Consider the following 56158-nt stretch of genomic DNA (forward strand, 5'->3'; position numbering starts at 1 on the left):
CGCTGGCCGGCCAGGTGGTCGGCATGCTCTGCCGCGTCGTCGGCGCCGGGGCGCTGGCGATCACGCTCAACCTTTACATCATGGACCATATCCGCAAGACCGATTTCATGCAGGCCGAGTCGCTGCGCATGGCGTGGTCGATGCTTGCCTGGACCACCGGGCCGACCCTCGGAATTTACCTCTACACGCGTTTCGGCATCTATGCCGCGCATGGCGCGGTGGCCGTCTTCGCCATGGCTTTGCTGGCGCTGTTTTGGACTTATCGGCTTGGCGATAACCCATCGATCCGCCCCGGCAAGACGCGGCCGGTCAATCCGCTGGCCAATATCGGCCGCTTCGTCGCGCAGCCAAGGCTGCGGCTGGCCTGGCTGATCGCCTTCGGCCGCTCCTGCTTCTGGACGACGTTCTTCGTCTATGGGCCGCTGTTCATGGTTATCACCGGCGAGGGCAAGCTCGCCGGCGGCCTCTTGGTTTCGGCCGGCAATGCGCTTTTGTTCATGGCCATCTTCTGGGGCAGGGCAGGAAAGCGTTTCGGCGGCCGGCGCACCATGACGTTCGCCTATTTCGCGATGTCGGCAACGCTGCTGGCGGCCGGCGCCGTCGGCGAGGCCGCACCGCTCATCACCGGCGCCTTGCTGCTTTGCGGTGCTTTCTTCACCATCGCGCTGGATGCGCTGGGCTCGACCGCCTTCATGCGCTCGGTGCGCTCGTACGAGCGGGCACAGATGGCGGCGGTCTACCGTACCTATCTCGACTTTTCCGAGCTGACGCCGCCGCTGGTCTATTCCGTGGTGCTGGCGTTCTTCGGCCTGGGCGCGGTTTTCGCGACACTCGGCCTGCTGGCGGCGATCTGCGGCTTCGTCACCTGGCGCTATCTGCCCAAATCGCTTTGATGTTCGAGCGCCGCATGGCGCTCGTGCACCCAATTGTGGAAGCGGTGCGGTGCCGCATCGAACGCAGGCCGTTCTGTTTGACCGCGCAGATCGCGACGTCTGCGGCGCCAGTTCTCCGGTTTGGCGAGGCGGCGCACTCGCCACACGATCCGGCGGAATTTGGTTTGCCGGGCGCGGCGATTCTGCCTATAGTCGCTGATGTCGTCGGTTCCGTTTTGGAACCAAGAGGGAATGCGGTGCGGGCGAAATTGTTTGCCCAATGCCGTGGCTGCCCCCGCAACTGTGTGCGGTAGTCCTCTCCATATGCCACTGAAGGTTCGCCTTCGGGAAGGTGGGGAAGGGTGCTGATCCGCGAGCCAGGAGACCTGCCGGCGACAGGAAACTGACTTCTATGCCCTCGGGTGGAGGGCGAAAGGACAAGACATGAATACCGCTTCCGTTTCGCTCGGCGCTTCCGCCTCCTCGCAGTCGCGTCTCATGCAGCTGGCGCTTGCTGCATTCCTCGGCATTTTCGTCATGGGCTTTGTCGGCTTTTCGCATATCGATGCGGTCCACAATGCCGCGCACGACTATCGCCACTCGATGGGCTTTCCCTGCCACTGACAAGGGGCTGACATCATGACACTGTTTCGCAACGTCGTGTTCATCGCGGCGATCGCAGGGCTTGTGGCCGGCGTCGTTCTCGCCTGCATGCAGGCCTACGCCACGGTGCCGCTCATCCTGAAAGCGGAAGTCTACGAACAGGCCGGCGGCGGCCATGACCATGCCGCGGCACCTGCGACACCGGCCGAAAACGCAGCGGGCACGATGGCTATGAGCAGCGCCGCGCCGGCACCGGCTGAAGCAATGGCTCGGGCTGAAGACGAAGGCTGGGCGCCGGCCGACGGCTTCGAGCGCTTTGGCTTCAGCGTCGTTGCCAATATCGTCACCGGCATTGGCTTCGCACTGGTCCTGGTCGCGGTTTCGGAGTTCGCCGGCGGCATCGGCAATTGGCGCCAGGGCCTGTTCTGGGGGCTGGCCGGCTTTGCCGTGTTCACGCTGGCGCCCGGCCTCGGCCTGCCGCCGGAACTGCCGGCGATGCCGGCGGCCGACCTTGTCCAACGCCAGATCTGGTGGTGGGCAACAGTGTTGGCGACAGCGGCCGGTCTCGGCCTTATCGCCTTCCGCAGATCGCTGCCGCTGGCGATCCTTGCCGTGGCGTTGATCGTTGCGCCGCATATTGTCGGCGCGCCGCAGCCCGACAGTTTCGAGACGGCGATCCCGGAAGGCCTGCATCATCAGTTCGTGGTGGCGGTGACGCTGACCAATCTGGTGTTCTGGCTGGTGCTCTGTATGGTCGTCGGGCTGGTGCGCGGACGCTTCACCGGCGCGGCAACCAGCCTGCGCGACAGCTTTGCCTGACCGCGCTGCCGGGGCGCTGACCCTGGTCATCGGCGGTGCGCGCTCCGGCAAGAGCGCGCATGCCGAGAGGCTGGTGAGCGCCTGTCCGGCGCCGTGGAGCTATATCGCCACGGCGCAAGCCTATGACGAGGAGATGCGTCAGCGCATCGCGCTGCACCGCTCGCGGCGAGGCGATGGCTGGACGACCATCGAGGCGCCGCTCGACCTTACCGGCGCGATCGAGGCACTGCCCGACGGCCAGCCGGTGCTGATCGACTGCCTGACGCTGTGGCTGACCAACCATATGCTGGCCGACCATGATGTCGAGGCCGAATGCCGAAGGCTGGCCGATGTGCTGTCGCGGCCGCGCGGCCCGTGGTTCGTGGTGTCCAACGAGGTCGGCCAGGGCATCGTGCCGGACAATGCGCTGGCAAGACGGTTTCGCGATACCGCCGGCCGGCTGAACCAGGACGTCGCGGCGGTCGCCAGCACCGTGCTTTTGATGGTGGCGGGGCTGCCGCTCAAGGTGAAATGACATGGCTGATACTATCGATCCCAAGACCATTGAACAGGGGGACGAGGAACGCCACCGCGCCAAGATGGCCAAGCGCAAGGCGGTGCAGGACGCCGAGGTTGCAGCCAAGACGGTCGAGAAGGGGCTGTTGATCGTCAACACCGGGCCGGGCAAGGGCAAGACCACGGCCGCCTTCGGTCTGGCGCTCAGAATGCTCGGCTACGGCAAGCGCGTCGGCGTCGTCCAGTTCATCAAGGGCAAATGGCACACCGGCGAGAAGGACGCCTTTGCCGTCTTCGGCGACCGTGTCCTCTGGCACGCCATGGGCGAGGGCTTTACCTGGGAGACGCAGGACCTGAAACGCGACATCGCGGCGGCCGAGGCCGCCTGGGCGAAGGCGCTCGAGCTGATGGCCGAGCCGTCGATCAGCCTGGTGGTGCTCGACGAGTTGAACATCGCGCTGCGTTACGACTATCTCGACCTCGAAAAGGTGGTCGCGGCGCTGAAGTCACGCCGCGAGGGCCTGCATATCGTCGTCACCGGCCGCAACGCCAAGCCGGCACTGGTCGAGGCGGCCGACCTGGTCACCGAGATGGGCGTGACCAAGCACCACTTCTCCGCCGGCGTGAAGGCGCAGCAGGGGATTGAGTTCTGAGGGGTGTTGCTGGTTTGTCGAGGTCAGCGCTGCCCCTCATCGCCTGCCGGCGACTTCTCCCCGTGAAGGACGGGGAGAAGGAGCTAGCCGCAACGCTGGCGATCTCCCTCTCCCTGTCTTTTCACGGGGAGGTAAGGCTGAGGGGCAGCGCCGACCTGAACCGATTATTTGAGGCGTTGCCCTATTTTGTTCTTGCTTTGTGCCGGCAGGTATGCTATTAATTTGGCTATGGTGCTAATTGGCTCCAACGACCCGCCGCTTGGCGGGTTTTTTGTTTCCGTCGATCTCGAGCGCAGGTCACGCCAAGATAACAACCACTGCGACCACCCCGAACAGCCCGATCAGCAGCAAGTCGGCGACCCGGTAGAGCTTCAGCGCCCGTCGGACGTCGGTGCTCTCGACATCGTCGCGGCGGCCGCCCTCGCCCATCAACGCGTCTTCGACCATCACGCCGTCGTAGGAACGGGGGCCGGCGAGCGCCAGGCCGAGCGCGCCGGCCATCGCTGCCTCCGGCCAGCCGGCATTGGGCGAGCGGTGTTTTTTCGCATCGCGCCGCACGGCGTGCCAGGCGGCTTTGGCGTCGGCGCCCTTGACCAGGAAAGCCGCAAGCACGATCAGCAGCGCCGTCAGTCGCGACGCCGGCAGGTTGATCCAGTCGTCGAAGCGCGCAGCCGCCCAGCCGAAGGCTTCGTGGCGCGGCGTGCGGTGGCCGATCATCGAATCGGCGGTGTTTGCGGCCTTGTAGGCGACGCCGCCGGCGAGCCCGCCAATACCGATCCAGAAGGCCGGCGCGACGACACCGTCGGAGAAATTCTCGGCAAGACTTTCGATCGCTGCGCGGCAGACAGCGGCCCTGTCGAGCTTTTCCGGATCGCGGCCGACGATCCTGGAGACGGCGATGCGGCCCATGTCCAGTCCGCCGCTATCGAGTGCGTCGGCCACCGCTTCGACGTGCTCGGCCAGGCTCTTCTGCGACAGCAGCGACGTCGCCAGGATTGCGGTGATCAACAAGCCGAGGGGAATGCTCCAAAGCATGGCTTCGATCCAGAAGGCGAGGGCGGCCGGCACCAGCACGATCACCAGCAGCGCGACGACGCCCCGGCGGCGACGGTCGGCGTCGGAATCAGTGGCGCGGTTGAGCCTGCGGTCGAGAAAGGATATCAGCCTGCCGAACCAGGTGACGGGATGGCCAATGGCATCGAAGAGCCGGGCCGGGTAGCCGAGTACAAGTTCGATGGCCAGCGACAGGAAAGTGATCAGGATCGACATGAAGTCTCTTGATGGGGTAACGGCGGCAGTGGACCACGGCGGAAGCCTTGGCCGGGCGAGGGCGCTTTTCCCTCACGCGCCGCTGCCTTTCGTCGACCTCTCGACCGGGATCAATCCGCACTCCTACCCGCTTTTCGATTTGCCCGCCACCGCCCTGTCGCGATTGCCGGAAACGGCGCGCAGCCGCGACTTGGCTGAACTCGCGGCAAGCGCCTATGGCGCGCCGTCGGCGGCGAACGTCGCGGCGGCGCCCGGCACGCAGATCCTGTTGCCGCGCGTCGCTTCGCTGGTCAGCCCGGGCAAGGCGCTGGTGCTCGGGCCGACTTATGCCGAGCATCGGCGGGCAGCAGCGATCGCCGGCCACACGGCGGCTGAAGTCGATAATTTCGAAGCCCTGGCGGCGGCCAACCTTGCGATCGTCGTCAATCCAAACAACCCGGACGGGCGCGTCGTCGAGCGCGAAAGATTGCTTCGACTTGCCGGGACATTACGCGCCAGAGGCGGGCTGCTGGTCGTCGACGAGGCCTTCATGGATGTCGGCCCGCGCAGCGAGAGCCTGGCCGGCGACGTCGACCAGGGCGGCATCGTTGTGCTGCGCTCGTTCGGCAAGTTCTTCGGCCTGGCCGGCCTGCGGCTTGGGTTTGCATTGACCGACGCGCTGATGGTCGAGCGGCTGGAGGCGCAATTCGGGCCATGGGCGGTTGCCGGGCCGGCGCTCGAATATGGCATAAGGGCGCTTGCCGACACCGGCTGGCAGGCCGGGATGCGGCGCCGTCTGGCCAAGGACGCCGCACGGCTCGACACGCTGTTCGGCCGCTTCGGCGTGCCTGCCGCCGGTGGCACCACGCTGTTCCGCTATCTCAGGCTGGCGAACGCTGCCGGCCTGTTTTCGGCGCTTGGCCAGCGCGGCATCCTGCTTCGGCATTTCGCCGGCCGGCCGGATGTGCTGCGCGCCGGCCTGCCGGGAGCCGACGAAGAATGGCGGCGGCTCGAATCCGCACTTGCCGGCTGGGCCTCGCGGCGCGACGATGATGCCAAGGGAGAAACGACCCAATGATCCATGTCTGCTCGCTGTCCAAAGTCGAGGAAACGGTAGCGAAGACCGGCGCCGGGCGGCTGCTTTCGCTGCTCGCCGCCGGAACGGAGGTGGTGCGACCGGCCTCGATCACCAGGGAAAACCATCTGCATCTGGTCATGCACGACATTGCGGTGGCGCAGGAGGGCATGACCATGCCGGGCGAGGAGCACGTTGTGACCCTGCTCGATTTCGCCCGCCAATGGGACCGCTCGCGGCCGCTGGTGGTGCATTGCTATGCCGGCATCAGCCGCTCGACCGCCTCGGCCTATATCATCGCGGCAGCGCTGGCGCCGAAGCGCGACGAGGCCGAGTTGGCCGAGACTCTGCGCAGGCTGTCGCCGACGGCGACACCCAATCCGCGGCTGATCGCGATCGCCGACACGCTGCTCGATCGCAGGGGCCGGATGATCGAAGCGATCCAGGCGATCGGGCGCGGCGCGGATGCTTTCGAAGGCACACCGTTCGAATTGAAAATCTGAGCCTTAAAACAAGTTCTAGGGAAAGTGCGCAGGAGTTCTAGGACACGGCCAAGGGGTGAATGATGATCGGGAGAATTTTGGCCATCGTTGTTGGCGTGGTCTGCACGACAGGCAGCGCCATGGCCGCCTCCATGCCGGCTCTCAAGTCGATCGACCCGGCAGCGCTCCAGGCCACTGTCGAGGGTTTGGCCAAGGAACTTATGCTGCCCGGTGCTATGGTTTTGCTCAAGACTCCGCGGGGCAACCTCGTCTTCGGCTACGGTACGACTGAACTGGGTGCCACGAACCCGCCGCGCGCCGATACCCACTTCCGTGCGGCCTCGAACACCAAGACGATGACCGCCGCTGTTATCGTGCAACTGGTGCAGGAAGGCAAACTGAGCTTTGCCGATCTGATCTCGAAATACGTCCAGCGCGTTCCCAACGGCGACGAGATAACCATTCGGCAGCTCATAACAATGCGGAGCGGCCTCCCTAACTTCACAAATGCGCCGGAACTTGCCGAAAGCCTGGACAAGCATCCTTATCGGGTATGGACCGCCGATGAAGTCCTCGGCATGGCGTTCAAACGGCCGCCGGACTTCGCGCCGGGTGCCGAATTCGAGTACAACAACACCAACTACTATCTGCTCGGCCTTGTTGCCGAGAAGATCGACGGCAAGCCGCTCTCGACCATCTTCCGGGACCGCCTGTTCGGGCCGCTCGGCATGAAGAACACGGCGTTGCCGCCGAGCAAGTCGAACGCCATCCCCGAGCCATACTCAAACGGTTACCTCTACGGCAGTACTTCGTACGCCCTGTCTGATGCGCCCTATCCGGACGACCTCCAGGCTGCGGCCAGGGCCGGAACGCTCAAGCCCAACGACGACACATGGCAGAACCCGTCCGCCTACTTTGCGGCTGGCGGAGTCATCTCCACCGCCGATGACCTCGCGACCTGGATGCGCGCGCTGGTCGGGGGCAAGCTCTTCAATGCCGACTTCCAGCGGCAGTGGCTTGCAAGCCCTGTGGCGCCGGAGCCGGGCGAACCCGCCATGCAAAAATACGGCTATGGCATCCTAACGCTTACCTTCGGGCCTAACGAAATCTACTATCACGAAGGCGAGATGCCCGGTTACCAGTCCTTTATGGGCTACGATCCGGCCAATGACGTCACCCTGGTCATATGGACCAACCTGACTCTCGCGCTCGACGGCCAGGCGACCGCCCACACCTTGATGGTGAAGATACTGGACGAAATCTACACGGTGTCGCCGCTTCAAGAGGGGAAGTGAGGATCCTCGCGCGCGAATGGAATCGCCCCTCGTGAGGCCTGAGCTGGTGGGATCAAACACCTACGCCAGCCAATCCGCCAGCTTGGCCTTGCGCACGTCCCTCACCAAGCCGATGAAGCCGTCGGCCTGATGTTCGGCGGTGAGCCGGCCTTTTTCGGCGGTGGCAATGCTGGCGTCGCCGACCACGCCATTCGGGTTGAGATCGCTGGCGATCCAGGCGAAGGCGTGCGTTCCGGTGTGGCGCAGCAGCGAAAATTCCTTTTCGGCGCGGGCAACCTTGGACACGAAATTGTCGGCCTTGGCCATATCGACGAGGTCAGACCGGAAATGCAGCATCAGCGAGGTCTCGACGTCGCCGCCATGAATGCCGTGGCGGTCTTCGAGATCGGTGTACATACCGGCCGGCCGGCCAAAGCGCTGCCAGCTGGTCTTTACCGCCAGCATCTTTGCCCGCACGCGCAATTCGCGGGTGACGATGCCCATGATCTCTTCATTGCCGCCATGCGAGTTGACGACAATCAGTTTTCGGACGCCGGCGCGCGCGACCGACAGGCCGAGTTCGGTCCATGCCTCGACCAAGGTCGTCGCCGGCAGGGTGAGGGTGCCGGGCGCATGCAGGTGCTCGTTCGACTTGCCTACCGCCTGCACCGGCAGGATGCGGATGTCGAGATCGCCGGGCAGGCGGGCGATCACCGTTTCCAGCATGCCGTTCATGATCGAGGTGTCGGTCGAAACCGGCAGATGCGGCCCGTGCTGCTCGATCGCTGCCAGCGGCAGAACGGCAATGGTCGCCTCAGGATCGATGGTCGCGTATTCGGTGGTCCGGTAGTCACCCCACCATACGCGCTTTTTTGTTCCGGCCATTTTGAACCTCGAAGAGACTGAATGGGCGTTTGCGCTGCCCCTCACCCTTAGCCTCTCCCCGTGAAGGACGGGGGAGAGGGGGATCGCCAGCGTTCCGGCTAGCCTTGTCCCCGTCACTACACGGGGAGAAGGTGCCGGCACGCGGATGAGGGGCAGCGCCAACCTTTGTCGTGTAACTTGAGATCATCGGCCTGTCGATTCCAGCCGCTGGCCAGCGCTGCTCAACCCGCCGCGATGACCTCGATCTCGACCTTGAATTCCGGCCGGGCAAAACCTGAAACGATCATCAGCGTCGAGGCCGGCGCAGGGCTGGCGAACAGCCGGTCGCGAACCTCCATATAGGGGCGCAGGAAGGCGCGGTCGGTGACGTAGGCGTTGATGCGGACGATGTCTGACAGGCTGAGCCCGGCCTCGCGGAGAATCGCCGATATGTTCTGGAAACAGAGCTCAGCCTGTGCGCCGGCCTCTTCCGGGATCTGGTCGTCCGCGGTGATCGCGACCTGGCCCGAACACAGCACCAGCCGCTTGCCGGGCGGCAGCTCGACGCCGTGGCTGTAGCGGGCGAAGGGCGGCTTGATCGACTTCGGCGTGAGAAATTTGAACATGGCAATCTCCGTTCACGGCAGCCTATCGCATCGGCCCGAAAATCGAGATCGATTTTCGGAAAGCACGATGCGACAGGATACGAAGTTTTAGAGCGTACTTTGTGCGTCCAAGTGGACGCACGTCGCTCTAATGCGGGATCGATGCGGGCATCAAGATGGCGGTGCATGTCACGAGGGCGATTGTGGACAGGCGATCAAAAAATAGGCACGATGCCTTTCGTACAGCATGACCCGTCCGGCCTTCGCGCCGCCATTGCACAGGCGGGCATTGCACAAGCGGGCGGTCCCGGCGCAACGCGCCGGTGGCATGTGTCTTGCTTCTTGAAACAACGGTGTCGAGCCCGCCGCGTAACGCGCCGGAGCGAACAAAGGGTGGTGTGGATGTACGGAAGACTGAAGATTTCGGCCGGCGCGATCGTGCTGCTTGGCGCAGGCACGCTTGCTGCGGCAGCGAACGAAAAAGTCACCTTCGGCACCAATTGGCTGGCCGAGCCGGAGCATGGCGGTTACTACCAGGCGGTGGCAGATGGCACCTATGCGGCCTGCGGCATCGACGTGACGATCATGCAGGGCGGCCCACAGGTCAGCGGCCGGCCGCTGCTGCTGGCCGGCAAGATCGATTTCTACATGGGCGGCAATTTGCTGTCGGCCTTCGATGCCGTGCAGCAAGGCATACCGATGCGCGTCGTCGCCGCCGACTTCCAGAAGGACCCGCAGGTCATCATGTCCCATCCCGGCCAGGGGCTGGACAAATGGGAAGACCTGAAGAACGCCGACCAGTACATCCTCGGCGACGAAGGTGCGCAGACCTTCTTCCAGTGGATGGTCACCGACCTTGGCTTCGATGCCGCCAAGCGCGTGCCATACACCTTCAACCCTGCGCCGTTCATCGCCAACAAGAAGTCGATCCAGCAGGGTTACGTCACCTCGGAGCCATTCGCCGTCCAGAAGCAGGGCGGTTTCACGCCGAACCAGTTCCTGCTGGCCGACTATGGCTGGGACACATATGCAACGACGGTCGAGACCATGCAGGAGACGATCGACAAGCGGCCCGAGGTGGTCCAGTGCTTCGTCGATGGTTCGGCCAAGGGCTGGTACAATTATCTCTACGGCGACAACAAGGCCGCCAACGAAATGATCAAGAAGGAAAATCCGGACATGACGGATGAGCAGATCGCCTTCTCGATCGAGCAGTTGAAGAAGTTCGGCGTGGTCGATTCCGGCGACAGCGAAAAGCTCGGCATCGGCGCCATGACCGACGCGCGCATCCAGAGTTTTTACGACAAGATGGTCAAGGCCAAGGTCGCGCCGGCGGGCATCGACATCAAGAAGGCCTACACGCTTTCCTTCGTCAACAAGGGCGTCGGGCTCGACCTGAAGAAGTAGACCGTGAAGCTGGAGAAAGTGGCGCAACAGCCAGGAAGTGTATCGGGGCCGACGCTGTTGGCGCTGCGTGGCGTCGGCAAGGTTTTTTCCAACGGCGTCACCGCGCTCAGCAATGTCGAGCTGACGATCCGGGAAGGCGATTTCCTCAGCCTACTCGGGCCGTCCGGCTGCGGCAAATCGACGGCGCTGCGGCTGATTGCCGGCCTGTCGACGCCGACCTCGGGCCTGCTCGACTGGCGCGGCAGCGGCGCCCGCGATCGTTCGAATATCGGCGACCGCTCGAATATCGGCTTCGTCTTCCAGGAGCCGACGCTGCTGCCCTGGGCCGACGTCTTCGACAATGTCTGGCTGCCGCTGCGGCTGAGGGGCGTGTCGCGGGTCAAGGCGGCACCGACGGTGATGGAGATGCTGGCGCGGGTTCACCTGACCGGCTTCGAGAAGGCGGTGCCGCGCGAACTGTCGGGCGGCATGAAGATGCGCGTCTCGATCGCCCGCGCCATGGTGACCAAGCCGCGGATTCTGTTGATGGACGAGCCGTTCGCGGCACTCGACGAGATCACCCGCTTCAAGCTCAACAATGACCTTCTGGAGCTATGGCAGGATCAGCGTTTCACCGTCGTTTTCGTCACCCACAGCGTCTTCGAAAGCGTTTTCCTCTCCAACCGCGTCGTCGTCATGGCGGCGCGGCCGGGCCGAGTGTTCGCGGAGCTTGCCGTCGACGCGCCCTATCCGCGCGACGAGGCGTTTCGCACCTCGCCCGACTATGCCGCGCTCTGCCGCCAGGCATCCGACGTGCTGATCGGCGCCATCAACTCAACTGCCGGACCGCATCATGACGGCCATTGAAGAACCAGTCCTGGCGCTCGACCCGGAGGAGGCGCGCCGCGTCCGCCAGGAGCGCTTCGAGCGCATCGGCAGATGGCTGCTGCCGCTGGCCATCATGATCCTGGCGATCTGGCTGTGGGACCGTGTCTGCGTCTGGAACGACATCCCGAAATACATTCTGCCGCGTCCCGGCGTGGTGCTGCAGACGTTGCATGACGATGCCGGGCTGCTGTTCTCCTCGCTGCTGGTGACACTCAGGATCACCTTCTTGAGCCTGCTTCTCGCCGTCATCGGCGGCGTCGGGCTGGCGGTGCTGTTCGCTCAGTCGAAATGGGTGGAGATGTCGTTCTTTCCGTTCGCCATCGTGCTGCAGGTGACGCCGATCGTCGCGATCTTTCCGCTGATCAACATCTATGTCGACAACCAGACGACAAAGCTTTTGCTTTGCGCCTGGATCGTCGCCTTCTTCCCAATCCTTTCCAACACCACGCTCGGCCTCAATTCGGTCGACCGCAATCTGCGCGACATGTTCAAGCTCAACGGTGCGACCCGCTGGCAGCAATTGCGCTACCTGCGGCTGCCGGCGGCGATGCCTTATTTCCTCGGCGGGCTGAAGATCGCCGGCGGGCTGTCGCTGATCGGCGCGGTGGTGGCCGAGTTCGTCGCCGGCGCCACCGGCCAGTCGTCCGGCCTCGCCTCGCGCATCATCGAGGCCGGCTACCGGCTCAACGCGCCAAGGCTGTTCGCCGCGCTGATCCTGATCTCGCTCACCGGCATCCTGATCTTCCTGGTGCTGTCGCTTGTATCGCATCTCATTTTGCGGCGCTGGCACGAGAGCGCATTGAGGCAGGAGCGGTAGGCATGGTCGGCGCCGTTACCCCCCTCGGTCCTGCCGGACATCTCCCCCTCATGGGGGGACATTGGACCTCATTCCGGATTTCGCCAATTACTGACGTGGCAAGGCGTGTGCCCCGGTTGAAGCTGCCGATCTCCCCCCTTGAGGGGGAGATGTCCGGCAGGACAGAGGGGAGTGCGGCTTGATACCAGCCTCTGGTCCTTATCATCTTGCAAACGTTCGTGTTCATCAGTCGCTGACGCCAGGGCTTGCCGCAGCATTCGATGCCGACGGCTTTGCGCTTACGGATATCGCCGTCGCCAATGGAAAAATCTCCAGCATTGCAGCACATCAGCGATCCAATGCACCGGCGGACGCCGTCGATCTCGGCGGCCGGATCGTCTTGCCCTGCTTCGTCGACTGCCACACCCATATCGACAAGGGCCATATCTGGCCTCGAAAGCCCAACCCGGACGGCACCTTCATGGGCGCGCTGAACGCAACGGGCGCCGACCGGGCGGCGCGCTGGAGCGCCGACGACGTTGCCCGCCGCATGGATTTTTCGCTGCGCTCGGCCTATGCGCATGGTACCAGGGCGCTGCGCACGCATCTCGACAGCGTTGCGCCCCAGGAAGAGATCTCCTGGCCGGTGTTCGAGACGATGCGGGATAAATGGCGAGGCCGCATCGAGCTGCAGGCGGCCTGCCTGCTCGGCATCGAGGGCGTGCGCGACAGGAAATGGTTCGAGAGGCTGGCCAAGCGTGTGGCTGCGGCCAACGGCGTGCTCGGCGTCGTCACCTATATGGTGCCGGATCTCGAAGAACTGCTCGACCAGGTATTTGTGCAGGCGATCAAGCACGGCCTCGACCTCGATTTCCATGCCGACGAGACCGACGATATCGCGGCGATCTCGTTGAAGAAAATCGCCGAAGCCGCCCTTTGGAACGGTTTCGAGGGGAACATCCTGGTCGGCCATTGCTGCTCGCTGGCGCGCCAGCCCGATCTCGACGTGCTCGACACGCTGGACAAGGTCGCCAAGGCCGGCCTGGCGGTGGTGTCGCTGCCGATGTGCAATCTCTATCTGCAGGACCGGCGCGGCGACAACACCACGCCGCGCTGGCGCGGGGTGACGTTGCTGCACGAGATGAAGGCGCGCGGCATTGCCGTGGCCGTCGCCTCCGACAATACGCGCGACCCGTTCTACGCCTATGGCGATCTCGACATGCTTGAGGTTTACCGGATGGCGACGCGCATCCTGCATCTCGACCATCCCGTCGCCGACTGGCCGCAAGCGGTGACTTCGACGCCGGCCAAGGTGATGCGGCTCGACGGTTTCGGCACGCTTGCCGCCGGAGCGCCGGCCGATTTTGTCGTCTTCAAGGGGCGGAGCTGGACGGAATTGCTGTCACGGCCCGAATCGGATCGCATCGTTGTACGCGACGGCCTGGCGATCGAGCGCCAGTTGCCCGATTATGCCGAACTCGATGATCTGATGGTGGAATGATGGATATTGCGGCGCTCAAGCGCGACCTGCACGGTTTGAAGATCGACGACCATCCGGCGATCGTCCAGCAGAAGAGCCGCGACTTCTACTGGTACAGCCCGGTGCTGAAGCAGCAGCTCGATCACGTCACCGGCGATCTGATCGTGACCCCGAAAACCGAAGACGAGGTCGTCCGCATTCTCGCCGCCTGTCACCGGCATGGCGTGCCGGTGACGCCGCGCGGCAGCGGCACCGGCAACTACGGCCAAGCGATGCCCTTGTCCGGCGGCGTCGTGCTCAATCTCGCCGAGATGAACGCGGTCAAGACGATCGCCCCCGGCCGTGTCGTCACCGGCCCCGGCGCCGTGCTCGCCGACATCGACAGAGCGACGCGGGCGCATTCCGGCCAGGAGCTCCGCATGTCGCCGTCGACCTACAACACGGCATCGATCGGCGGCTTCGTCGCCGGCGGCTCCGGCGGTATCGGCTCGATCCGCTGGGGCGGACTGCGCGACCTCGGCAATGTCATCCGGCTGAGGACCGTGACGATGGAGGCTGAGCCGCGTGTCATGGAGCTCACCGGCGAGGACGTGCTGAAGGTGATGCATGCTTACGGCACCAACGGCATCATCACCGAAGTCGAGATGCCGCTGACCGCCAGCTATGACTGGATCGACGTCATCGTCGGCTTCGACGATTTCATGGACGCGGCCGGCTTCGGCAACGACCTCGCCATCCAGGACGGCATATTGGCGAAACTGATCACGCCGATCGCAGCACCGATCCCCTACGATTACTTCAAGCGCCACCAGCGGTTTTTCCGGCGCGGCCAAAGCATCGTCGTCCTGATGATCGCACCGCATGCGATGGATGCCTGCCTCGCCTTCACGGAGCGCAGCAAGGGCGAGATTGTCTTCCGCGCGGACAAGGAGGCCGATCTCAAGGGGTTGCCGCCAGCTTATGAGCTGACCTGGAACCACACGACACTGCGTGCCATCCGGGTCGATCCGACGATCACCTACCTGCAGACCCGCTACCCGTCGCCGGACCACCTCGGCCACGTCAAGGCGATGGTCGATCGCTTCGGCGACGAGGTGCCGGCGCATCTCGAATTCATCCGCTTCGACGGCGCCATCGGCATCGCAGGGCTGCCGCTGGTGCGTTTCACCACGGCGGAGCGGCTCGATGAGATCATCCGCATCCACGAGGACAATGGCTGCTGGATCTTCAACCCGCACCGCTACACGCTGGAAGAAGGCGGCATGAAGCGCACCGACGAGGTGCAACTCGCCTTCAAGCGCGAAACCGACCCGCAAGGGTTGCTCAATCCGGGCAAGATGATCGCCTGGGAAAATCCGGACTATGATTATCGCTCGGGCAAGTCGTTCCTGTTCAAGGGGCTGGAGAACGCGGGTTGAACATCCTCGTCCTCTACGCTCATCCGGTGGAGACCAGCTTCAACGCCGGCCTGCACCGGACCATCGTCGAGCGCCTGAAGGCGGCCGGCCATGTGGTCGACGACTGCGACCTCTATGCCGAGAATTTCGATCCCAGGCTGACGCGCGCCGAACGGATGTCCTATCACGACGAACGCAGCGACGGCGATCCGGCGTCGCCTTATGTCGAGCGCTTGCTGCGGGCCGAGGCGCTGGTGCTGTCGTTTCCGGTGTGGAACTTCGGCTATCCGGCCATTCTGAAGGGCTTTTTCGATCGCGTCTTCCTGCCCGGCGTGTCGTTCAAGCTGGTCGCCGGCAAAGTGCAGCCGTCACTGCACAATATTCGCAAGGTGGTCGCGGTCACGACTTATGGCGGCAGCCGGTTCCGAGCCATGCTGATGGGTGACCCGCCGCGCAAGCTGGTCAATCGGGTGCTGCGTGCGACGATCAAGCCCGGCGGGTCGGTTTCCTACCTTGCGCATTACTCGATGAACCTGTCGACCGAGGGCAGTCGGAAGAGGTTCGTGGCGAAGGTCGCGGCCAGGATCGATGCGTTCTGAGGTGCGCTACACCCGCACCCGTTCCGCCTTCGGATCGTACATCGGCTTAAGCGACGCCTCCGCCGCAAAGCGCTCGCCGGCGATCTCGATCTCGTAGGACGACGACAGGACATCCGCCTCGCTCTCGCCCTTGCAAGGCACGTAACCAAGCCCGATAGCGCCGCCGAGATGATGGCCGTAATTGCCCGAGGTGATCGGACCGACGATCTTGCCGTCGCGCAGGATCGCCTCGTTGTGGAAGAGCAGCGGCTCGGTGTCGTTCAGGCGAAACTGCACCAGCCGGCGCGACAGGCCGGTTTCTTTCTTCTTCAGCACCGCATCGCGGCCGAGGAAGTCTCCCTTGGCCGTCTTCACGGCAAAGCCGAGGCCGGCCTCCAGCACATTGTCTTCGTCGGTGATGTCGTGGCCGAAATGCCTGAAGGCCTTTTCGATGCGGCAGGAATCCAATGTGTGCAGGCCGCATAGCTTCAGGCCGACGTCGGCGCCGGCTTCTTCTATCGCCTCGAAGACGTGGGCAGCCTGGTCGGTCGAGACATAAAGCTCCCAGCCGAGCTCGCCGACATAGGTGACGCGGTGGGCGCGGGCCAGCCCCATGCCGATTTCGATCTCCTGAAACGTGCCGAACGGGTTGTTTTCGTTTGAAAAATCGTTGGGGCTCACCCTTTGAATCAGCTTTCTCGCATCCGGGCCCATCAGGCAGAGCACGGCTTCGGCAGCGGTCACATCGGTGATGACGACGAACTCGTCGGCAAGATGTTTTCGCAGCCAGGCCAGATCGCGCTGCAGCGTCGCACCGGGCACGACGAGGAAGAAGGCTGTTTCAGACAGCCGTGAGACGGTGAGGTCGCTCTCGATGCCACCGCGCTGGTTGAGCATCTGGGTATAGACGATCTTGCCCGGCGCCACATCCATGTCGTTGGCGCAGAGCCTTTGCAGGAAGGCGCAGGCGTCGCGGCCTTCGACGCGGATCTTGCCGAACGAGGTCATGTCGAACAGGCCGACGCCGTTCCTGACCGCCAGATGCTCCTCGCGCTGGTTGTTGAACCAGTTCTGCCGTTTCCAGGAATAGCGGTATTCGCGCTCCTGGCCGGGCCTAGCGAACCAGTTGGCGCGCTCCCAGCCGGCGACCTCGCCGAACACCGCACCGCGCGCCTTCAGATGCTCATGCAGCGGCGAGCGCCTTATGTTGCGCGAAGTCGCCATCTGCCGGTAGGGGAAATGATCGGCGTAGAGCAGGCCGAGCGTTTCGGAGACGCGCTCCTTGAGATAACGGCGGTTCTTCTGGAACGGCTGGGCGCGGCGGATGTCGACCTCCCAGAGATCGAAAGGCGCCTCGCCGTCATTGATCCATTGCGCCAGCGCCATGCCGGCGCCACCGGAGGAGACGATGCCGATCGAATTGTAGCCGGTCGCCATCCAGTAGCCGGAAAGCTCCGGCGCCTCGCCGAGATAGTAGCGATCGTCGGGCGTGAAGCTTTCGGGGCCGTTGAAGAAGGTGTGGATGCCGGCGGTGGCCAGCATCGGCATGCGGTTGACGCCCATTTCGAGGATCGGCTCGAAATGATCCATGTCCGCGGGCAACTGGTCGAAGCAGAAATCCTCGCTTATGCCGTTCATGCCCCACGGCTTGGCTACCGGTTCGAAAGCGCCGAGCATCATCTTGCCGGCATCTTCCTTGTAGTAGGCGCACTCGTCCGGGACGCGCAGCACCGGCAGGCGGGAAAGCCCGGGGATCGGTTCCGTTACGAGATAGAAATGTTCGCAGGCGTGCAACGGGATGGTGACGCCGTTCTGGGCGCCAAGCTCGCGTGCCCACATGCCGGCGCAGTTGACGACGATGTCGGTATCGATCGTGCCTTGCTCGTCGCCCTGCGCCCAGGACACCCCGGTGACGCGGCCGGCCCTGGTATGGACCTTGGTCACCTTCACATTCTCGACGATCGTCGCACCACGCTGGCGCGCGCCCTTGGCCAAGGCCATGGCGATGTTGGCGGGGTCGCACTGGCCGTCGAGCGGCAGATGCACGGCGCCGACCACATCGGATACATTGAGATGCGGGTACATCTGCTTGACTTCACCTGGCGAAATCTCGCGCACGTCGACATCGAAGGCGCGGGCGAGAGACGCCTGCCGATAGATCTCGTGCTTGCGCTCCTCGGTCAGCGCCACGGTGATCGAGCCGACCTGGCGCATGCCGGTGCCGACATCGGTCTCGGCCTCGAGCTTGACGTAGAGGTCGGCCGAATATTTCGCCAGCCGCGTCATGTTCTGCGAGCCGCGCAATTGGCCGATCAGGCCGGCAGCGTGCCATGTCGTGCCTGACGTCAGCTGCTTGCGCTCGAGCAGCACGATATCGGTCCAGCCGAGTCTGGCCAGATGATAGGCGACCGAGCAACCGGAGACGCCGCCGCCGATGATGACCGCCCTTGCTTTGGGAGGAATGGCCTTGGTCGGAATGGTTTTGGTGGGCGGGGCGCTCATGCGGCCTCACGGCGATAGCTGGATGCGAAGCGGCGCAGGCGTGTGGCAGCCTCCATCAGCACCGGCTCGGGCTGGCAGAGGCTGAAGCGGATGTGGCCTGCTGCGGCCGCGCCGAAGCTCGAGCCGGGCATAACGCCGACCTTCTCCTGGTCGAGGAAAGCCCAGGCGAATTTTTCGTCGTCCGGCTCGATCGCCGATATGTCGAGCATCACATACATGCCGCCTTCGGAGCCGCGCACGGTGACGTTGTTCATACCGCGCATGGCATCGAGAACGACGGCGCGCCTCGCGGCATAGCGCTCGGCGATCTCCTCGACGCCGTAGCCGTTTTCGAGCGCCTCGGCGCAGGCGAGGCTGATGAAGGCCGGCAGGCCGTAGGTCATCACCAGATTGAGGTCGGTCAGCAGCGAGATCATCTCCTCGGGCCCGGTCAGCCAGCCCATGCGCCAGCCGGTCATGCCGTGGCTCTTGGACATCGAATTGATGACTAGCGTGCGTTCCGTCATGCCAGGCAGCGAGCGTGGTGAGACGTGCTCGCCGCCGCCCAGCGTCCAGTAGACCTCGTCCGACAGGAGCCAGAGGTCATGCTCGCGGCAGATCTGCGCCAGCTCTTCCAGGCGCTCGCGCGAATAGACGGCGCCCGTGGGATTGTTCGGCGTGTTGATCAGGATGGCGCGGGTGTTCGGCCGAAGGGCGGCGCGGATGTCGGCGGCGCGCGGCTGAAAGCTGTCTTCGGCGGGGGTCTCGACGAGGCTGAACTCGGCGCCCGCCGCACTGAAGGTATTCGGATAGGTGGCGTAATAGGGCGCAACGACGATGGCATGGTCGCCCTGGTCGAGAACCGCTTGAATGGCCGCGTAAAGCGCGGCCTGCCCCCCCGGCGTGGCGATGACCTGGTCGGGGCTGGTCGCAACCCCGGTGCACTGCGTCGAGGCCGCCGCCATCGCCTTGCGCAGGCGTGGAACGCCGGCAAGCGGCGTGTAGTGGTGATTGCTGGCGCGGACGGCCGTCACACAGGCTTCGATCGTCTCGTCTGGCGTGTCGAAATCATGGTCGCCGACCGACAGCATGATGATGTCGTCGCCAGCCTGCTTGCGCGCCCAGGCAGCGGAATGAACCTCCCAGCCATCCTTGCCCGAAGGCACGATGCCGGAAATGCGCGATGATGGTCTGGGCATTATGCTACTCCCGAAATTTCGTAGCCGGCTTGTTCGAGCCGGTCGCGCAGCGCGGCGATGTGGGCAGGTCCGACTTCGCAGCAGCCGCCGACGATGCCGGCGCCAGCCTCGACCCAGCCGATCGCCTGGCCGGCATAGGCATCCGGATCGAGGTCGTGGCGGGCGTGCAGCACTTCCACGGTGCCGCCATGCTTGAGTGCCTCGACCGAGGTGAAGCCGTTGGCATAGGCGCCGACCGGCCCGCCGAGGGCGATCAGTTCGGGGAGCGCTGCAGCGATCGCCTCGGGCCGGCAGCAATTGATCAGCCGGGCCGTGACGGGCAGGCCGTCGAGAGCGCTTGCCGCCGCCGCAATGGCTTCGCCGCTGCGCAGGCGCGGTGCGCCGTGGTCGGCGAGCGTCCACGACACCCATACAGGCTTGCCGCTTTCCGACGCTGCGGTGACGGCGGCGCGCGCCTCTTCGGCCGACGCCATGGTTTCGCACAGAAACAGATCGACGCCGTCCGTCTGCTCGGCAACGATACGGCGATAGACGTCGAGCGTATCCTGGAAGGATATCGTCAGCGCTGGCGCATAGCTGCCGAACAGCGGCGACAGGCAGCCGGCGATCGCCGCGTCGCCGGCCTGGTCGCGCGCTTGCCTTGCCAGTTCTATGCCGCGCTTCTGCAACGGCTTGAACAGCTCTTCCGCGCCTTCGCGCGCCAGCCGCTCCGGTGTTGCGGAATAAGTGTTGATGGTGATGACGCGGGCGCCGGCGCGGATAAATTCGGCATGCAGGTCGCGCACCAGATCCGGTTCGTCGATGAGCACCCTGGCCGACCACAGCGGCGTCGGCTCGGAGCTGCTGCGGCGGACCAGCTCTTGGCCCATGCCGCCATCGGTGAGGATCACTTTCTTCATGCTCTGAGCCTCTCGTTCTTTGGATCCCATAACGGCTCATCCTCCTGCACGACCGCCCGAAAACGTTCGCCGAAGATCTCGACCTCGACCGCCGTTCCCGGCTCGGTCAGGTCCGCGCGCAGCATGCCGAGCGCGATCGATTTGTCGATACGATGACCCCAGCCGCCGGATGTCGTCTCGCCGACGATCCGGCCGTCACGCCACAGCGTCGACATATAAGGCGCATCGCAGTCACCGGGGTTTTCGACGACAAGCGTGACGAAGCGTTTCTTGACGCCCTGCTGCTTCTCGTTCTGCAGCGCTGCCTTGCCGCGGAAGTCAGGCTTGTCCCATCTGACGAAGCGCTCCAGCCCGCCCTGCAGGATCGAATAGGCGGTCGACAGGTCGCCCTTCCAGGTGCGGTAACCTTTTTCGAGCCGCAGCGAATCCAGCGCGTACATGCCGAACGGTTTCAGGCCGTGCTTCTGGCCAGCTGCCCAGACGGTGTCGAAGATCGCTGCGGTATCATCGATCTTGCTGTGGATTTCCCAGCCGAGCTCGCCCGCGAAGGACACGCGCACCAGCTTTGCCCAACGTCCGGCGATACTGGTCTCCTGATGCGTCAGCCAGGGCAGGGTGAGGTCGGCCGCGCAGAGTTCGGCCAGGATTTTTCGCGAGTTGGGGCCGGCTAGGATCTGGGTAGAGTATTCCTCCGTCCTGTCGACCAGCTTGAATGCGGCGTCCTTCGGGATGCGCGATTTCAGCCATTCGAAATCATGCCATTGCGCCACCGCGGCGGTGATCAGTGTCATCAGGTCTTCGTCGTGACGGACCACCGACATTTCGGTGACGATGCTGCCCTTGTCATCGGCAAAATAGACGAGGCCGATGCGGCCGGGTTTCGGCACCAAGCCTGTGACCTGGAGGCTGAGCCATTCGGCGGCACCTGGACCATCGAGATTGAAACGGGAAAAGCCCGGCAGGTCCAGAATGCCGGCGGCATCGCGGACGGCGAGGCATTCTTGGCGCACACGATGCTGCCACGGCCCGTCGCGGCGGAAAGTCAGCGTGGCTTCTTCGGAGACGTCGTCACCGGGCTGCGCATACCAGGTGGCGCGTTCCCAGCCATTATAGGCATCGAACTGGGCGCCGAGTGCCTTGATGCGGCCGTGGAGCGGCGACAGCTTGCGGTCGCGTCCGGCCGGCCAGGCATGGCGCGGGAACTGGATGGCGTATTCGTTGCCGTATATTTCCATGCCCTTGGCAACACAATAATCCGGAGCCGAGGCGAAGGCGGTGAAACGGCGCGGATCGCAGGACCACATATCCCATTCGGTCTGGCCCTCGGTCACCCATTCGGCCAGCACCTTGCCGGCGCCGCCGCCCTGGGCGATGCCGAAGGTGAAGACGCAGGCCTCGAAGGCGTTGGGCACGCCGGGCATCGGCCCGATCAGCGGGTTGCCGTCCGGCGCATAGGGGATCGGCCCGTTGATGACTTTGGATAGGCCGGCGGTGCCGAGGATCGGCACGCGGGCGACAGCGTCAGCCAGGTAATATTCCAGCCGATCGAGATCGTCGGGAAACAGCTGGAACGAAAAGTCGTCGGGCATCGGGTCGTTGTGGCCGACCCAGTGGGCGCGGCAATTGCGCTCATAAGGGCCGAGATTCATGCCGTTCTTTTCCTGGCGCAGATAATAGGACGTATCGACGTCGCGCAGCAGCGGCAGCTTCTTGCCCTGTTCCTTCGACCACGCCGCCAGTTCGGGGATTTCCTCGAACAGGATATATTGATGGCTCATCACCATCATCGGCACCTCGCGGCCGAACATCCTGCCGATCTCGGCGGCGCGGTATCCGGCGGCGTTGACGACGATCTCGCAGCGGATCTCGCCTTGCGCCGTCTCGACCACCCACTCGTCGTTTTCTCGGCGCACGCCGGTGACCGGGCAGAAGCGGATGATCTTCGCGCCCATGTCGCGGGCACCTTTAGCCAGCGCCTGGGTCAATTGCGCCGGGTCGATGTCGCCGTCATTCGGATCGTAGAGCGCGCCTTTCAGCTCATGCGTCTCGATGAAGGGGTAACGACGCTTGATCTCGTCGAGCCCGACGACATCGATGTCCATGCCTTGGTAGCGGCCCATGCCCTTGGCGCGCTGGAATTCCTGCATGCGCTCCGCGCTATGGGCTAGCCTGAGCGAGCCGGTGACGTGGTAGTTCATGGGATAGCCGACCTCGTCGGCCAGCCGGCGATAGAGTTCGGTCGAATATCGCTGCATGTTCATCAGCGACCATGACGAGGAGAAAGTCGGCACGTTGCCGGCGGCATGCCAGGTCGAGCCGGAAGTCAGCTCGTTCTTCTCCAGAAGCACGCAGTCGATCCAGCCCGCTTTGGCGAGATGATAGAGCGAGGAGGCGCCGACGACACCGCCTCCGATGATCACAACGCGTGCCGTGGTCGGCAAACCGGCCATGTTCTTCTCCGACTATTTGTTTTGATGCATGTCGTTGTCCCAAAACCGCCACGCACTTTTGGGCGACATGCATTCGTTCAATAGACAGGCGGCGAAACCACCCAGATGACGACAGCCGGCTCGGCGCCAGGATTGCGCCAGCGGAACGGCTTGCCGTCAAAGCGGAAGGAGTCGCCTTCGCCAAGCCGGTGCCAGACGCCAGCAATTTCGATGTCGAAGCTGCCGGAAGCGACGTAGCCGGCTTCCTCGGTCGGCCGGCGCGCCTCGGTCTTCATCTCGGCACCCGGGGCGAAGGCCGAACGCAGCATCTCGAAGCTACCGCCGAGATCGGGGGACAGCAGCTCCTCCACCAGGCCAGAATCGCTTGTGCCAAGCACGCGTCGGCTGCCGGCGCGCACGACCACGCCGCGCTCGGTCTCGACAGGCACGTCATGGCTGAAGAACAGGCTGACCGGCACGCCGAACAATTCCGCGAAGGCTCTGAGGTCGCCGAGCGACGGGATCGACAGGCCGCGCTCGACCTGGCTGACCCAGCCGACGGAGCGGCCGAGCTTGAGGCCGGTCTCGGCAAGCGTCAGTCCGCGCGCCTTGCGCAAGGCGCGGATGTCGCCGGCCAGCAGCCGTTCGCTGCTGTCTTGTTCCGATCTGGCCGCGGTTGAGGGCAAAGCTGTCCCTGTTTCGGTGAAAAATTCCCAGCAAATTTCATGTGAATGCACGTTTGTGAAAAAATCAAGAGGATTTTCATGCGCCCACAAGATTTACTTGCGCCATTTTGACGGTTCGGGCAAAGGCTCGGCGCACGAGCGGCGAGTGGGGCGTCCGGTCGAGGCGGATAGGCTTATCGGGCGTTCAAAAAGACGCGCAAGGATGCTCCATCACTTCTAGTCGGCGCATGATCCTTCCGGAGAATCGGGTTCGGGATCATACGCAAAGGGACGGCCATGCTGGAAAACAACTCCCGGATTGCGGCGGCGATCGTCGATGACGCGATCACCTCGCGTCGATCGGTACGCGCCTTCTTGCCCGATATGATCGACGACGACACCATCCGCGATATTCTCGCCGTTGCCGCGCGCGCGCCCTCAGGCACCAACATGCAGCCCTGGAAGGTCTATGTGACCAAGGGGGAGGTCAAGCAGCGCATCACCGATGCCATCCTCAGCTCGGGCATCCGCGCCGAAAAGGCGGAGTGGGACGAATATCGCTACTATCCCGACCAGTTCTTCGAACCCTATCTGACGCGGCGGCGGGCCAACGGCTTCGGTCTCTACGGCGTGCTCGGCATCGGCCGGCGCGAGGTCGACAGGATGCGCGCGCAGCACGACCGCAACTTCATCTTCTTCGATGCGCCGGTCGGCATGATCTTCACCGTCGACCGGCGGCTGAACAAGGGGTCGTGGATCGACTACGGCATGTTCCTGCAAAACATCATGGTCGCGGCGCGGGGCAGGGGCCTGCACACCTGTCCGCAAGCTGCCTTCGCGCCGTATCACCGGCAGATCAGGCCGGTGCTCAACATTCCCGACGAGGAGATCGTCGTCTGCGGCATGGCGCTCGGCCATGAGGACACGTCCAAGCCCGAAAACGCATTCCGCACCGACCGCGCGCCGCTGGAAGAGTGGGTGACGTTCGCCAGCTAACGTGGCGACGCGCCGGCTGAGTTATTGCACGTCGTAGCCGACTTCCTCGCTGGCGTGGCAGAGTGCTTTCCAGAACGAGCGTGCGAACGAGCGGAACACATAGATGTCGAACTGATCGGCCGCGGTGCGCTGGATCTGCGCGAAGACGTCGTGATGCATGGTCGAGCGGCCGGCGCCGATCGGGAAGGCCGGCAGCGCGAAGTCGATGGCGAAGAACTTCGCCAGCACCCACTCGGCCTTCGGCCCGGCGATACGGATCGCGGTGCGGCCGTGCGAAAGGTCGGTGACCGTACCGATGGCCGGAGTGACGACATCGGCAAAGGCCGTCGCCAATCCCTCGGCTTCATCGACAACCGTAAATTTTCCCGGCGCAAAGCCGAACACCGACCTGGCGCCGTTCGTCACACCGCCGCCGGCGCCGTCGGGCAAAGTCAGGCCGGTGATCGTATGGATGCCGGCCATCAATGTCTTCTCCTCGCCGGGCCAGGCGGCGAGCTGCAGAATCGACCCCGGCCTGGTTTCGGAGAGGATGATTTCGACGCCGTGCTCGAAATCGCCATGCGAGCCCGGATGCAGCACCGGCTCAAGCGGTGATTGGCGTTCAACCATGCATGCGGCTCCCGTCCGGATCGAAGAAATGGTTGGAGACGATCTCGACCGGCCCGAACCGGTTGCGCAACGGGTCGGAAACGTAGGCACGCGAGCCGCGCCGCGTCTTGCCGCCCTTGACCAGGGCAAGCGCGATATATTTGCCGAGCGCCGGCGAATAGCAGCAGGCGGTGATGTGGCCAAGCGAGCCGTGGGGATTGGCTTCGTCAAGCTGCTCGACGATGTGTGCGCCCCCATTGAGCGGCTGGTTGTCGAGCGAAACAATACCGACGAGTTCCAGGCGGTCCGGTGCGATCAGCCCCTCGCGATCCATCATCGCCGAGCCGATGAACGGCTTCTTCTTCGACAGCATCCAGTCGAGATGCAGGTCGCGTGCCGTGGTACGGCCGTCGATCTCGGCACCGGTGACGTGGCCTTTCTCGATACGCATGGTGCCCAGCGCCTCGAGCCCGTAGGTCACCAGCCCGAACGGCTTGCCGGCTTCGATGAGCGCCTCCCAGACATGGGTGCCGTAACCGGCGCCGGAATAGACCTCGAAGGCCATTTCGCCGGAGAAGGACAGCCGGCAGATCATCACCGGCACGCCGGCGATTTCGCCGTGGACGATGCCCATGAAGGGCAGTGCGGCATTGTCGACGGCGGTGCCGCTGACGCAACCAGCCAATATCTGCCTTGCCTTCGGCCCGCCGATGGCGGCACCGGCCCATTGATCGGTCACCGAGGTGACGTGGACCTTCAGCTCCGGCCAGATCACGTCGAGGAAATACTCCAGATGCTGCATCACCTTGCCGGCATTGGCGGTGGTGGTGGTCATCAGGAAATCCTGCTCGCCGAGCCGCCATGTTGTGCCGTCGTCGAAGGCGAGACCGTCCTCGCGCAGCATCAGCCCGTAGCGCGCCTTGCCGACGGCCAGCGTCGAAAACATGTTGGTGTAGACGCGGTCAAGGAATTCCGCCGCGTCCGGGCCTTGCACGGCGATCTTGCCCAGTGTCGAGACGTCGACCATGCCGGCGCTCTCGCGCGTGGCTCTCGCTTCGCGCACATAGGCCTGCTCGATAGTCTCGCCGGGGTGGCCGTAGATCATCGGCCGGTACCAGAGGCCGGCCGAATACATGGTGGCGCCGTTGGCGACGTGCCAGTCATGCATCGGCGTCAGTCGCTCGGGTTTCAGATCGCCGAAGCGTTCGGCGGCAAGCGAGCCGATCGATACCGCCGCAAAGGGCGGGCGAAAGCGTGTCGTGCCGACCTGCGGGATCGGCTTGCCCAGCGCCTCGGCCATGATGGCGAGGCCTGGTATGTTGGAACTCTTGCCCTGATCGGTCGCCATGCCGAGCGTGGTGTAGCGCTTCAGATGTTCGACCGAGACGAAGCCTTCCCGATGCGCCAGCCGCACGTCGTCGGCCGTCACATCATGCTGGAAATCGACGAAGCTCTTTCCACTGGCCCTGATCTCGAACACCGGCGCCGGATCGGGATCGCCGGGAGCGGCTTCGACAACCGGCAAGGCCGCCGGCGTGCCGGTTCCGCCCGTCGCGGAAAAACCGGCGGCGCGACCTTCGGCGATCGCCTCGGCGGTGGAGAAACTGCCGGTGAAGGCGCCGGCGCCGATCCATTGCTGTGTTGTAGGTTTCGGCGGCAGGAACGCTTGCAACGTTTCGTTCCATTCCGCCTTGGCGCCGGCCTGGCTGGCCAGATGGATGGTCGGCGACCAGCCGCCTGACATCAGCAGGCAATCGGCGTGAATGCTGCGCGCATCGCCGGAAAGCGCGCCACTCGCCATATCGAAGCGCTGCACCTTGAAGCCGGACAGCGCCTTGCCGCCCTCGGTGGCGATCACCGCGTGGCCAGAAAAGATCTCGGCCTCGGTTTCGCCGGCCAGCTTGCGCATCTCGCTCGAAAGCTCAGGGCGTACGTCGACGATGGCGACGACCACGGCGCCGGCCTTCTTCAGCGCCAGGGCCGCGCGATAGGCGCTGTCATTGTTGGTGAACAGCCCGATCCTGTCGCCGGGCAGCACGCCATATTCAGTGGCAAAACGCTCGGCCGCATGCGCCAGCATCACGCCTGGTCGATCATTGCCCGGAAAGACCAGCGGACGCTCCAGGGAGCCGGTGGCCAGCACCACCGACTTGGCGCGGATTGTCCAGTAGCGATGGCGGGGTTCGCCCTTGCCGGGCGTTTCCTTGTGGTCGGTGACGCGTTCGAGCGCAGCAAGCGTGTTGCCGTCATAATAGCCCCAGACCGTGGTGCGCGGCAGCAGGCGGACATTGTCACGGCCTTCGAGCTGGCCAGCGGCGCGCCCCACCCAGTCGGCGGCCGGCATGCCATCGATCGTCTCGCCCGACCAATTGGCCGAGCCGCCGAAATGCGGCTCGAGCTCGGCCAGGATGACGCGTGCACCCTGATCGGAAGCAGCCCTGGCAGCCATCAGCCCGGCCGGGCCGGAGCCGACTACCAACACATCGCAAAACGCATTCATGCGTTCGTAGCGCGCCGTATCGTGAGCCGTGCCTGCCTTGCCCAGGCCGGCGGCACGGCGGATGAAATGCTCACAGAACATCCAGAAGCGCGTGCCCTTCAGCGGACCGATCACCGGTCCCATGAAGGTCTTGTAGTAGAAGCCGGCCGACAAAAGCTTGCCGCCGAGCTGGTTCACGGCACTGACGTCCCAGGCAAGTGAGGGGAAACGGTTCTGGCTGATTGCGGTCAGCCCGTCATAGATCTCGACCATGGTGGCGGGAATGTTCGGCTCGCGAACCTCGCCCCTCAACACGGTGACCAGCGCGTTAGGCTCCTCGACGCCGGCGGTCAGCACGCCGCGGGGACGGTGATATTTGAACGAACGCCCGAACAGGGTGACGCCGTTGGCCAGCAGCGCCGAAGCCAGCGTGTCGCCGGCGTGGCCGGTATAGGGCGCGCCGTCGAAGGTGAAACGGATGGTCCGCAGCCGGTCTATGAGGCCGCCGGCCTCGGTACGGCGCGGGCTCATGGCTTGTCCTCGGCCCGGTGCCGCGCAACCGAATTGTGATCGCCGCGCGCGAACGCGGTGCTGGAGATCTCGTGCGTCAGCGTGTTGCGCACGACCCTAAGATGGGCGCGGCAGCCGCCGGAATGCTGCCAGATCTCATTGTGGTCACCGGCCGGGTTCAGCCGGTCGTAGACATAAGCATTCCAGGCGTCGAGATTCTGCGAGGCCGGCTGTGGGCGCTGGCGATTGCCGTCGCCCTGATAGGTGAATTCGATCACGTCGCGCGGGCCACAATAGGGGCAGGTGATGAGCATGGATCTCTTAAACTTCTCGTTTGACCACGATCTTGTCCGAAAACCGGTTTCCACTTTTCGCTGACGCGGACCTGCGGTTCGGGATCATGGCCTAATGCAGCCGGGGCGTGGCGCCCTGGCCCTTGTCGTCGATCACCAGGCCACGATAGAAGCGGTCGAGCGTGAAGGCCGCGTTGAGATCGTGTGGCTCGTCCTTGGCAATGGTCCAGGCAAAGCACCAGCCGGAAGCCGGCGTCGCCTTGAAGCCGCCATAGCACCAGCCGCAGTTGAGATACATGCCCGGCAGCGGACCGGTGGTGATGATTGGCGAGCCGTCCATAGACATGTCGCAGACGCCGCCCCATGAGCGTAGCATGCGGACACGGGCCAGCCCAGGGAACAGCGCCAGCATCTCGCTCATCACCTCATCGACGATCGGCAGGCTGCCGCGTTGGGCGTAGCTGTTGTAGCCGTCGAGATCGCCGCCATAGACAAGGCCGCCCTTGTCCGATTGCGACATATAAAAATGGCCCATGCCGAAGGTCAGGACCGTATCGATGAACGGCTTTAGCGATTCCGTGACGAAGGCCTGCAGCACGTGGCTCTCGATCGGCATCGTCTCGATGCCGGCGAGCCGCATGACTTGCCCGGTGCTGCCGGCCACTGCGACGGCTACCTTCTTGGCGCGGATTTCGCCGCGCGTCGTCGTGACGCCGGTGATACGGTCGCCGTCGCGCAGGAAGCCGGTGACCTCGCAGTTTTCGATGATGTCGACGCCGCGCCGATCTGCACCGCGCGCATAGCCCCAGGCGACGGCGTCGTGGCGGGCGGTGCCGGCGCGCCGCTGCATCAGGCCGCCGACAATCGGGAAGCGCGCGGTGGCCGAGACGTCCAGTGCCGGCATCAGGCGGGCGATCTCCGCCGTAGTCATTAGTTCGGCGTCGACGCCGAGATGGCGCATGGCGTTGCCGCGCCGGGCATAGTCGTCGAGCTGGGCAGGTGTGTGGGCGAGATTCAGGCAGCCGCGCTGCGAGAACATGACGTTGTAGTTGAGGTCGTGGGCCAGGTTCTCCCACAGCTTCATCGAATGCTCGTAAAAGCGCGTGTTGGCCGGCAGGAGATAATTGGAACGGACCGCCGTGGTGTTGCGGCCGACATTGCCGGAGCCGAGCCAGCCCTTCTCCAGCACCGCGACATTGGTGATGCCGTGCTCCTTGGCTAGGTAGTAAGCGGTCGACAGGCCATGGCCGCCGCCGCCGATGACGATCACGTCATAGGACGCCTTCGGGTCGGGCTTGCGCCAGGCCGGCCTCCAGTCCTTGTTTCCGGTCAGCGCGTTCTTGAGAAGCGAAAAGGCCGAATATTCCGCCATTCTTATTGTCATCCATTTCAGGCTTGGCGGCAGACTATAGAGCAGGTGGCCAACGCAAAGCCAAGATTGCGCCATCGCTTTTCGACTCCCCGACTTCGATTGACCGTCTCCGATTGGCCGAGTTCGATTGGCCGACTTCGAAAAACGAGACGCCTGGGATGACTTGCCCCGTGATATGAGCCTCTTTATCAAGGACGTGCTTCAAAACTGCCGATGCCGCCCGCGAGTCGCCAGAAAAATCATGTTCTTTCGTTTACTCCGCCTGGTCTTGATTCTTGCGCTTGTCGTCTCAGCGCCGCCGTCGTTCGTTGCAATGGCGCAGGCACTCGGGCAGGGCGCCGCCGGGTTGATCGCAGACCAGCAGAAAGTCATCCAGAGTCTGACGGCCAAAACCGACGGTCTCGAGAAGAAGATACAGCAGGACGGCCAAGACGATGCCACCCTGGTGGAAATCCGTCTGCAATTGGAGGATCTGTCGCGGGCGGCGCTCACCAGCGCGCTAGCGTTCCGCTCGCGCCTCGGCGATATCAACGATCGGATTGAGGTGCTGGGACCTCCGCCGGCCGCGGGCCAGCCGGCCGAGCCAGACATCGTAACCGGTGAACGCCAGGCCTTGGCTTCCGAAAAAGCCGAGATCAACGCCGTTATTGCCAGCGCACAGAACCTGTCGATCCGCATCAGTGGGCTGATCGAGAAGATCGGCAACATGCGCAGCGAGCTGTTTCGCAATGTGCTTACCAAGCGCTACGTGCTGTCCGATGCGCTTAGCCCCGAAGTCTTTTCCGACGCCAACGCTGAGTTTTCCGGCTTCTATAAGGCGGTCTCGTCCTGGCTGAGCTTCGCCTTCAAGTTCAAGTTCCAGGCCATTCTTGCCGCGACTTTGATGGCGCTCGCATTCGCTGCAGTGCTTTTTATCGGCGGCCGACGCCTGTTCGGCCGTGTCTTCGAAGCGGATCCCTCCGTCGAGGATCCCTCCTATCTCAGCCGCCTGTCGGTGGCGTTCTGGTCGACATTGCTGCCGACGCTGGCGGTCGGCGCCTTCCTTGTCTCGACGATCTTCTTCTTCAATTATTACAACGTTTTACGCGGTGACATCGGCATCTTCCTGAATTCGCTGGTTGCCGTTGTCGCGGTGGTGTTCTGCGTCAACCGCCTGACCAACGCAGCGCTCGAGCCCCGACTGCCGAACTGGCGTCTGATCCCGGTCGAAACCGGCCCGGCGCGCTGGCTGGTGCGGCTGACGACCGCCATGGCCGTCGTCATCGGCATCAACTATTTCCTGTCGGTCGTGAACGACAAGATGGGCTCGCCACTGTCGCTGACCATCGCCAGAAGCTTCATCGCCACCATCATCGTCGGCATCATCCTGATCCTTATGGGCCTACTGAAGCCGTTCAAGGCTCCCGACGGAAGCTGGCGCCCCTGGCCGGCGTGGCTGCGCTACACCGCCATCGCGCTAGGCCTATTCACCATCGCATCGGCACTGCTTGGCTATATCGGCCTTGCAATTTTCGTCTCGCTGCAGGTCGTGGTCACCGGCACGATCCTGGTCACCGCTTATATCGGTTTCCTGTCGGCGCGGGCGATCGGCGAGGAAGGCGGATTCGCCAAAACTTCGATCGGGCGCTGGCTAGCGGCCAATTCAAGCTACGAAGAGACCGCCCTCGACCAGCTCGGGCTTGTCGTCAGCGCCGCCATCAACATCATGATTGTGCTGGTGTTCCTGCCGCTGATCCTGTTGATGTGGGGCTTCCAGCCCGGCGACATTCAGGCCTGGGCCTACAAGCTGGCGACCGGCCTCACCATCGGTTCGGTGACGATCTCGGTCACCGGCATTCTCACCGGCGTTGTCGTTTTCATCATCGGCTATTTCCTCACGCGCTGGTTCCAGGGCTGGCTCGACGGCTCGGTGATGGCGCGCGGCCGGGTCGACACCGGCGTGCGCAATTCGATCCGGCTGGCGGTCGGTTATGCCGGCGTCGCGGTCGCGGCACTGGTCGGCATCTCGGCGGCCGGTATCGACCTCTCCAATCTTGCGCTGGTCGCCGGCGCCCTGTCCCTCGGCATCGGTTTCGGCTTGCAGAATGTCGTCTCGAATTTCGTGTCGGGCCTGATCCTGTTGGCCGAGCGGCCGTTCAAGGTCGGCGACTGGATCGTCGCCGGCGACATCAGCGGCACAGTCAAGAAGATCAGCGTGCGCGCCACCGAGATCGAAACGTTCCAACGGCAATCGGTGATCCTGCCCAATTCAAACCTGATCAACAATGCGGTCGGCAACTGGACGCACCGCAACAAGCTCGGCCGGATCGACATCAAGGTCGGCGTTGCCTATGGCAGCGACGTCAAGCAAGTGCATGGCGTCCTGCTGGAGATCGCACGCAGCCATCCGCTGGTGCTGAAGAACCCGGAACCCTTTGTGTTGTTTTCCAATTTCGGCCCGGCCGCGCTCGAATTCGAGATCCGCGTGTTCCTGGCAGACGTTCTTAGTGGCAATATCGTCCAGAACGACATCCGCTTTGCCATCTTCGATGTGTTCGCCGACCAGCATATCGAAATTCCGTCGACACCGCGCGCCGTCATCGAGACCAAAAAGCACGAGGCCTGGCCGATCGACGACGACAAGATCGAAGTCGAATTCGCCGAACGGGAACAAGCAAAAGCTCTAGCGGCGGTCGAGGCGAAACGTCTCGCCAAGTCGGGACGCAAGGTACGCAAGCCCGATCCTGACTAGCGTTTGGAGCTTGCCTTCAAGCTTCGGAAATCAATTGCGGCATGAATGCGGCATTCAGTTGCTGTTCAGCTTGCATTGCATATAAGCTCACCTGCAAACGGCGAGAATGCCTTGCGAAATGCAACAGAGGCGGTGGCAACACCGATACTGCAAAATGTGGAAGTCTCTCGTCGCCGCCATCGCTTTTCTGGCCGTGGGCGGTTCGGCCCATGCCGCCAGCGCGGTCAACAAGGACGCCGAGACCCGCACGCTGATCGTGACGGAAGGCGGCGGCAAGACCGAGCTGGCGCTGGCCGCCGGCGAAACCGTGGAATTTTGCCCGAGCGGCTGTTTTGTTACTTTGCCGAATGGCGACCTCGAGGCGCTGACGGGTTCGGAAACCGTCGAGATCTCGGGCGGCGTCGCGCGCATCAAGTAAAGTCGACGCCATGATTTTTGAAGGCCGGGCAAACGCCCGGCCTTTTATTTACTTCCAGTAATCGGCGATGAAGGTATTCACTTTTCTTCGAAGCTGCGCAGAACGGGCTCTAGCAGCGCTTTCGTACCGAGCAGGGTGAAGGCGTAGGTCCAACTGCATTCGACGAGCTGGTGGCGCGGGCTTTTTTGGCGATGTCGCAAACAGGCTGCAAGCGCGCCGCCGCGCCGACCTATAGTCTGCTCGCAATAGCATCTTGGAGTCGCGGGCAATGGCAGGGTTTCCGGAAAAGGCGAAGGTCGTCATCGTCGGGCTGGGCGGCATCGTCGGCGCATCGGTCGCCCATCACCTGATCGAGCGCGGATGGGACGATATTGTCGGCATCGACAAATCGGGCATCCCGACGGATATCGGCTCGACGGCGCATGCCTCCGACTTCTGCTACACGACCAGCCATGATTTCCTGTCGTGCTGGACGACGCTCTATTCCATCGATTTCTACGAAAAGATGGGTCATTACGCCCGCATCGGCGGCCTCGAGGTCGCACGCGTCGGCGACGACGCCCGCATGGCGGAAATCAAGCGCAAGATCGCCTCGGCGAAGGCCTTCGGCACACGCGCCCGCCTGATCGATCCCGCCGAGATCAAGGAAAAATTCCCGCTGATCGATGAACAGATGGTACAGGGCGGCCTGTGGGATCCCGATGCCGGCCTCGTCATCCCGCGTTCGCAAACAGTCGCCGGCAAGCTGGTCGACCAGGCGGAAGCCTCGGGCAAACTCAAGGCGTTTGCCAACACCTCGGCCAGGTCGCTCGTCATCGAGAACGGCCGCATCAAGGGCGTGGTGACCGACCGCGGCACCATCCAGGCCGACTACGTCGTGGTCTGCACGGGCATCTGGGGGCGGCTGATCGCGGAGATGGCGGGCGAGGACCTGCCGGTCATGCCGATCGACCACCCGCTCACCTTCTTCGGGCCGTACACCGAGTTCGCAGGCACCGGCAAGGAGATCGGCTGGCCGCTGCTGCGCGACCAGGGTAATTCGGCCTATATGCGCGATACCGGCGATCCCAGGACCGCCGAAGGCGGGCAGATCGAATGGGGTTATTACGAAGAGACCAATCCGCGCCTTTGCCATCCGCGTGATATTCTCGAGAAAAACGAGGCGCGGCTTTCGCCGTCGCAACGCGATCTCGACATGGAGCAGATCCTGGCGCCGCTCGAGCGCGCCATGGAACTGACGCCGATCCTGGGCGAGCTAGGCTACAATGAGAGCCACTCCTTCAACGGGCTGCTGCAGGTGACGGCGGACGGCGGCCCTTCGATGGGCGAAAGCCAGAAGGTGAGGGGCCTCTGGTATGCCGTGGCGATCTGGGTCAAGGACGGTCCCGGCATGGGCAAGCTCATCGCCGACTGGATGACAGACGGCCGCACGGCGATCGACCATCACGCCATCGACTATTCGCGCTTCTATCCGCACCAGACGAAAGAGCAGTTCATCTGGGACCGCTGCACCGAAACGGCGATGAAGGTCTACAATCCGGCGGTCCATCCGCGCGAGCCCTTCTCCAAGGCCCGCAATGTCCGCCGCTCGCCGTTCTGGGAGCGCGAGAAGGAACTCGGCGGCTATTTCATGGAGCTCGGCGGCTGGGAGCGCGCCCATGGCTACGCCGCCAACGAGCATCTGCTCGAGAAATACGGCAACCGGGTGCCGGTGCGCCGAAACGAATGGGATAACCGCCACTTCTGGCGCGTCTCGAACGCCGAGCATCTCGCCATGAGCGAGGATTGCGGCATCGTCAACCTGTCGCATTTCGCCATGTACGACGTCGAAGGCCCGGACCATGTCGCGCTGATGGAATGGCTGTGCGCGGCAAAGATCGGCGGTGACGGCAATATCGGCAAGGGCATCTATACCCATTTCCTCGACGAGGCAGGCATGGTGCGCGCCGACCTGACCGTCATCCGCATGGCCGACCGCTGCCGCGTCATCGACGGCGCTGATGCCGGGCCGCGCGACTTCCAGTACATGCGCCGGACGGCAGAAGACAAAGGCTTCGACGTTACCGTCACCGACGTGACCGAGAAGTACGTGACCATTGGCATCTGGGGTCCGAACGCGCGGGCGACATTGAGCAAGTGCGTGGAAAACCCCGACGGGCTGACGCCGGAGAATTTTCCCTTTGCCGCGATCAAGCCCGTCAGGATCGCCGGCAAGGACGTGACCGCCTTCCGCATCTCCTATGTCGGCGAGCAAGGCTGGGAACTGCACATGCGCTACGAGGACGGCCTCGCTGTCTGGGACGCGCTGCGGTCGACCGGCGTGATGGCCTTTGGCGTCGAGACCTATGCCAACAGCCGCCGTATGGAGAAGAGCCTGCGTCTGCAAAACGCGGATCTGTTGACCGAATATAATCTGCTGGAAGCCGACCTTGCCCGACCGAAGGTCAAGGAGGCCGATTTCTGCGGCAAGGCAAAGCATCTGGAATATCGCGCCCGGGTGCACCAGCCGGCCATGCTTTGCACGCTTATCATGACAGACAATACCGATTCCAACGGCGTTCCGCGCTATCCGGTCGGCACGATGCCGGTGATGGACCCGCAAACCGGTGAGACGCTCGTCGACGAGCTCGGCCGCCGCTCCTTCACGACCTCGGTGGCCTATGGTCCGACCCTCGGCAAGAACATCGCGCTCGCCTACCTCCCCTGGGCGTATTGCCAGGAGGGCCGCAAGCTGAGCGTCGAATATTTCGGCGAGAAATACCCGGTCGAAGTGGCCGCCGTCGGCTACAGGCCGCTCTACGACCCGGAGAACCTCAATCCGCGCAGCTAAGCATTGGGACGGTCGCAAAAATGTGACCGAATGAGCCCGGCTCTTCACCGGGCTTTCTCTTTGTCGATCGGCGATTTTCGCTTAACGTGCGGCATGTCTGGTTTTGCCCGTGCAAGACATTTCGTCTCGGGTGCCGCCGCGCTGGCGTCGGTGCTATGGCTAACGGCAAACTCCCGCGCCGCCGAGGCGGTCGATGTCGAACTGGTGCTGGCAGTCGACGTTTCGCTGTCCATGTCGCCCGACGAGCTCGAAATCCAGCGTCATGGCTATGCGGCGGCGCTGACGCACGACGATGTGCTGCAGGCAATCGGCGAAGGCGCTCATGGCAAGATTGCCGTCACGTATGTCGAATGGGCTGGCGCGACCTGGCAGCAGGTCGTCGTGCCGTGGACGGTGATCGCCAATCGTGCCGACGCCGAGCGGCTGGCAGCGCAGCTTTCCGCTCATCCGCCGGCCAGTGCCAGGCGCACCTCGATCTCCGGCGCGCTGGAATTCGCCAGCGATCTCTTTGCCGAAAGCGGCTTCCAGGGCGTCAAGCGGGTGATCGACATTTCGGGTGACGGCCCCAACAACCAGGGCGCACCTGTCGATATCACCCGCGACGCCGTGATCAAGCAAGGCATCACCGTCAACGGCCTGCCGCTGATGACCAGGGGCGGGTTCACCAGCGCCTACGATGTCAACAATCTCGACCGCTACTACAGCGACTGCGTCATCGGCGGGCCGGGCTCCTTCATGATCCCGGTCAATGACTGGACGCAGTTTCCGGAGGCCATCCGCCGCAAGCTGGTGCTGGAGCTTGCCGGTCCGGCCTCGCCGCGGCGAGCGGCGGAAGAGGCGGCGCATCCGCCATTGGTGCTGGCACAGGACATCCCCGTCACCGACTGCCTGGTCGGCGAAAAAATGTGGCGCGACCGCAGCTGGATGTACAACACCCGCTAATGGCGAAGTTTGCTGCCGGTGATGACATACCGCAGTGCAGCATCTGCTTCATTGACAAGCCTGTGCGCGTCTGTGACACAATTCTCCATCCGAACAAAAAAGGGGAACCGACATGAACAGGATCGGAATTCTTGCAGCAAGCTTGACGCTTGCCGTCGGATTGTCCGTGCCGGCCACCGCCGCTACATCGGTTAGCATCGGCATCAGCGGATGGACCGGCTTTGCGCCGCTGACGCTCGCCAAGCAGGCCGGCATCTTCGAAAAGCACGGCCTCGACGTCACCTTGAAGAAGGTGCCGCAAGCCAGCCGGCCCCTCGCCATCGCCAGCGGCGACCTGCAATGCGCCGCCACTACGGTCGAGACCTGGCTGGTCTGGAACGCTAACGGCGTGACGACCAAGCAGATATTCCAGCTCGACAAGTCCTACGGCGCCGACGGCATCGTCGCCCGCAACGACATCAAGACCGTCGCCGATCTCAAGGGTAAGTCGGTCGCGTCCTCGGCGCCGGGCACGTCGCCCTATTTCATGCTGGCCTGGGTGCTCAACAAGAACGGCATGTCGACCAAGGACGTGACGGTCGTCAACCTGGAGCCGGACGCGGCGGCGCAGGCGTTTCTCGCCGGACAGAACGATGCGGCGGTCACCTATGAGCCGTTCATCTCGGCGGTGCGCGAAAAGTCCGACCAGGGCCATATCCTTGTGACCACTCTCGATTATCCGATGGTGCTCGACACGGTCGGCTGCACGCCGGAGTTCCTCAAGGCCAATCCGGATGCGGCCAAGGCGCTTGCCGACAGCTATTTCGAGGCACTTGACCTGATAAAGAGCGACCCGGCGAAATCCTATGAGACGATGGGCGCCGACGTGAAGCAGTCGGCCAAGGAATTCGAAGAGTCGGCAAAATACCTGAAATGGGCCGACAAGGCTGAAAACAAGCAGTTCTTCACCAAGGAATTCCAGGACTTTTCCAAGACCGCCGGCGAGCTTCTGCTGCAGATGGGGTTGATCAAGGAAGCGCCCGACGTATCGACATTGGCCGACACCAGCGCCGTCGCCGACTAACCGGCAGGATTGTCGCCCGGCGGCGGCGCGTGCGCCGCCGCTTTTTCATTCCGATCAGAGGACGGTCGAAGATGCCGCGCCCCTTGCATCCGGTCTCGCCGGGCATTCGAACCGTGCTCGGCATTTCGTTCTTCGTGCTGTTCGTGGCGTTCTGGGCGTGGATCACGCTTGGCGGCCACGTCAATCGCATTTTCCTTGCCGATCCGCTGTCGATGGTGAGAGACGGTTGGCGGCTGCTGGTCGAGGACCGCTTCTGGCTCGACATCCTTATCACCATCTGGCGCGTCTTCGGCGGGTTCCTGATGGCGGCCATCGTTGCCGTGCCGCTTGGCATCGTGATGGGTGCCTGGAAGCCCGTGGAGGCGTTCCTGGAGCCGTTCGTCTCCTTCGCCCGCTATCTGCCGGCATCGGCCTTCATCCCGCTGCTCATTCTGTGGGCGGGCGTTGGCGAGCTCGAAAAACTGCTGGTGATCTTCGTCGGCTCGGTGTTCCAGATCATCATCGCGGTCAAGGTAGGCGGCACACGGCGACAACGGCATCGTGCGGCGCGTGATCATGCCGGCCAATGCGCCGGAGATTGCCGAGACCCTGCGGCTGGTGCTCGGCTGGGCCTGGACCTATGTCATCGTCGCCGAGCTGATCGGCTCGTCGTCGGGCATCGGCTACATGATCATCAACAGCCAGTCGCGGCTGGCGACAGGGCAGATCATCTTCGGCATCATCGTCATCGGCCTGATCGGGCTGTTGTCCGATTTCGCCTTCAAGGCGCTCAACCGTTGGCTGTTTCCATGGAGCCTGGCGTGAGCAAGCTGGTCATCGAAGGCGTCTCGCGCACCTTCGCCGGTGTAGGCGGTGGGCAGCCGGTCAAGGCGCTGATGCCGATCGATCTGGCGGTCGCCGCCAACGACTTCATCACCATCCTGGGGCCCTCCGGCTGTGGAAAGTCGACGCTGCTCAGGATCGTCGCCGGCCTCGAAGCGCCGAGTGGGGGACGTGTTATGCTCGACGGCAGGGTGGTGGACCGGCCCGGTCCAGACCGCGGCATGGTTTTCCAGTCCTATACGCTGTTTCCGTGGCTGACGGTCGCCGAGAACATCGGCTTCGGCCTGCGCGAACGTGGAATGGCCGAGCACGAGCGCAACGAAATCGTCGCTTCTTACGTCGATCTCGTCGGGCTGAGAGGTTTTGAAAACCATTGGCCGAAGCAGCTTTCCGGCGGCATGCAGCAGCGCACCGCGATTGCCAGGGCACTGGCCAACGATCCGGAGATCCTGCTGCTCGACGAGCCGTTCGGAGCACTCGACAACCAGACCCGAGGGCTGATGCAGGAGCTGCTTCTCGGCATATGGGAGCGCCGGCAAAAAACGGTGCTGTTCGTCACCCATGACATCGAGGAGGCGATCTTCATGGCGTCGCGCGTGGTGGTGATGACGACGCGCCCCGGCCGCATCAAGTCGGACGTTGCCGTCGACCTGCCGCATCCGCGCCACTACACGCTGAAGACCAGCCCGGAGTTTTCGGCACTGAAGGCGCGGCTGACGGAAGACATCCGCGTCGAGGCGATACGCACGGCCGAAGTGCATTGACTCGGCGGGCTTCGTTCAGCCGATGGCCCGATCAAGCCGCCAGAAGCTGCTTGCGGTCGACGCGTTCCTGTTGCGGCGAGCGGGCGTACAACTCGCGATAGCATTTGGAGAAATGCGAGGCGGAAACAAAGCCGCAGGCGACTGCCACTTCGACCACCGGCAACGACGACTGGATCAGCAGGTGCCGGGCGCGGTCGAGGCGGATCTCCAGATAGTAACGGGCAGGGGAGCGCCCCATCTCGGTGCGGAACAGGCGCTCAATCTGCCGGCGCGACAGGTCGACATGGTCAGCGATCTCGATCAGCGAGAGCGGCTCGGAGAGATTGGCTTCCATCAGCTCGATAATGGTCAGCACCTTGGAATTCTGCACGCCAAGGCGCGCGCGCAGCGGCAGGCGCTGGCGGTCGGTCGGGCTGCGCACGCGATCGGTCAGCACCTGCTCGCAGACGCGGTTGACGAGGCTCTCGTCGAAATCGTCGCCGATCAGCTTCAGCATCATATCGAGAGCGGCGGTGCCGCCGGCGCAGGTGTAGATGTTCTGGTCGATCTCGAAGAGGTCGGCGAAGACATTGGCCTTGGGGAACGCCTCGGAAAAGCCCGGCAGGTTCTCCCAATGGATGGCGCAGCGCTTGTTGGACAACAGGCCTGCTGCGGCCAGGATATGCGCGCCGGTGCACAGGCCGCCGACGGCAACGCCGCGATTGTACTCCTCGCGCAACCAGGCAAAGGCCGATTTGTTCTGGTAGCGCTCGACATTGATGCCGCTGCAGACGATGGCCATGTTCGGCCGGTCCGGTCCGGACATCTTCTTGCGCTCTTCCTCCAGCGAGGTGTTGACGGCGCATTCGACGCCGTTCGAGGCGCGCACCGGCTTTCCGTCGATGCTGGCGAGCCGCCAGCGATAGGCTTCATAGCCGAGCATGCGGTTGGCCGAACGCAACGGATCGAGCGCCGTTGCGAAGGCGATCATGGTGAAATCGGGGACCAGGAAGAATACGAACGATCGCCGGATCGGGTGCTTTACGACGTTCACGGGTAGATCCTCACGCTGCAATGGCGCGAACAGGATGTCGCGATCAGCATAGCGACATCAGGAAAAACGTTTCCTGTCAATCGGCTAGATGGCAACGGAGCGACTTTATTTGCGACATGGGTCGCAAATGGGCAATCGCTGTGCGGCGAAGGACGTGACAGGCCGCCGGATCGACCAACGAGCCTACGCAGTCTGCGCACACGAAAACGCCGCCTCGGCAAAACCGAGGCGGCGCTGGATCGACTTCGAAGCAGCGCTGGGCTGCTTCCGCCAGGATTGCTGCCTCAGGCGACGAAGCCGAGGCGCGCGGCAGCCATGGCCCCGGTCTGGCCGGGCATGGTGTTGGCCAGGCGCTGGCGCTCGAGCGCGGTCGTCAGGTTCATTTCGCGGCGGGCAAAGAGGCGGGCAAAAAGCTTCATGATCATCTCCATTCGGTTGCTCAGACGGGTCGCCTTCGCTTGATGGAGTGGGGCAGCTCGTTTGTTGATGATGATATAGGCTTACGTGAGGGGAAACTAAATCGCAAAAGCGAAGCACTTGATATGAAAAGCGACACGGAATGCGACAAATTTGGGCAACCTGCCCAGGATTTTCGATTATTTACAATGTGTTGATTGCCAGTGCGGGCTGCTATGCGACTTGCTCATATGCGGCATGCGACGGCGACATGGCTCGGGAAAATCATTTTTGAATATAAACAAAAAGGCCTGCCGGGCTGATCTGCGCGGCAGGCCTTCAGCTATTGATACACACGGTTTACTTTGCTCCAGCCCAAGATCCTACACCATGGCGAGTGCCGGTCTTGGCATCGGCAGCTTCGGGCCAGCCGATATCCTTCTGCAGTTCAATCGGCAGCGCGCGGATGGCGCGTTCCGTCTGGTAGCGGGCACGGGCCTCGCTGAACTCGGTCGCGATCCGACCGATGGATGACAGGATAGACATCTCATTCTCCTTCGCGTTGGGCCGGGATTGTCCCGGCGCTTGCAGCGTCAGGCGGTACACCGGGTTTGTTTCAGCTTCATTTCGTGTCGATTGCAGGTCCGTGTCATGGTTGTTTCGGGACCACTTCGATGCGTCCTGCCTTCGATGGAGTTGACTATCCTCCCAAACTGATGTTCAATCAAACGAAATGGAATGATGGTTTGCATCAGAAAAATTGAAGGTCGCTTGCCATGAACGCCCCACTCAATCATCCGCTGCCGCTGCTCGATCTCGACGTTCTGCGCACTTTCGTCGCAATCGCCGAGACCGGCAGCTTCACCACTGCGGCCAATGCGGTCTTCCGCACGCCGTCGGCCGTCTCCATGCAGATCAAGAAGCTGGAGGACATTCTCGGCCGCTCGGTGTTCGCGCGCGACGCCCGTTCGGTGACGCTGACCACTGATGGCGAGATGTTGCTCGGCTATGCGCGCCGGCTGCTGTCGATCAATCGCGAGGTGGTGTCGAAGTTCATCATTCCAGACATTGTCGGGGTGGTGCGGCTCGGCTCGCCGGACGATTATGGCGAACGTGTGCTGCCGCATGTGCTGAAGCGATTCGCACAGTCGCATCCTTCCATCGCGGTCGACGTCACCATCGACCAGAGCGTCAACCTGCGCCGTCGCATGGACGATCGGGCACTCGACATCACGCTGCTCACCAACTCATACAAGACCAGCGCGATCGGCGCCGAAGTACTGCTCACCGAGCATATCGTCTGGGCCGGTGCCAAGGGGGGCTGTGCGCATCTGCGCGAGCCGCTGCCGGTCTCCTTGTGGGAAGAAGGCTGCGCCTGGCGGGCGGGTGCATTGGAGGCGCTTGGCCGCGAGGGCCGCAACTACCGTATCGCCTATATGAGCGCGCACACGGCCGGCCAGCGCGCCGCGATCATGGCGGATCTTGCAGTCGCGCCGCTGCCGAAATCGTTCCTCGGCAGTGATATGGTCGAGCTGTGCCCGAAGGACGGCATGCCAGACATCGGCACCTACAACCTCGCCATGGTGGTGACGCCGGACGCCAGCGCGCCGGTGAAGGCAGTCGCCGACCATATCCGCGCGACGTTTGAGATGTTCAGGGAAACTGGGAAGTTCTGAGCCAAACTATGACCTGAGCGGCGCAACCAGATCGCGAGGGGTTCCGTCGCGGTCTTCCCTTTGCAGCGACAACTCTCCTGCCTTGGCATGATAACTGCCAGTTTCGTTGGTCAAGAACGTAACGATGCTGTCCCGCGCGCGTCGCGCCTCCGGCATGTCGATCAACGGCCAGACATGGAACATGCCTTGCTCGTGGACGACCTCAATGTCGACGCCGGCCGCGCGTGCCTTTTCCGCGAAGATCAGATTGTCGGGTGTAAGCAGATCGCGTGAACCGGTCAGCAGCAGCGTTTTGGGCAGCACCGACAGGTCGCCGTAAACCGGGCTGATGCGCCAGTCGGTGGGATCTATGCCGGCGCTGTAAAGCCGGATCGCCTCGCGGCCGCCGGCAATGCCCAGCCATGGATCGTTGCGTTCAGCCTCATACATTTCTGGGTTGGCGAGCGATACGTCGAGGCCGGGCGAAATCAGCACGTGGCGTGATGGCAAGGGCAGGCCGTCTTGCGCAGCCATCATGGTCAGCACGACAGCCATGTTTCCGCCGGCGGAATCGCCCATGAAGATGATGTCATTTGCCCTGGTTTCGCCGAACATCTGGCGGTAGACGGCGCCGACCATACCGAACATCGCGTGGAAATCGTGTTCGGGAGCAATGGGATAGATCGGCACGGTGATACCGAACCCGAGGCGGTCGGCCATGTCGGCGATCAGCCGCCAATGATAGGGGGTGATTTCAAAGACGTAAGCGCCGCCGTGCAGGTAGAGAATCCGCCTCCGCTCACCAGCCTTGGGCGCGATCTCGTAGACGGGAAAGCCGTTGATCGTGCGGGTTGTGATCTCCAGGCGCGACCGCAGCGACGCAGGCGGCCGATGGTTTTCCGTCTTGCGCGCATAGGCGATCCAGCGCTGCAGGTTCTCCGGGCTGGAAAACGCCTTCTTACGGCTGTACCTGAGCACGAACGAAACGACGTGGCTTTTGAGACTGGGCATGCAGATACACGGACTTCGGCTGAGCCGACTAAGAGAACCCCCGACTATTTTGAAGATTGTGTCGCCACCAAAAAAGTCAATATTTATGCAATCTCAACACGGTGGTTTGACTCCAGCTGGCGATAAAGCCTCAGGTCCATGAAGTCGCCAGCCCACCTGGGCAGCTCAGCGCCGCGGCGGCAGTGCGGCGCGCAGCCAATTGCTGGGTGCAGCCGGAGCCGCATTGCGGCCCCGGCGAATACCAAGCAGCTTGCATTTGTCGGTGAAGTTCATCCGCGCTGCATGCCCCAGCCCACCGAAAGCTGCCTTTCGCTCGAACGCGGCGACACCGGCCAGCCAATGTCCTTCTGGATCTCAGGCGGCAAGCTATTGAGGATGCGCAGCGACTTGCGCGCTTCACGTGTTTTCTTGAAGGCCGCACCATAGCGGCCGAGGCTTTCGAACATCGACATCTTGATCTCCTTTGGAGCGTTGCGGTGGCCGAAAACTGTTTCTGCCTGCCGTTCGATGCCGGTTAAATGCTCCGCACATGTATCTGGCGGATTTCACGAAAACGCGATTTCGTTTCCAGATCGGCGCGATCTGGAAACATTTGCATACAAATGAAAAATGGAAAGGCTGACAGCCTAGCGGAGGCAAGTCATCCCCGCCCGCGCCGCGCGGCGTGGCCTTCGCGCGAACGGCGCCGCGGGGCGGCGTCGCCGGCAATGCCGTCTTCGCTCACCGTCTTGCGCGGCGGCAGTTTCACCGCCGCCGACAGCTTGGGGAACGGGTCGATCTTGTTCGGGAGCGCCATGGCATAAACGAAATGTTCCTGGAATTTCGGCTCCAGCGCCGTCTCGATCTTCTCGATCCTGCTGACGGTTTCCTCGATCTCGCGGCGATAGCCGCGGTTCAAGAGCGCCATGCGGGCACCGGCGCCGGCCGCATTGCCGACGGCCGAGACCTTGTCGAGGTCGCAATCCGGGATCAGGCCCAGCACCATTGCGTATTTCGGGTCTATGAACGAGCCGAAGGCGCCCGCGAAGTGGATGCGGTCGACGTGATCGGTGTGCTGCTTTTCCATCAAAAGCTTGGTGCCGGCATAAAGCGCCGCCTTGGCAAGCTGGATGGCGCGCACGTCGGTCTGGGTAATGGTGATCTTGGGCTCGCCTTCCTTCAGCACATAGGAGAAGGTGCGGCCATTGGCGACGACGCGAGGCGAGTGGCCGCTCAGCGATCCATCGACGACGCCGTCCTCGGAAATGATGCCGGCGAGGTACATCTCGGCGACCACCTCGATGATGCCGGAGCCGCAAATACCAGTGACGCCGGTCGCCTGCACACTGTCGAGGAAGCCCGGCTCGTCGGACCAGAGTTCCGAGCCGATGACGCGGTATTTCGGCTCCAGCGTTTCGGGATCGATACGGACGCGCTCGATTGCACCCGGTGCGGCGCGCTGGCCACCGGAGATTTCCGCACCCTCGAAGGCTGGGCCGGTTGGCGAGGAGGCCGCCACGACCCGCTGGCGATTGCCGAGCACGATCTCGGCATTGGTACCGACATCGACGATCAGCATCATCTCGTCCTGCCGGTGGGGGCCTTCCGACAGCGTCACTGCAGCCGCATCAGCGCCGACATGGCCGGCAATGCAAGGCAGCATGTAAAGCCTGGCGCCCTGGTTGAGTTTCAAGCCGATATCCGATGCCTTGATGTGCACGGCGCCGGAGACGGCTAGCGCGAAGGGAGCGCCGCCGAGCTCGGTCGGATCGATGCCGAGAAACAGATGATGCATGATCGGATTACCGACGAAAACGGAATCCAGGATATCGTTACGCTGGACGTTGCCTTCGGCGCAGACCTTGTCGACGAGGCCCGAAATGGCCTCGCGCACGGCGACCGTCATGCCTTCGCGGCCGTCCGGGTTCATCATCACGTAAGAGACGCGGCTCATCAGATCCTCGCCGAAGCGGATCTGCGGATTGGAGGTGCCCGATGAGGCGGCGACCCGACCCGACAGCAACGACACCAGATGCATGGCGATCGTGGTCGAGCCGATATCGCAGGCAAGCCCGTACGCCTCGTTCTTCAGGCCAGGCCACAGAGCGATGACCCGCGCGGTCTCGCTGTCGGTGTCCTTGTGGATGGCGGCCGTCGCGGTCCAGTTGCCTTTGCGCAAAATGCCTTGCACCTGCGGCAACAGATGGAAATCGAAATCGAGGCTCTTAAGGCCCCAGTCCTTCATCAGCGCGATCTTCAGACGGTCGAGGTCGCCGAGCGGCTTGTGCATGTCGGGTTCTTCGATCTCGACATAGCACATGCGGATAGCCGCATCGCGGGCGATGACCCTGGTATCGGCGTCCTTGCGGATAGTCTGCGCGTTAATAACGGTGTCCTGCGGCACGTCGACGACGAGATCGCCGAGGATCTGTGCCGAGCAGGACAGGCGGCGCCGCTCGGGGAGCCCGCGAACGCGCTCGTAGCGCTCTTCCTTGGCGCCCTTGGGCGAGAGGTGATCGTTGGAGGAGACGATCTTGTGCTTGGCGAAATTGCCTTCCTGCACCTCGATCTGGCAACGCCCGCAAGTGGCACGCCCGCCGCACACGCTCTCGACGTAGACACCAAGCTGGCGCGCGGCATCCAGAACCGGCGTGCCGACCGGAAACCGCCCGCGCTTGCCCGACGGCATGAACAGCACGAGCGGATCAGTGATGTTGACGGGAGAGTTCATTCGTTTCCAGACTTTACTTTCTACGCTGCTCGGGTCTTGGCCACGGCAGCGATGCCGCTGTGTTTCGGTTCCTCCCCAGTCGTAAACCCATATCGTGTCGGCCAAGCCATGGCTCAACCCCGGGCCATCCGCGCTTCGCGGCCGCCGCGCCTGCGTCCGCCATTGCCATTGCCATCGCCCGGCGCGTTGACCTGCGTCCGGGCGGCAACGGCCTGGCCGCCTTCAGCAGGCTTGTAGTCCTTGTAGGTCCTGATCCAGTTGGTGCAGTTCTCGTCGGTGCCGTTCAGCACGTTGGCGCCGCGCACCGCTTCCATTTCCTGCGGCCGCACCGGGTTCATAATCGCCGAGGTCATGCCGGCGCCGATCACCATCGGGATGAAGGCGGCGTTGATGCCATGACGGTGCGGCAGGCCGAACGAGATGTTGGAGAGGCCGCAGGTGGTGTTGACCTTGAGCTCCTCGCGCAGCCGGCGTAGCAGGGCAAACACTTGGCGGCCGGCATCGCCCAGCGCGCCGATCGGCATGACCAGCGGGTCGACGACCACGTCATGCGCCGGAATGCCGAAGTCGGCACAGCGCTGAACGATCTTCTTGGCGACGGCAAAGCGCACATCGGGGTCCATCGAAATACCGGTCTCGTCGTTAGAAATGGCGACGACCGGAACGTTGTATTTCTTGATCAGCGGCAGGATGGCTTCGAGCTTTTCCTCCTCGCCGGTGACGGAATTGACCAGCGGCCGGCCCTTGGCGACCTTCAGCGCCGCTTCGATCGCGGCGGTCACCGAGGAGTCGATCGACAGCGGCAGATCGACCAGGCCCTGCACGATCTCCAGCGTCTGCACCAGCAGCGCCGGCTCAGTGGCGTTGGGATCGACTGCGGTAACGCCGGCATTGACGTCGAGCATGGTCGCGCCGCAGGCGGCCTGCTCCAGCGCATCCTTGATGACGGTCTCAAAATTGCCGGCGATCATTTCGGCGGCCAGCTTTTTGCGGCCGGTCGGATTGATGCGCTCGCCGATCACGCAGAAGGGCTGATCGAAGCCGATGATGATTTCTCGTGTCGCCGAGGCGACGATGGTGCGGGTCATGAAATCTCTCCATCGTGATATAAAGAGTTCTTTATATCGTTATCTGTTTCTGATCAAGCGAATGCTGACGATTCGCGCTGTCAATGCGCGGTTTTGACCATGTCGACCTGGGTTTCGGTGAGGTCGTCATGCAGTATGTGGTCGAGCCGGTCGGCAACGAGCTGGTCGTCGCGGCGGATTTCGCGCTTCCATGGTCGGCGGCCCTTCAGCACGCCGGATTCGTCGACGATCTCGGCGACGTATTCTTCCTGGCGATAGGCCATCACATGGACGCCGGACACACCGGGAATTTCCTTCACCTCATTGATGATGTCGATGCAGAGCTGCTTGCCTTCCTTCTTCTGATCCTGAGCGCCTTCCAGGCGCTTGACGATCTGATCGGGAATGTGAATGCCCGGCACGTTGGAGCGGATCCATTTGGCCGTCTTGGCCGAGGCCAGCGGCCCGACGCCGCACAGGATGAAGCATTTATCGGTATAACCGAGGTCGCGGACCTTCTGCATGTAGGTACGGAACATCGGCACGTCGAAACAGTACTGGCTCTGCACGAACTGCGCGCCGGCGGCGATCTTCTTGCCAAGCCGATAGGGCCGGAAATCGATCGGCGGCGCGAACGGGTTGATGGCCGCGCCAAGGAAAAGCTGCGGCGGGGTCGTCAATTTGCGGCCGGACAGGAATTTTCCGTTGTCGCGCATGATACGGCAGGTTTCGAGCAGCGACATGCAGTCGAGATCGAACACCGGCTTGGCGCCGGGCTGGTCGCCGGCCTGCACGCCGTCGCCGGTCAGGCAGAGCATATTGGCGACACCCATCGCAGCACCCCCAAGCACGTCGCCCTGGATGGCGATGCGGTTCCGGTCGCGGCAGGCGATCTGCATGATCGGGGCATAGCCCATGCGGGTCAGGAGGGCGCAGATGCCGACCGACGACATGTGGCAGTTGGCGCCGGAAGCGTCGACGGCATTGATGGCGTCGACCCAGCCATCGAAAATCCTGGCGCGGTTGTAGACGTCTTCCGGATCGGCGCTGTCGGGCGGATTGAGCTCGGTCGTCACTGCGAATTCGCCGCGTCTCAATACGCGCTCCAGGCGACCACGTGAGGTGTGGCCGGGCAGGGGATCGAGCGGCAAATGGATGCCGGCCGGATTCTCGTCGGGCTGGCGGCCAATCATGCCGACGCTCCAGTGTTGGTAGTGTTCCGGGCCGCATCGCGGGCGGCCGCCGCCTGCGCGGTGACGCGCAGCCACGCGGAGGTCTCGCGCAACGATTGGTCGACCGGTTTCTGCACGTCAAAAATCTTGTCGCCATGCACCATGTCCCGCGAGCCTTCCCAGGCCTTAACCCAGACGCAGGGCATATCAGGCTCGACCTCGCAATTGCCGTTGGCGCGGACACCGCCACAAGGGCCGTTGCGCAATTGCTTGGGGCAGTTCATCGGGCACGACATGCCGGTCGAGGAAAGGATGCACTGGCCGCACATGCGGCAGTCGAACATGAAACCCTTGACGCGCTTTTCGACGAATTTCACCGGTCCTTCGACGCGGCTGTAGCCGATGCCCTTCCAAAGCGGGTGGAGGAGCAGAAACATGTCGGCGAATTTGGCGTAAAACCATTCGAGCAACCGCGAATGCCGGACCGACCAAAGCCGCACTGCAAACGAACGCTGCACGCGCCGCTGCGGCGACACGTCGGCCGGCTTGTAGTCGGATTTCGGCGCCGCCTTCCTGACGATGGTCGCCTGGGTCAGGCCGGTCTGAGCCGTCGTCACCGGCATTAATTGGGGATCAGACATTTTCTTTGCCGCCCGCCTTGACCAGAGCGACCAGCCGCTCACGGTCGTATTTCGCATCGATTTCCTGAAGAGCCTTCTCGGCCTCGGCTTCAAGATCGTCACCGACTGGGATGGGTTCTGCCTTGCGCCATTCGGCAAGATAGTCGTCGGTGCCGCCGGCGCCGGTGCGCATGGCGCACATGTCGATCGCCTCGGTGAAGCGCAGCGGCAGTTCGCGCTTGGCGTTCTGCCGGCCCTTTTTGACGATGACCTGGGCGGGAATGTCGCGCCAGTAGACGACGATCAGATCGGCCATGAATTCCTGCTCCTGCAGAGCGCCGCGCGTCCAATCGAACGCACAAACGATGCTCTACCACCTAACTTCGCTGCATCGTGCCCTCCGAAGATCGATTCCGATGTTTTGGGCCAATGCAGTGGTTTCGAGCATTGCCGGAAGCGCTGTTGGGCTGCTTGTTATGGGACGACGCGGGGGCCTTCAAAAGCGACGCAATCGACTGCCGCGGTTGAAAGCGGAGTCTTTCAGCACAGGTCAGCCGGCGCGGCCATCGAAGCTGCCGACCAGCTTCCTGTGGAAACGCACGTAACCTCGTTCGGTCGTGCCTAGATGCTCCGCGACGATCTCATGGAAGCGCGGCAGGCGGTGGAAGGGAACGGCCGGATAGGAATGGTGCTCCGAATGGTAAGGCATGTTCCAGGCCACGAAGCGCACCAGCCTGTTGGTGAAGGTGGTGCGGGTGTTCTCGAGCATGTTGGCGACATGCGGGCACAACGCGTGCTCGGCCAGCAGGTAGGCCCGCAAAAACGGCTGTCCTACCAGCACCGGCACGATCCAGACCCACAACAGCAGCGCCGACTGTATGGCGAGAGATGCGGCCAGCAACACCGCATAACCGATCAGGAACAGCCGTGCTTCGGCAACCACCTTGCCGCGACTCTTTTCCGGTACGAAGCCGTCGCGATTGCGGCCAGCCGCATTGGTTGCGACCACGCGGCCCATGGCGATCCAATAGGGGCCGCCCGACAGATAGCGCAGATATTGGCTGACGGTCTCCGGCTTCGGCGCCATCAGTTCGGGGTCGTTTTCCGGGTCGTGCGTATGGCGGTGATGGGCGAAATGGAAATAGCGGAACCATGCCGGCGGCAGCAGGATCAGGAAGCCGGCCATGGCGGCAACAGCGCGATTGAGCCACGCCGTCCTGAACGCCGTTTCATGGATGGTCTCGTGCAACGGCGTGAAGCAGAAGACGATCAGGATTCCCTGCGGCAAGACGAGAAGCGGCCAGAGCGGGATGCGGGCGGCGATCAGCGCGCCCAGCAGAATAACCAGCCCGCCATGGACGGCCAGCCGGACAATGCCTGGCCGGTCAAGCCTGGCGGTGAGGTCGCGACGGTCCTCGACCGAAAGGGCGGCAATGATGGTGCGGTGGTCGATGTCGCTCACGATGCAATGTTAGTGGCAGGTGGGCATCCGGTAAATCGGCGCGTCACCAGACGCCGTTCCTTATCCCGGTCCAGAGATAGGACCAGACCGTCGGGTGATACCATTGTTTCGAAGGCAGGCCGGGCTCGACCGTGCCGAGCTTGCCGGCCAGCGCATCTCTGACCGCCTCGACGCAAATGTCGCGCGAGAACGCCGCCTGCCGCAACGCGTAGCTTGAAATTGTGTCGCCCGGCTGCGGTTTGCCACGCGTCTGCCGCAGCACGCCGCCAGTGTCGACGCCGGCGTCGACGCCGGCGTCGACGAGATGGACGGTGGTGCCGAAGTTCTCAGCGGAGCCTGAAGCCAGCGCCCAGTAGCCGCCGTTCATGCCGCGATATTTCGGGGCGATGCCGGCATGGTAGTTGAGGACCGGGCAAGGGATTTTTGCCAGCGTCTGCAGCGACAGCAAGCGGCACCCCGCGAGCAGCACCACACCCGGCTGGATTTCCGCGATCGCCTGCAGGCATTCCGGCGCGTTGGCCGAAGGGACGTGGATGATCTTTTGCCCAGGCTTCGGTTCGGTTTGCAGCTTCTGCTCGGCGGCAAGCCGCGCCGCATGGCGGGCGAAGAAGCGCTTGCCGAGCCGGGTCAGCATCATCGTGCCGAGTTGACCGATGGCCGAGGCCCAGGCTTGCCGCCGCGCCCGTCCGAGAAGCAATTGCTTTTTGGATTCAGGTGCTTCGAGGATAACACTGACAGGCCCGAGGTGGTCAGCGATGGCGTTGACGATCGCCCAGATATGCGAGCCGCCTTCGGTGACGACGACGATCGGTCGTTGGTTTGGTTTCGACCGTGCCATGGTTCGCGACCTCCGCAAAGACCTGTTCTTTGCGTGCGAATGCTAGGCTGACCGGGTTAACCCTTGGTGATCGGGGCTCAGCGCTTGAGTTCGAGGATGTCGAGCTTCGATTCGTAATAGGGCGCCGGGAACTCGATGCGCCATTCGCTGGCGCTGCTGCGGAAGGCATAGCCGACCTGATCGCTTTCCGGGCCGCTGCCGTAGGGCCTTGCCGGATCGTCGTTGACGTAGAAGGAACCGAGATAGATCGCGCGTTTCTCGCCATCGTCGAAGAAGCGGCCCTTGGTGCGCTGCGAGCCGGTGATCTTTTCCAGTCTCCAGCCGGAACCGTCGTCGCTCACCTTGCATTTGAACCAGCCATAGATGACGAGCGGGCTCAATCCGCCGGCCTTGATGGTGCGGCATTGCCACTTGCCGGTCAGGTCGTTGTCGGAGAAGGAAACCAGCGGCTTTGCCAGCAAGGCGTCGAGCTGCTTGACCTCGGCTGGATCGCCGGCCTTCGCCTCGTCAAGCGCTGCCTTGCGCGTCTCGCCATATTTGTCGAGCCGCGCCTTGTCGGCAGCCGTTATCAACTTCTGCACCTCGCCGTCGGCGAACGCGGGCATGGTCAAGCAGAGGACAGTTGCTGCGGCAAACATGAGGCGAGCGATCATCGGTGGCGTTTCCCTGTTGATGGCTGGAGCAGCCCGTTTTCTTGTCTGGCGCATACCTTAATGTTTCGCCACGTTCTGTCATCCGTGCTTGGGCATCGACAGCGGAAACGAGGTGGAAAGAATGCGGATCTTGCTGACGGGATCGTCGGGCTGGCTAGGCAGCGCCTTGGCACCGCGCCTGCGGGCCCTCGGCCATGACGTCACTGGCCTCGATCCCGTTCCGTCTTCGGAAACTCCAATCGTCGGCTCAGTCGCCGATCGCGACCTGGTCATGCAGGCGGTCGAGGAGAACCGCATCGAGGCCATCATCCACAGCGGCGCGCTGCACAAGCCCGACATCGAACGTTATCGCAACGAGGATTTCGTCGAGACGAATGTGCGCGGCACGCTCAACCTGCTCGATGCGGCCGCTGCATTCGCGGTTCAGCGCTTCGTGTTTACGTCGACGACATCGCTGATGATTTCCGAGGCCATACGCGCCGGTTTCACAGGAGGCGCGCGCAAGGCGGCATGGCTGACGGAAGACATGTCGCCGGAGCCACGCAACATCTATGGCGTCACCAAGCTTGCCGCGGAACATCTTTGTCGCCTTTACCAGCTCCAGTTCGGCCTTCCGTCGATCGTACTGCGCACCGCTCGGTTCTTTCCCGAAGCAGACGATATGGCGCACGTGATCGAACAGTCGGATGCCAACACCAAAGCCAATGAGCTTTTGTTTCGCCGGCTGACGGTGGAGGATGCTGCCGATGCCCATATCGCTGCCTTGGAGAAAGCACCGCAATTGGGCTTCGACATCTTCATCATTTCGGCACCAACACCGTTCCAGCCCGAGGATTGCGCGGCATTGATCGCCGATGCACCATCGGTCGTCGCACGCTATTTTCCGGATTATCCGGCACTCTACGCGAAGAAAGGCTGGACGATTTTTTCGTCGATCGACCGGGTCTACGATGCGTCGCGAGCGAGGGACCGGCTGGGTTTCGTCTGCAAGACGAGCTTTGCCGATGTGCTCGCCGGGCTCGAAGCTGAAGAAGGCCTTGCCTAGAAGTACCGTCAAGCCAGGATTGCAGCGCTGGCCAGTTCCTTCGTCAGGTCACCATAGCCGGTCGAGCGCCGCTCGTAGGCGAGGCCGAGCATTTTCGCCGCCTTTTCGGCGACCTTGTCGAGTTCCGGGTCGTCGGTCTGAGCGATATAGATCAGCTTCTCGTAGTTGCCGAAATAGTCCTTGATCAGCTCCGGGTGCTTGTCCAGGCCGAGCGGCTTCATGAAGAAGGCATCGAATTGCCGGCAGAGGAAATCCGTCATGTAGAACGACATCATGTCATCATCGGCGACCTTCGCATAGGTATCCATGCCCTGGTAGAAAGCAAAGCAATGCGGCCCGGCCATGCGCTCGACGCCATGCTTCTCGCAGATCCGATCGAGCAAGCCACCCGTGCCGCAATCGGCATAGCCGACGAAGATGTGTCTGTAGCCGTCGGTCTTGGCCTTCTCGATAGCCTTGTCCATGGCCGGCGCGATACGGTCCGGATAGAAGTGGAACTCCGCTGGCAGGCAGGTCAGGTCGAGATGGTCGAGCCCAAGCTGCTCCTTGACCGCCAAAACCTCGCGCGCAATCATCCCGCAGGCGATGACGAGCAGCCTGTCGCCCTGATCGGATTGTTGTTTTCGCGCGGTAGTCATGGAACCAGTCTAATCCATCTTCGTTGCTGTCCAGCGAATTTATATGCTGAGGGAGACACCATTCATGAAATTGTTCCGCGTTGCGCCAATCGCTATTCTCGCCTGCGCCTTGGCTGTTTCGGCCTGCGCCAACACGGTGCGCGGCGTCGGTAAGGACATCAAATCCACTGCTAAGGCTGTTGACGATACCGTCAAGAAACCCTGATCCGCACGGCTCTAAACATTTGGGAATAAAAAAGCCGCACTGCAAGGCGCGGCTTTTCTCGTTGGTGCCGGACTTATTGGCTCAGGCCGAAGCGCGGACGTTGTGCTTGCGCTTCATGAAGTCCTTGGCGGTCTCGACTGCCACCGCGGCGTCGCGGCAATAGGCGTCGGCACCGACGGCTTTGCCGAATTCCTCGTTGAGCGGCGCACCGCCGACCAGCACAACATAGTCGTCGCGAATGCCTTTTTCTTTCATCGTATCGATGACGACTTTCATGTAAGGCATGGTCGTCGTCAGCAGCGCCGACATGCCGATGATGTCGGGCTGGTGCTTTTCGATGGCATCGAGATATTTTTCGACCGCATTGTTGATGCCGAGGTCAATGACATCGAAGCCGGCGCCTTCCATCATCATGCCGACCAGGTTCTTGCCGATATCGTGGATGTCGCCCTTGACGGTGCCGATCACCATCTTGCCCTGCTTTGGTGCGCCAGTGGCGACAAGCAGCGGACGCAGGATGAACATGCCGGCCTTCATCGCGTTGGCCGACAGCAGCACTTCGGGAACGAACAGGATGCCATCGCGGAAATCCTCACCGACGATGCGCATGCCTTCGACCAGAGCCTCGGTCAACACCTTGTAAGGCGCCCAGCCGCGCTCGAGAAGGATATTGGTGCCTTCCTCGATTTCTTCCTTCAACCCATCATAAAGATCGTCGTGCATCTGCTGCACCAACTCGTCGTCGGAGAGTTCCGAAAGGATGATCTCGTCGTCGGCCATTTTTTCTCAGGCTCCTTGCCGGCTACAACTATCGCGGCAGCTTAAAAATATCGCGCCAATACCTAACCCGCATGGGCCGGTTGTCCATAGCTGATTTGCGACTTCCCGCAAAACGAAAGCGACCGTAAATCTCTTGGAATTCTTGTCGATTTTGCGACAGGCGTTGGCGCTGGCGGGCCGTTTCGAATAGGGTGCATGGCTACGATCCGGCCGGAGACCGCAATATGCGGCCGCAAACGGATTTCAGGCCGGTACAAGAGCCCGGCCGGAGTAAATCAAGGCCAGAACGACAGCCAGGGAAGAACGATTATGAGTGAGAACGCGCCGGTCGATCAGGAAGCGTCAAACGCGCGGCGCGGACGCGCTGCCAGCGGTGGCGCCGCAGCCCGACGGGCTGCACGTTCGGGCGGCGGCCCCGGCACACAGCTCACCTATATCAAGCGCAAGATCAACGTCTATGAAGTGCTGGACGAGGAAGGGCTGGCGCTGATCGAAAAGAACACCGACACGGTGCTGGAGGAGATCGGCATCATCTTCCGCGACGACGCCGAGGCGCTAAAGCTTTGGAAAGAGGCGGGCGCCGACGTCAAGGGCGAGCGGGTGCATTTCCCCAAGGGCCTCTGCCGCTCGCTGTTGAAGACCGCTCCGTCCGTCTACACCCAGCACGCTCGCAACGGCGAGCGCTCGGTGCAGATCGGCGGCAACGCGACAGTGTTCGCGCCAGTCTATGGACCGCCCTTCGTGCGCGATCTCGACGGCGTCAGGCGCTATGCGACGATCGAGGATTTCCGGAATTTCGTGAAACTCGCCTATATGGCGCCGTCGATCCACCATTCGGGCGGCACGGTTTGCGAGCCGGTCGACGTGCCGGTCAACAAACGGCATCTCGACATGGTCTACAGCCATATCAAATATTCGGACAAGCCGTTCATGGGCTCGGTGACCGCGCCCGAGCGCGCTGAAGACACGGTGGCGATGGCCAAGATCGTGTTTGGTGACGATTTCGTCGAGAACAACACGGTGCTGACCAGCCTGATCAATGCCAACTCGCCGATGGTCTTCGACGAGACCATGCTGGGAGCGCTGAAGGTCTATTCGCGCCACAATCAGGCCTGTATCGTCACGCCGTTCATCCTTGCCGGTGCGATGAGCCCGGTGACGGTCGCCGGCACGCTGACACAGGTTTTGGCCGAGGTTCTGGCCGGGGCGTCGTTCACACAGCTGATCCGGCCGGGTGCGCCGGTGCTGTTCGGCACCTTCGCCTCGTCGATCTCGATGCAGTCGGGCGCGCCGACTTTCGGCACGCCGGAGCCGTCGCTGGTCTCGTATGGCGCCGCACAGCTTGCCCGCAGGCTCGGCCTGCCGTTCCGCACCGGCGGTTCGCTCTGTGCTTCAAAAATCCCCGATGCGCAGGCCGCCTACGAGAGCGCCAACACGCTGAACTCGACGATCCTCGCCGGCACCAATTTCGTGCTGCATTCGGCCGGCTGGCTCGAGGGCGGTCTCGCCTCCTGCTACGAAAAGTTCATGATGGATATCGACCAGCTCGGCATGACGCAGAAGTTCTCCGAAGGCGTCGACCTGTCGGAAAACGGCCAGGCGATGGACGCCATCCGCCAGGTTGGCCCGGGCAGCCATTATCTCGGCTGCGATCACACCCAGGCCAATTTCCAGACGGCATTCTATCGTTCCAACATTGCCGACAACAATTCTTACGAGCAATGGCTGGCCGAAGGCGAAAAAACCGCGCCGCAGCGCGCCAACGAGCTCGCCCGCCGCTGGCTGGAAAGCTACGAGGCGCCGCATCTCGATCCGGGTATCGACGACGGGCTGAAGGATTTCATTGCCAGGAAGAAGGCGTCGATGGCCGACGCCTT

The 56158-nt window shown here is 63.0% G+C and carries 52 protein-coding genes, 1 pseudogene and 1 riboswitch (2 of these 54 cut by a window edge); of the genes and pseudogenes, 26 read left to right on the forward strand and 27 right to left on the reverse strand.

Annotated features, from left to right (window positions below; genetic code table 11):
• From NMG46_RS13430 to cobO, 5 genes are all read left to right on the forward strand, one after another.
• Positions 1-893: the 3' portion of an MFS transporter gene (locus tag NMG46_RS13430; RefSeq protein ID WP_254818132.1), read on the forward strand. It extends 307 nt beyond the left edge of the window; only the last 893 of its 1200 coding nucleotides appear in the window; its start codon lies beyond the left edge, outside the window; the stop codon is at positions 891-893.
• A 188-nt stretch (positions 894-1081) separates the two neighbouring features.
• Positions 1082-1281, forward strand: a riboswitch (cobalamin riboswitch).
• A 35-nt stretch (positions 1282-1316) separates the two neighbouring features.
• The gene (locus NMG46_RS13435; protein ID WP_023676561.1) at positions 1317-1496 is read left to right on the forward strand and encodes a CbtB domain-containing protein; all 180 of its coding nucleotides are present in this window, start codon (positions 1317-1319) and stop codon (positions 1494-1496) included.
• Positions 1497-1511: 15 nt separating this feature from the next.
• Positions 1512-2294 (forward strand): CbtA family protein, encoded by a 783-nt coding sequence (locus tag NMG46_RS13440; protein WP_254818133.1) that lies wholly within the window; start codon positions 1512-1514, stop codon positions 2292-2294.
• On the forward strand, positions 2287-2808 hold the full coding sequence (gene cobU, locus NMG46_RS13445) for a bifunctional adenosylcobinamide kinase/adenosylcobinamide-phosphate guanylyltransferase (protein ID WP_254818134.1): 522 nt from the start codon (positions 2287-2289) through the stop codon (positions 2806-2808). Before NMG46_RS13440 ends, cobU begins: the two co-directional genes overlap by 8 nt.
• A 1-nt stretch (position 2809) precedes the next feature.
• Positions 2810-3442 (forward strand): cob(I)yrinic acid a,c-diamide adenosyltransferase, encoded by a 633-nt coding sequence (gene cobO, locus NMG46_RS13450; protein WP_254818135.1) that lies wholly within the window; start codon positions 2810-2812, stop codon positions 3440-3442.
• A 297-nt stretch (positions 3443-3739) separates the two neighbouring features.
• Here the strand turns inward: cobO and cbiB are convergent, their stop codons facing one another.
• Entirely contained in the window at positions 3740-4711 is a 972-nt protein-coding gene (gene cbiB, locus NMG46_RS13455) for an adenosylcobinamide-phosphate synthase CbiB (protein ID WP_254818136.1), read from the reverse strand.
• Between cbiB and cobD the strand changes: the two genes are divergently transcribed.
• From cobD to NMG46_RS13470, 3 genes are read left to right on the forward strand one after another with little or no spacing between them, the layout of a single operon-like run.
• Positions 4710-5768, forward strand: a complete 1059-nt coding sequence (gene cobD, locus NMG46_RS13460; RefSeq protein WP_254818137.1) for a threonine-phosphate decarboxylase CobD — start codon at positions 4710-4712, stop codon at positions 5766-5768. The two genes, cbiB and cobD, sit on opposite strands and share 2 nt — an antisense overlap.
• Positions 5765-6268 (forward strand): tyrosine phosphatase family protein, encoded by a 504-nt coding sequence (locus NMG46_RS13465; RefSeq protein WP_254818138.1) that lies wholly within the window; start codon positions 5765-5767, stop codon positions 6266-6268. The genes cobD and NMG46_RS13465 overlap by 4 nt, the downstream gene beginning before the upstream one ends.
• A gap of 59 nt (positions 6269-6327) precedes the next feature.
• The gene (locus tag NMG46_RS13470) at positions 6328-7542 is read left to right on the forward strand and encodes a serine hydrolase (protein WP_254818139.1); all 1215 of its coding nucleotides are present in this window, start codon (positions 6328-6330) and stop codon (positions 7540-7542) included.
• Between the two features lie 60 nt (positions 7543-7602).
• Here the strand turns inward: NMG46_RS13470 and NMG46_RS13475 are convergent, their stop codons facing one another.
• Both NMG46_RS13475 and NMG46_RS13480 read right to left on the reverse strand, forming a co-directional pair.
• A complete protein-coding gene (locus NMG46_RS13475; RefSeq protein ID WP_254818140.1) occupies positions 7603-8406 on the reverse strand; it encodes a creatininase family protein in 804 nt (267 codons plus the stop codon).
• A gap of 221 nt (positions 8407-8627) precedes the next feature.
• The gene (locus NMG46_RS13480) at positions 8628-9011 is read right to left on the reverse strand and encodes a RidA family protein (RefSeq protein WP_254818141.1); all 384 of its coding nucleotides are present in this window, start codon (positions 9009-9011) and stop codon (positions 8628-8630) included.
• Positions 9012-9392: 381 nt separating this feature from the next.
• On the opposite strand from NMG46_RS13480, the gene NMG46_RS13485 reads away from it, so the two are divergent.
• The 6 genes from NMG46_RS13485 to NMG46_RS13510 all read left to right on the forward strand — a co-directional run bounded on the left by NMG46_RS13485 (position 9393) and on the right by NMG46_RS13510 (position 15536).
• Positions 9393-10397 (forward strand): ABC transporter substrate-binding protein, encoded by a 1005-nt coding sequence (locus NMG46_RS13485; RefSeq protein WP_254818142.1) that lies wholly within the window; start codon positions 9393-9395, stop codon positions 10395-10397.
• 3 nt (positions 10398-10400) lie between these two features.
• Complete coding sequence (locus tag NMG46_RS13490; RefSeq protein ID WP_254818143.1) at positions 10401-11243, forward strand: ABC transporter ATP-binding protein; 843 nt, start codon at positions 10401-10403, stop codon at positions 11241-11243.
• The gene (locus NMG46_RS13495; protein WP_254818144.1) at positions 11230-12081 is read left to right on the forward strand and encodes an ABC transporter permease; all 852 of its coding nucleotides are present in this window, start codon (positions 11230-11232) and stop codon (positions 12079-12081) included. The genes NMG46_RS13490 and NMG46_RS13495 overlap by 14 nt, the downstream gene beginning before the upstream one ends.
• Before the next feature lie 178 nt (positions 12082-12259).
• On the forward strand, positions 12260-13561 hold the full coding sequence (locus NMG46_RS13500) for a cytosine deaminase (protein ID WP_254818145.1): 1302 nt from the start codon (positions 12260-12262) through the stop codon (positions 13559-13561).
• Positions 13561-14958, forward strand: a complete 1398-nt coding sequence (locus tag NMG46_RS13505; RefSeq protein WP_254818387.1) for an FAD-binding oxidoreductase — start codon at positions 13561-13563, stop codon at positions 14956-14958. The genes NMG46_RS13500 and NMG46_RS13505 overlap by 1 nt, the downstream gene beginning before the upstream one ends.
• Positions 14955-15536, forward strand: coding sequence for an NAD(P)H-dependent oxidoreductase (locus NMG46_RS13510; RefSeq protein ID WP_254818146.1), 582 nt, complete (start codon positions 14955-14957; stop codon positions 15534-15536). The genes NMG46_RS13505 and NMG46_RS13510 overlap by 4 nt, the downstream gene beginning before the upstream one ends.
• A gap of 6 nt (positions 15537-15542) precedes the next feature.
• On the opposite strand, the gene NMG46_RS13515 is transcribed toward NMG46_RS13510, so the two are convergent.
• The 5 genes from NMG46_RS13515 to NMG46_RS13535 all read right to left on the reverse strand — a co-directional run bounded on the left by NMG46_RS13515 (position 15543) and on the right by NMG46_RS13535 (position 23209).
• Entirely contained in the window at positions 15543-18017 is a 2475-nt protein-coding gene (locus NMG46_RS13515; RefSeq protein WP_254818147.1) for an FAD-dependent oxidoreductase, read from the reverse strand.
• Positions 18014-19195 (reverse strand): pyridoxal phosphate-dependent aminotransferase, encoded by a 1182-nt coding sequence (locus NMG46_RS13520; RefSeq protein ID WP_254818148.1) that lies wholly within the window; start codon positions 19193-19195, stop codon positions 18014-18016. The genes NMG46_RS13515 and NMG46_RS13520 overlap by 4 nt, the downstream gene beginning before the upstream one ends.
• On the reverse strand, positions 19195-20094 hold the full coding sequence (locus NMG46_RS13525; RefSeq protein WP_254818149.1) for a homocysteine S-methyltransferase family protein: 900 nt from the start codon (positions 20092-20094) through the stop codon (positions 19195-19197). The genes NMG46_RS13520 and NMG46_RS13525 overlap by 1 nt, the downstream gene beginning before the upstream one ends.
• The gene (locus NMG46_RS13530) at positions 20091-22544 is read right to left on the reverse strand and encodes an FAD-dependent oxidoreductase (protein WP_254818150.1); all 2454 of its coding nucleotides are present in this window, start codon (positions 22542-22544) and stop codon (positions 20091-20093) included. The genes NMG46_RS13525 and NMG46_RS13530 overlap by 4 nt, the downstream gene beginning before the upstream one ends.
• Before the next feature lie 77 nt (positions 22545-22621).
• Positions 22622-23209 (reverse strand): helix-turn-helix domain-containing protein, encoded by a 588-nt coding sequence (locus tag NMG46_RS13535; protein WP_254818151.1) that lies wholly within the window; start codon positions 23207-23209, stop codon positions 22622-22624.
• 276 nt (positions 23210-23485) lie between these two features.
• On the opposite strand from NMG46_RS13535, the gene NMG46_RS13540 reads away from it, so the two are divergent.
• The gene (locus tag NMG46_RS13540; RefSeq protein WP_254818152.1) at positions 23486-24184 is read left to right on the forward strand and encodes a nitroreductase; all 699 of its coding nucleotides are present in this window, start codon (positions 23486-23488) and stop codon (positions 24182-24184) included.
• A 21-nt stretch (positions 24185-24205) separates the two neighbouring features.
• Here NMG46_RS13540 and soxG read toward each other — a convergent pair whose 3' ends face one another.
• The 4 genes from soxG to NMG46_RS13560 form a co-directional block, all read right to left on the reverse strand.
• Positions 24206-24793, reverse strand: a complete 588-nt coding sequence (gene soxG / locus NMG46_RS13545; RefSeq protein WP_254818153.1) for a sarcosine oxidase subunit gamma family protein — start codon at positions 24791-24793, stop codon at positions 24206-24208.
• Complete coding sequence (locus NMG46_RS13550) at positions 24786-27782, reverse strand: sarcosine oxidase subunit alpha (RefSeq protein WP_254818154.1); 2997 nt, start codon at positions 27780-27782, stop codon at positions 24786-24788. The genes soxG and NMG46_RS13550 overlap by 8 nt, the downstream gene beginning before the upstream one ends.
• On the reverse strand, positions 27779-28075 hold the full coding sequence (locus tag NMG46_RS13555) for a sarcosine oxidase subunit delta (RefSeq protein ID WP_023676536.1): 297 nt from the start codon (positions 28073-28075) through the stop codon (positions 27779-27781). The genes NMG46_RS13550 and NMG46_RS13555 overlap by 4 nt, the downstream gene beginning before the upstream one ends.
• 91 nt (positions 28076-28166) lie before the next feature.
• A complete protein-coding gene (locus tag NMG46_RS13560) occupies positions 28167-29426 on the reverse strand; it encodes a sarcosine oxidase subunit beta (protein ID WP_254818155.1) in 1260 nt (419 codons plus the stop codon).
• A gap of 241 nt (positions 29427-29667) precedes the next feature.
• Between NMG46_RS13560 and NMG46_RS13565 the strand changes: the two genes are divergently transcribed.
• The 7 genes and pseudogenes from NMG46_RS13565 (at position 29668) to NMG46_RS13595 (ending at position 38996) form a co-directional block, all read left to right on the forward strand.
• Positions 29668-32157 carry a mechanosensitive ion channel family protein gene (locus tag NMG46_RS13565; RefSeq protein WP_254818156.1) on the forward strand — a complete coding sequence of 830 codons (2490 nt, stop codon included), beginning with the start codon at positions 29668-29670 and terminating at the stop codon, positions 32155-32157.
• A gap of 154 nt (positions 32158-32311) precedes the next feature.
• Positions 32312-32575 carry a hypothetical protein gene (locus tag NMG46_RS13570; protein ID WP_254818157.1) on the forward strand — a complete coding sequence of 88 codons (264 nt, stop codon included), beginning with the start codon at positions 32312-32314 and terminating at the stop codon, positions 32573-32575.
• 268 nt (positions 32576-32843) lie between these two features.
• Positions 32844-35405, forward strand: a complete 2562-nt coding sequence (locus NMG46_RS13575; protein WP_254818158.1) for an FAD-dependent oxidoreductase — start codon at positions 32844-32846, stop codon at positions 35403-35405.
• Between the two features lie 93 nt (positions 35406-35498).
• Positions 35499-36347 (forward strand): DUF1194 domain-containing protein, encoded by an 849-nt coding sequence (locus tag NMG46_RS13580; RefSeq protein WP_254818159.1) that lies wholly within the window; start codon positions 35499-35501, stop codon positions 36345-36347.
• A gap of 112 nt (positions 36348-36459) precedes the next feature.
• Complete coding sequence (locus tag NMG46_RS13585; protein WP_254818160.1) at positions 36460-37410, forward strand: ABC transporter substrate-binding protein; 951 nt, start codon at positions 36460-36462, stop codon at positions 37408-37410.
• A gap of 71 nt (positions 37411-37481) precedes the next feature.
• Positions 37482-38214 (forward strand): annotated as a pseudogene (locus NMG46_RS13590) (ABC transporter permease).
• On the forward strand, positions 38211-38996 hold the full coding sequence (locus tag NMG46_RS13595) for an ABC transporter ATP-binding protein (RefSeq protein WP_254818161.1): 786 nt from the start codon (positions 38211-38213) through the stop codon (positions 38994-38996). Before NMG46_RS13590 ends, NMG46_RS13595 begins: the two are co-directional and overlap by 4 nt.
• 31 nt (positions 38997-39027) lie before the next feature.
• On the opposite strand, the gene NMG46_RS13600 is transcribed toward NMG46_RS13595, so the two are convergent.
• The 3 genes from NMG46_RS13600 to NMG46_RS13605 all read right to left on the reverse strand — a co-directional run bounded on the left by NMG46_RS13600 (position 39028) and on the right by NMG46_RS13605 (position 40971).
• A complete protein-coding gene (locus NMG46_RS13600; protein WP_302895626.1) occupies positions 39028-39966 on the reverse strand; it encodes a GlxA family transcriptional regulator in 939 nt (312 codons plus the stop codon).
• Positions 39967-40313: 347 nt separating this feature from the next.
• The gene (locus tag NMG46_RS29695) at positions 40314-40448 is read right to left on the reverse strand and encodes a hypothetical protein (RefSeq protein ID WP_013894968.1); all 135 of its coding nucleotides are present in this window, start codon (positions 40446-40448) and stop codon (positions 40314-40316) included.
• Positions 40449-40785: 337 nt separating this feature from the next.
• On the reverse strand, positions 40786-40971 hold the full coding sequence (locus tag NMG46_RS13605; protein WP_023719925.1) for a hypothetical protein: 186 nt from the start codon (positions 40969-40971) through the stop codon (positions 40786-40788).
• Between the two features lie 230 nt (positions 40972-41201).
• On the opposite strand from NMG46_RS13605, the gene NMG46_RS13610 reads away from it, so the two are divergent.
• The gene (locus NMG46_RS13610) at positions 41202-42101 is read left to right on the forward strand and encodes a LysR substrate-binding domain-containing protein (protein WP_254818163.1); all 900 of its coding nucleotides are present in this window, start codon (positions 41202-41204) and stop codon (positions 42099-42101) included.
• A 6-nt stretch (positions 42102-42107) separates the two neighbouring features.
• Here the strand turns inward: NMG46_RS13610 and NMG46_RS13615 are convergent, their stop codons facing one another.
• The 10 genes from NMG46_RS13615 to NMG46_RS13660 all read right to left on the reverse strand — a co-directional run bounded on the left by NMG46_RS13615 (position 42108) and on the right by NMG46_RS13660 (position 51613).
• Positions 42108-43091 (reverse strand): alpha/beta hydrolase, encoded by a 984-nt coding sequence (locus NMG46_RS13615; protein WP_254818164.1) that lies wholly within the window; start codon positions 43089-43091, stop codon positions 42108-42110.
• A gap of 269 nt (positions 43092-43360) precedes the next feature.
• Complete coding sequence (locus NMG46_RS13620; RefSeq protein ID WP_023676518.1) at positions 43361-43543, reverse strand: hypothetical protein; 183 nt, start codon at positions 43541-43543, stop codon at positions 43361-43363.
• A 188-nt stretch (positions 43544-43731) separates the two neighbouring features.
• A complete protein-coding gene (locus tag NMG46_RS13625; protein ID WP_254818165.1) occupies positions 43732-45801 on the reverse strand; it encodes an ASKHA domain-containing protein in 2070 nt (689 codons plus the stop codon).
• Between the two features lie 113 nt (positions 45802-45914).
• Positions 45915-46889: a methyltetrahydrofolate cobalamin methyltransferase gene (locus tag NMG46_RS13630; RefSeq protein ID WP_023676516.1), complete on the reverse strand. Its 975-nt coding sequence runs from the start codon at positions 46887-46889 to the stop codon at positions 45915-45917.
• A gap of 80 nt (positions 46890-46969) precedes the next feature.
• Positions 46970-48061: a methylenetetrahydrofolate reductase gene (locus NMG46_RS13635; RefSeq protein ID WP_254818166.1), complete on the reverse strand. Its 1092-nt coding sequence runs from the start codon at positions 48059-48061 to the stop codon at positions 46970-46972.
• The gene (locus NMG46_RS13640; protein WP_254818167.1) at positions 48058-48681 is read right to left on the reverse strand and encodes a methylenetetrahydrofolate reductase C-terminal domain-containing protein; all 624 of its coding nucleotides are present in this window, start codon (positions 48679-48681) and stop codon (positions 48058-48060) included. The genes NMG46_RS13635 and NMG46_RS13640 overlap by 4 nt, the downstream gene beginning before the upstream one ends.
• On the reverse strand, positions 48674-48976 hold the full coding sequence (locus NMG46_RS13645; RefSeq protein ID WP_254818168.1) for a virulence factor: 303 nt from the start codon (positions 48974-48976) through the stop codon (positions 48674-48676). Before NMG46_RS13645 ends, NMG46_RS13640 begins: the two co-directional genes overlap by 8 nt.
• 234 nt (positions 48977-49210) lie before the next feature.
• A complete protein-coding gene (locus tag NMG46_RS13650; protein WP_254818169.1) occupies positions 49211-50122 on the reverse strand; it encodes a fatty acid desaturase family protein in 912 nt (303 codons plus the stop codon).
• A 43-nt stretch (positions 50123-50165) separates the two neighbouring features.
• Positions 50166-50960, reverse strand: coding sequence for a formyl transferase (locus tag NMG46_RS13655; RefSeq protein ID WP_254818170.1), 795 nt, complete (start codon positions 50958-50960; stop codon positions 50166-50168).
• 77 nt (positions 50961-51037) lie between these two features.
• Positions 51038-51613: a DUF4893 domain-containing protein gene (locus NMG46_RS13660; protein WP_254818171.1), complete on the reverse strand. Its 576-nt coding sequence runs from the start codon at positions 51611-51613 to the stop codon at positions 51038-51040.
• 121 nt (positions 51614-51734) lie between these two features.
• On the opposite strand from NMG46_RS13660, the gene NMG46_RS13665 reads away from it, so the two are divergent.
• Entirely contained in the window at positions 51735-52658 is a 924-nt protein-coding gene (locus NMG46_RS13665) for an NAD(P)-dependent oxidoreductase (RefSeq protein WP_254818172.1), read from the forward strand.
• An 8-nt stretch (positions 52659-52666) separates the two neighbouring features.
• Here the strand turns inward: NMG46_RS13665 and NMG46_RS13670 are convergent, their stop codons facing one another.
• On the reverse strand, positions 52667-53296 hold the full coding sequence (locus tag NMG46_RS13670; protein WP_254818173.1) for a DUF1638 domain-containing protein: 630 nt from the start codon (positions 53294-53296) through the stop codon (positions 52667-52669).
• Positions 53297-53360: 64 nt separating this feature from the next.
• On the opposite strand from NMG46_RS13670, the gene NMG46_RS13675 reads away from it, so the two are divergent.
• Positions 53361-53501, forward strand: a complete 141-nt coding sequence (locus tag NMG46_RS13675) for an entericidin A/B family lipoprotein (protein ID WP_023676507.1) — start codon at positions 53361-53363, stop codon at positions 53499-53501.
• Positions 53502-53582: 81 nt separating this feature from the next.
• On the opposite strand, the gene NMG46_RS13680 is transcribed toward NMG46_RS13675, so the two are convergent.
• Entirely contained in the window at positions 53583-54281 is a 699-nt protein-coding gene (locus tag NMG46_RS13680; protein ID WP_023676506.1) for a B12-binding domain-containing protein, read from the reverse strand.
• A gap of 309 nt (positions 54282-54590) precedes the next feature.
• Between NMG46_RS13680 and NMG46_RS13685 the strand changes: the two genes are divergently transcribed.
• Positions 54591-56158, forward strand: the 5' portion of a protein-coding gene (locus tag NMG46_RS13685) for a trimethylamine methyltransferase family protein (RefSeq protein ID WP_254818174.1). The gene runs 7 nt beyond the window's last position; the window shows 1568 of its 1575 coding nt (coding positions 1-1568); it begins with the start codon at positions 54591-54593; its stop codon lies off the right edge, out of view.

Source organism: Mesorhizobium sp. LMG 17147, from assembly GCF_024297145.1.
GTDB lineage: Bacteria > Pseudomonadota > Alphaproteobacteria > Rhizobiales > Rhizobiaceae > Mesorhizobium.

Excerpts from the sequence above, each read along its gene's own strand:
- NMG46_RS13515 (WP_254818147.1), bottom strand. The coding sequence starts at position 18,017 with ATGAGCGCCCCGCCCACCAAAACCATTCCGACCAAGGCCATTCCTCCC.
- NMG46_RS13475 (WP_254818140.1), bottom strand. The coding sequence starts at position 8,406 with ATGGCCGGAACAAAAAAGCGCGTATGGTGGGGTGACTACCGGACCACC.
- NMG46_RS13570 (WP_254818157.1), top strand. The coding sequence starts at position 32,312 with ATGTGGAAGTCTCTCGTCGCCGCCATCGCTTTTCTGGCCGTGGGCGGT.
- NMG46_RS13530 (WP_254818150.1), bottom strand. The coding sequence starts at position 22,544 with ATGGCCGGTTTGCCGACCACGGCACGCGTTGTGATCATCGGAGGCGGT.
- NMG46_RS13525 (WP_254818149.1), bottom strand. The coding sequence starts at position 20,094 with ATGAAGAAAGTGATCCTCACCGATGGCGGCATGGGCCAAGAGCTGGTC.
- NMG46_RS13435 (WP_023676561.1), top strand. The coding sequence starts at position 1,317 with ATGAATACCGCTTCCGTTTCGCTCGGCGCTTCCGCCTCCTCGCAGTCG.
- NMG46_RS13610 (WP_254818163.1), top strand. The coding sequence starts at position 41,202 with ATGAACGCCCCACTCAATCATCCGCTGCCGCTGCTCGATCTCGACGTT.
- NMG46_RS13675 (WP_023676507.1), top strand. The coding sequence starts at position 53,361 with ATGAAATTGTTCCGCGTTGCGCCAATCGCTATTCTCGCCTGCGCCTTG.
- NMG46_RS13575 (WP_254818158.1), top strand. The coding sequence starts at position 32,844 with ATGGCAGGGTTTCCGGAAAAGGCGAAGGTCGTCATCGTCGGGCTGGGC.
- NMG46_RS13635 (WP_254818166.1), bottom strand. The coding sequence starts at position 48,061 with ATGATTGGCCGCCAGCCCGACGAGAATCCGGCCGGCATCCATTTGCCG.
- NMG46_RS13670 (WP_254818173.1), bottom strand. The coding sequence starts at position 53,296 with ATGACTACCGCGCGAAAACAACAATCCGATCAGGGCGACAGGCTGCTC.
- NMG46_RS13630 (WP_023676516.1), bottom strand. The coding sequence starts at position 46,889 with ATGACCCGCACCATCGTCGCCTCGGCGACACGAGAAATCATCATCGGC.
- NMG46_RS13620 (WP_023676518.1), bottom strand. The coding sequence starts at position 43,543 with ATGTCGATGTTCGAAAGCCTCGGCCGCTATGGTGCGGCCTTCAAGAAA.
- NMG46_RS13655 (WP_254818170.1), bottom strand. The coding sequence starts at position 50,960 with ATGGCACGGTCGAAACCAAACCAACGACCGATCGTCGTCGTCACCGAA.
- NMG46_RS13520 (WP_254818148.1), bottom strand. The coding sequence starts at position 19,195 with ATGCCCAGACCATCATCGCGCATTTCCGGCATCGTGCCTTCGGGCAAG.
- NMG46_RS29695 (WP_013894968.1), bottom strand. The coding sequence starts at position 40,448 with ATGAAGCTTTTTGCCCGCCTCTTTGCCCGCCGCGAAATGAACCTGACG.
- NMG46_RS13585 (WP_254818160.1), top strand. The coding sequence starts at position 36,460 with ATGAACAGGATCGGAATTCTTGCAGCAAGCTTGACGCTTGCCGTCGGA.
- NMG46_RS13600 (WP_302895626.1), bottom strand. The coding sequence starts at position 39,966 with ATGATCGCCTTCGCAACGGCGCTCGATCCGTTGCGTTCGGCCAACCGC.
- NMG46_RS13660 (WP_254818171.1), bottom strand. The coding sequence starts at position 51,613 with ATGATCGCTCGCCTCATGTTTGCCGCAGCAACTGTCCTCTGCTTGACC.
- NMG46_RS13665 (WP_254818172.1), top strand. The coding sequence starts at position 51,735 with ATGCGGATCTTGCTGACGGGATCGTCGGGCTGGCTAGGCAGCGCCTTG.
- NMG46_RS13625 (WP_254818165.1), bottom strand. The coding sequence starts at position 45,801 with ATGAACTCTCCCGTCAACATCACTGATCCGCTCGTGCTGTTCATGCCG.
- NMG46_RS13680 (WP_023676506.1), bottom strand. The coding sequence starts at position 54,281 with ATGGCCGACGACGAGATCATCCTTTCGGAACTCTCCGACGACGAGTTG.
- NMG46_RS13480 (WP_254818141.1), bottom strand. The coding sequence starts at position 9,011 with ATGTTCAAATTTCTCACGCCGAAGTCGATCAAGCCGCCCTTCGCCCGC.
- soxG (WP_254818153.1), bottom strand. The coding sequence starts at position 24,793 with ATGGTTGAACGCCAATCACCGCTTGAGCCGGTGCTGCATCCGGGCTCG.
- NMG46_RS13565 (WP_254818156.1), top strand. The coding sequence starts at position 29,668 with ATGTTCTTTCGTTTACTCCGCCTGGTCTTGATTCTTGCGCTTGTCGTC.
- NMG46_RS13640 (WP_254818167.1), bottom strand. The coding sequence starts at position 48,681 with ATGTCTGATCCCCAATTAATGCCGGTGACGACGGCTCAGACCGGCCTG.
- NMG46_RS13555 (WP_023676536.1), bottom strand. The coding sequence starts at position 28,075 with ATGCTCATCACCTGCCCCTATTGTGGCCCGCGCGACGTGATCGAATTC.
- NMG46_RS13485 (WP_254818142.1), top strand. The coding sequence starts at position 9,393 with ATGTACGGAAGACTGAAGATTTCGGCCGGCGCGATCGTGCTGCTTGGC.
- NMG46_RS13440 (WP_254818133.1), top strand. The coding sequence starts at position 1,512 with ATGACACTGTTTCGCAACGTCGTGTTCATCGCGGCGATCGCAGGGCTT.
- NMG46_RS13540 (WP_254818152.1), top strand. The coding sequence starts at position 23,486 with ATGCTGGAAAACAACTCCCGGATTGCGGCGGCGATCGTCGATGACGCG.
- NMG46_RS13550 (WP_254818154.1), bottom strand. The coding sequence starts at position 27,782 with ATGAGCCCGCGCCGTACCGAGGCCGGCGGCCTCATAGACCGGCTGCGG.
- NMG46_RS13560 (WP_254818155.1), bottom strand. The coding sequence starts at position 29,426 with ATGGCGGAATATTCGGCCTTTTCGCTTCTCAAGAACGCGCTGACCGGA.
- NMG46_RS13470 (WP_254818139.1), top strand. The coding sequence starts at position 6,328 with ATGATGATCGGGAGAATTTTGGCCATCGTTGTTGGCGTGGTCTGCACG.
- NMG46_RS13605 (WP_023719925.1), bottom strand. The coding sequence starts at position 40,971 with ATGTCTATCCTGTCATCCATCGGTCGGATCGCGACCGAGTTCAGCGAG.
- cobD (WP_254818137.1), top strand. The coding sequence starts at position 4,710 with ATGAAGTCTCTTGATGGGGTAACGGCGGCAGTGGACCACGGCGGAAGC.
- NMG46_RS13505 (WP_254818387.1), top strand. The coding sequence starts at position 13,561 with ATGGATATTGCGGCGCTCAAGCGCGACCTGCACGGTTTGAAGATCGAC.
- cbiB (WP_254818136.1), bottom strand. The coding sequence starts at position 4,711 with ATGTCGATCCTGATCACTTTCCTGTCGCTGGCCATCGAACTTGTACTC.
- cobO (WP_254818135.1), top strand. The coding sequence starts at position 2,810 with ATGGCTGATACTATCGATCCCAAGACCATTGAACAGGGGGACGAGGAA.
- NMG46_RS13465 (WP_254818138.1), top strand. The coding sequence starts at position 5,765 with ATGATCCATGTCTGCTCGCTGTCCAAAGTCGAGGAAACGGTAGCGAAG.
- NMG46_RS13495 (WP_254818144.1), top strand. The coding sequence starts at position 11,230 with ATGACGGCCATTGAAGAACCAGTCCTGGCGCTCGACCCGGAGGAGGCG.
- NMG46_RS13645 (WP_254818168.1), bottom strand. The coding sequence starts at position 48,976 with ATGGCCGATCTGATCGTCGTCTACTGGCGCGACATTCCCGCCCAGGTC.
- NMG46_RS13580 (WP_254818159.1), top strand. The coding sequence starts at position 35,499 with ATGTCTGGTTTTGCCCGTGCAAGACATTTCGTCTCGGGTGCCGCCGCG.
- NMG46_RS13615 (WP_254818164.1), bottom strand. The coding sequence starts at position 43,091 with ATGCCCAGTCTCAAAAGCCACGTCGTTTCGTTCGTGCTCAGGTACAGC.